This window comes from Salinarimonas sp., assembly GCF_046292825.1.
Lineage (GTDB): Bacteria > Pseudomonadota > Alphaproteobacteria > Rhizobiales > Beijerinckiaceae > Salinarimonas.
The window spans coordinates 1-54,884 of the sequence record NZ_JBKBQG010000028.1 but is presented as its reverse complement, the minus strand read 5'-3'; the positions used below and the strand labels follow the sequence as shown (position 1 = coordinate 54,884).

The window sequence follows — 54,884 nt, the reverse complement described above, 5'->3', positions numbered from 1 at the left end:
GTCGCCGACCGCCGCGCCGACGGCGGCGCCGGTCGCGCCGCCGATCAGGGCACCGCCCGCGGCGCGCTCGGCCGGCGTCACGCAGGCGCCCATGGTGACGGCGAGGCCGCCGACCGCGATCAGGCTCATCAGCTTCTTCATGTGGGGTGCTCCTCCCGAGGGGCGCCGCGGCGCCGGGTGAATTCGCACGGGCAACTCGAAAGCAGCCGGACGGTTCCGGAAGAGGCGCGCTTGACGGCGCTCCCGCGAGCGGCCACATCGGTGAGGCGTCAGCCGGCCGGGCGGCCGCTTCCCATCCGGGGAGAGGAAAGTCCGGGCTCCACGAGAACACGGTGCCGGATAACGTCCGGCGGGGGCGACCCCAGGGAAAGTGCCACAGAAACGAGACTGCCGCGGCAAGGCTCGTCGAGGATCGCTCCTCGATACGCCCCCGCGGTGAGGGTGAAACGGTGCGGTAAGAGCGCACCGCGGAGGCGGCAACGCGCTCCGGCACGGCAAACCCCACCGGGAGCAAGACCGAATAGGGACGACACGGCCTTCGCGGCCAGGGCGGTTCTCGGCCCCGTCGTCCGGGTTGGTTGCTAGAGGCGGCCGGCAACGGCCGTCCCAGACGAATGGCCGCCACGTTCGCGCGCGAGCGCGGGCCATACAGAACCCGGCTTACAGGCCGGCTGACGCACCTTCCTTCGCTGCCCCGCTCATCTGCCTTCCGCAACGTCGCCTGCGACGGTGCGGCGCGGCGATTCGGCGCCGCCGCAAGCCTTCGTTAACCAAGCCGGGGTCTCATCGGAGCCTGGACGAGGGTCCCGCGCGCCCGGCCGATTCCGTTGACGACCACGAAAGCCCATGCTATCCCAAACCATCCCGTCCACGGCACCCGACGAGCCGAGCGGTCGCAGCCTTCGCGGCGGCGAACGCCACGTCTCGCGCGCGTCGAAGCGGGGTTGCGGCGGCGTAGCGGCCGCATCGTCGACGAGTGGGAGCGTGCGGACGGCCGATGCATCGCTTCGTGTCCAATTTCACGAACAGGTTGGATGCGAAGGGCCGCGTCTCGATTCCGGCGCCGTTCCGTCAGGCGCTGTCGCGCGACGGGTTCGAGGGGCTCTACGTCCATCCGACCCTGGACGCGCCGGCGCTGGATGCGGGCGGCAACGCGCTCCTGAACGAGATCGACGCGTTTCTGTCGAGTCTCTCGCCCTATTCGGACGAGCGCGACCGGCTTTCGGTGGCTCTGTTCGGGACGAGCGAGATCCTCAAGGTGGACACGGAGGGACGGGTCGTCCTCACCGAGAGCGTGAAGGCCCATGCCGGGATCGCGGACGCGGTGACGTTCGTGGGCCTCGGTCACAAGTTCCAGATTTGGGAGCCCGAGCGCTTCCGTGCGCATTTGGAGGATGCGCGCGCGGCGGTCCGGGAGCTCAAGCGGAGCATCGGCGCGATGCCGGGCGCACGCAGAGGGGAGGCGACGATGAACACGGATCCTTCCACCGACCCGCCTCCGGGAGCGCGGGCACGATGACGGGCCGCGGCGACGGCACGTCCGGCGCCGCTGGCGGACCGGCCCGTCACGCGCCCGTGCTCCTGGCGGAGGTGGTCGAGGCGCTGGCCCCCGTGCGCGGGGGCGTCGTGCTCGACGGCACCTTCGGCGCCGGAGGCTACACGCGCGCGCTGCTCGAGGCGGATCCGCAGCGGCACGTCATCGCGGTCGACCGCGATCCGGACGCGATCGCGAGCGGCGAGGCGCTGGTGCGCGCCATGGCCCCGCGCCTGACCCTCGTTCCCGGCCGATTCGGCGATCTCGAGACGATCGTCGACGAATTCGCGCGAGAGCACGCCCCGGAGGGGCTCTCCGGCGTCGTCCTCGACATCGGCGTGTCCTCGATGCAGCTCGACGAGGCCGAGCGCGGCTTCTCCTTCCGCCTCGACGGCCCCCTCGACATGCGCATGGAGCAGGCCGGCCCCTCCGCCGCCGACCTCGTCAACGAGGCGGAGGAGGCGACGCTCGCGGACGTCTTCTACCATTACGGCGAGGAGCGGCGGGCGCGGGCGATCGCCCGCGGCATCGTCGAGGCGCGCCGGCGCAAGCCCTTCGAGACCACCCGCGAGCTCGCCGATCTCGTCGCCCGCTTCGTGCGCGCCGATCCGCACGGGCCGCACCCGGCGACGCGCGCCTTCCAGGCTCTGCGCATCGCGGTCAACGACGAATTGGGCGAACTCGTGCGCGCGCTCCATGCGGCCGAGCGCGTGCTCGCGCCGGGCGGGCGGCTCGTCGTCGTCACCTTCCATTCGCTCGAGGACCGCATCGTCAAGCAGTTCCTCGCCGGCCGCGCGGGTCGCAACCCCGGCGGCTCGCGGCACCTGCCCGCCGCCGCTCCGATCCAGCCGACCTTCCGCCTCGCGACGAAGGGGCCGGTCGTGCCGAGCGAGGCGGAGATCCTCGCCAATCCGCGCGCCCGCTCGGCCAAGCTGCGCGCGGGCGAGCGGCTCGCCGCGCCGGCCCAGGCGCCGCTCGGCGCCGTCGAGGCGCTCGCCTCGCTCCCCGAAGACACCCGCGCTGCGAGAGGCCGGCGATGATCAAGCTCCTGCACGTCGCCGCCATCGGGAGCCTGATCGGCTCGGCGATGTGGGCCTATTCGATCAAGTACGAGACCATCCTGCACGGCGAGGAGCTCGCTCGGCTCGAGGCGGCGATCTCGCGCGAGCAGGACATGATCGCGGTGCTGCGAGCCGAATGGGCCCATCTCAACCGCCCCGACCGCGTCCAGGCGCTCGCCGACGCCTATCTGCCCGACATCGTGCCGATCGGGCCCGAGCGCCTCGCGCGCTTCTCCGATCTGCGCGAGCGCCCGCCCGCCGAGGACGCCATCGGCGCCAAGCTCCAGGCGCTCGGCCTCGCCGCGCCCACCGCGACGCCGGGCACCACCGGCTCGACGAGCGGCGCCCGCACGCCCACGACCGCCACCCCGACGAGGTGAACGCCGGTGCCCTCCCCGCACGTCGACCCCACTCTGCACCCCACCGACGAGACGAAGCCCGCGCGCCCGCGCCGCGGCGGCGTCGTCGGCGCGATCCTCGGCCTCTTCCGCCTGCGCACCGACAAGAGCCGGGCGCGGGTGAGCCTCGTCGCCATCGCCTTCACCCTCGTCTTCGGCGTGATCGCCGGACGGCTCGTGATGATCGCCGTCGCGCCCGAGAACGAGCGCGGACCCCGCCGCGCCGCCTCCCACGAGATCGGCGCGATCCGCCCCGACATCGTCGACCGCAACGGCGAGATCCTGGCGACCGACATCACCCTCGTCTCGGTCTTCGCCGAGCCGCGCAACATCATCGATCCCGACGAGGCGACCGAGCTCCTCACCGCCGTCTTCCCCGACCTCGACGCCCGCTCCTTGCGCGAGCGCCTGTCGAGCCGGCGCGGCTTCACCTGGGTCAAGCGCGAGATCACGCCGCGCGAGCAGGCGGAGGTCCACCGCCTCGGCATCCCGGGCGTCGGCTTCCTGCCGGAGAACAAGCGCATCTACCCCAACGGCGTCGCCGCCGCCCACGTCCTCGGCTTCGCCAATATCGACAATGTCGGCATCGCCGGCATCGAGAAATGGATCGACCAGCAGGGCCTCGTGATGCGCGAGAGCGAGCTCGTCGGCCCCAAGCGTCCGCGGCTCGATCCGGTGCGTCTGTCGATCGACCTGCGCGCCCAGCACGCGATGCGCGAGGAGCTCCTCTGGGCGATGGGCCATTTCCGCGCGATCGCGGCCGCGGGGCTGATCCTCGACGTGCGCACCGGCGAGGTGATCGCCCTCGTCTCGCTGCCCGATTTCGACCCGAACGTGCCCACCGACGCCCTCCAGCCCGACCGGATCAACCGGATCAATGTCGGCGTCTACGAGATGGGCTCGGTGATGAAGGCGCTGACGACGGCGATGGCGCTCGAATCGGGGCGCTTCACCATCAATTCGCGCATCGACGCCCGCGGCCAGTTGCGCTTCGGCCGCCAGACGATCAGCGATTTCCGCGGCCAGAACCGCGTCCTGACCATGCCGGAGGTGTTCGTCCATTCCTCGAACATCGCCACCGCGCGCATGGCGCTCGAGCTCGGCACCATCCACACCCGCGAGTTCATGCGCAAGCTCGGCCAGCTCGACCGCCTGCGCACCGAATTGCCCGAGAACGCGGCGCCGCTCGTGCCGCGGCGCTGGGGCGAGATCAACACGGCGACGATCTCCTTCGGCCACGGCATGGCGGTGCAGCCGCTCCAGGCCTCGATGGCGACGGCCGCCCTCCTCAACGGCGGCTACCTGATCCCGCCGACCTTCCTCATGCGCACCGAGGAGGAGGCCCAGGAGCGGGCGCAGACCGTGATCTCCCGCGAGACGAGCGAAGCGATGCGCTTCGTGATGCGGCTCAACGCCGAGCGCGGCTCGGCGGCGCGCGCCTCGGTGGCGGGCTTCTTCGTCGGCGGCAAGACCGGCACCGCCGAGAAGGTGGTCGACGGCCGCTATGCCCGCGACAAGCGCCTCAACACGTTCTTCGCGGTCGCGCCGGCGGACGATCCGCGCTATCTGTTCCTCACGGTTCTCGACGAGCCGCAGCCTCTGCCGGAGACGCAAGGGTTCGCGACCTCCGGCTGGAACGCCGCCCCGACCACGGGCCGCATCATCGAGCGGGTCGCCCCCATGCTGGACATCCAACCGCGCTTCGAGCCGCCGGTCCGACCCTTCCCCGCGATGGCCCGGGCGGGCGCCTGGGGGATCGAGCCGTGAGCCTCACGCTCGGCGCCCTCTTCCCGACGGCGCCGGCGGAGATCGCCGAGCGCCCCCTCGCCGGCCTCACCGCCGACAGCCGCGAGGCGAAGCCCGGCTTCGCCTTCGTCGCTATCTCCGGCTCCCGTCTGGCGGGGGCCGATTTCGTCGGCGCCGCCGTCGCGGCCGGCGCGGTCGCGGTGATCGGCGAGGGCGAGCGGCCGGCGGATCTGCCCTCCGACATCGCCTATCTGCGCGTCCCCGATGCCCGCGCCGCCCTGGCGCAGGCCGCAGCCCGGCTCCATCCCGGCCAGCCCGAAACGATCGTTGCGGTGACCGGGACGGCGGGAAAATCGTCGGTCGCCGATTTCGTGCGCCAGATCGCTCTCCATTGCGGCCGCGAGGCGGCGAGCCTCGGCACGCTCGGGGTCGTCACCAAGGAGGGCGTGCGCTACGGCTCCTTGACGACGCCCGACCCGATCGGTCTCCACCGCACCCTCGACGCGCTCGCGCGCGACGGGATCACCCATCTCGCGATGGAGGCCTCCTCGCACGGGCTCGACCAGAAGCGGCTCGACGGGGTGCGGCTCTCGGCCGCCGCCTTCACCAATCTCGGCCGCGACCATCTCGACTACCACCCGACGATGGAGGCCTATCTCGCGGCCAAGATGCGGCTGTTCGAGGCGCTCCTGCCGAAGGGCCGCCCGGCGGTGATCAATCGCGACGGGGCCTATGCTCGCGAGGCCGAGGGCGTGGCGCGCGCCTGCGGACACGCGGTCCTCGGCGTCGGGCGCGACGGCGATTTCCTGCGGCTCGAGGACGTGCGGCTCGACGGCTTCACCCAGGTCGTCGACATCGTGCACGCGGGGCGCCGCACGACGATCCGCTTCCCCCTCGTCGGCGCCTTCCAGGTCGAGAACGCGCTCGTCGCCGCCGCCCTGTGCATCGCCACCGGCGAGGACCCCGTCCGCGCGTTCGGCGCGCTCGAACATCTGCGCGGCGTGCCGGGCCGCCTCGATCCCGTCGGCGAGGTCGGCGGCGCGCTGTGCCTCGTCGACTACGCCCACAAGCCCGACGCGCTCGAGAAGGTGCTCGCGACCCTGCGCCCCCTCGCCCGCAATCGGCTCGTCTGCGTCGTCGGCTGCGGCGGGGATCGCGACCGGGGCAAGCGGCCGCTGATGGGGCGCATCGCGGCGGAAGGCGCCGACCTCGCGATCGTCACAGACGACAACCCCCGCAGCGAAGACCCCGCTTCCATTCGCGCCGAGGTCATGGCCGGCATTCCCGCCGGCACGCCGGGCGTCGTCGAGATCGGCGATCGCGCCGAGGCGATCCGCCGGGCGGTCGCGGAGCTGAAGGCGGGGGATGTTCTCGTCGTGGCCGGAAAGGGCCATGAAACGGGCCAAATCGTGGGCGAGCGAACGCTTCCGTTCTCCGATCACGAGGCCGTCAGGGCGGCGATCGCAATGGTCGAAGGCAAGGCTCTCTGAAGGCGGGGATATCGATGAGCGATCGGCTATGGAGCGCGCAGGACGCCCGCGAGGCGATGGGCGCGCAGAGCGTCGGCGGCGAGCCGGGGCCGATCGGCAGCGTCTCGATCGACACCCGCACGCTCGATCCGGGCGATCTGTTCGTCGCCATCGCCGACCAGCGCGACGGCCACGATTTCGTCGCCGACGCCTTCGCGCGCGGGGCTGCGGCCTGCGTGGTCGCGGCCGATCGCGCTCCCGCGCTCCAGGCCCTCGGCCCGCTCCTCGTCGTGCCGGACACGCTGCGGGCGTTGGAGGCGCTCGGCGCCGCAGCGCGCGCGCGCAGCCACGCCAAGCGCATCGCGATCACGGGCTCGGTCGGCAAGACCGGCACCAAGGAGGCGATGCGCCTCCTGCTCTCGCGCTCGGGCCGCACCCACGCCTCCGCCGCCTCCTACAACAACCAATGGGGCGTCCCGCTCACGCTCTCACGGATGCCGCAGGACAGCGATTTCGGCGTCTTCGAGATCGGCATGAACCATGCCGGGGAGATCGCGCCGCTCGCGCGCATGGTGCGCCCCCACGTCGCCGTGATCACCACGGTCGAGGCGGTGCACATCGAGAACTTCAAGGACGTGCGCGGCATCGCGGACGCCAAGGGCGAGATCTTCGCCGGCCTCGAGCCCGGGGGCGTCGCCGTGATCAACCGCGACAACCCGCATTTCGAGCGCCTCTGCGCGCACGCGGCCGCCTCGGCCGCGGGCCGCATCGTCACCTTCGGCGAGGATCCGCGTGCGGACGTGCGCGCCGAGCGCATCATCACGAAGCCCGATCTCTCGATCGTCGACGCGCGCGTCTTCGGCACGCCGCTCACCTACCGCGTCGGCATGGCGGGCCGTCACATCGCGCAGAACTCGCTCGCGCTCGTCGCGGCCGCGCAGGCGCTCGGCGTCGATCTCGCGCTTGCGGCGATGGCGCTCGGCGACCTCACGCCGCCCGTCGGCCGCGGCGCGCGCTCGGAACTGCCGATCGGCGGCGGCCGGCTCACGATCGTCGACGAGAGCTACAACGCCAATCCCGCCTCGATGCGCGCCGCGCTCGAGACGCTCGGGCAGATGGAGCTGCCCTGGCGCGGGCGCCGGATCGCGGTGCTCGGCGACATGCTGGAGCTCGGCCCGGACGCCGCGCGCCTGCACCGGGAGCTCGCCCCCGTCGCGCTCGGCGCGGGCGTCGATCTCGTCTTCACGGTCGGCCCCCTGTCGAAGGAGCTGCACGCGGCCCTGCCGCCGGAGCGGCGCGGCGCGTGGGCGCCCTCCGCCACCGAGCTCGCCCCCGCCCTCCTCGCGGCGCTGCGGCCCGGCGACATCGTGATGGTCAAGGGATCGCGCGGAATTCGCACGGAGCATGTCGTCAAGGCGATCAAAGACCGCTATAGCCCCCCGACCGCCGCGGCCGCCGCCGCCGCGACGCCCGAGGGATGATACCGCCATGATGACCTGGCTCGTCGAGCTCAGCGCCACGCTGCCCGTCCTGAACGTCCTGCGCTACATCACCTTCCGGACGGGGATGGCGACGGCGACGGCGTTCTTCTTCGTGTTCTGGTTCGGGCCGGCGATCATCTCGGCCCTGCGCATGCGCCAGGGCAAGGGCCAGCCGATCCGCGAGGACGGCCCCTCCTCCCACCTCCTGACGAAGCGCGGCACGCCGACCATGGGCGGGCTGATGATCCTCGCCGGGCTGATCGTCTCGACGCTGCTCTGGGCGGATCTGTCGAACGCCTATGTCTGGGTGGTGCTGCTCGTGACGGTGGGCTTCGGCGGCATCGGCTTCTGGGACGACTATCTCAAGGTCACCAAGCAATCCCACAAGGGCTTCTCCGGCCGCTCGCGCCTCGCCATCGAGGCCGTGATCGCCGGCGTCGCGGTGTTCGCGATCGCCTCGATCTCGACGCCGGACCTCTCGAACCGCCTCGCCTTCCCCTTCCTGAAGGACCTTCTCCTCGATCTCGGCATCTTCTACGTCGCCTTCGGGGCGCTCGTGATCGTGGCGGCGGGCAATGCCGTGAACCTGACGGACGGGCTCGACGGGCTCGCGATCGTGCCCGTGATGATCGCGGCGGCGAGCTTCGGCTTCATCGCCTATCTCGTCGGCAACGCGGTGTTCGCGGGCTATCTGCAGATCCATTTCGTGATCGGCACCGGCGAGCTCGCGGTGATCTGCGGCGCCTTGATCGGAGCGGGGCTCGGCTTCCTGTGGTTCAACGCGCCGCCCGCCCAGGTCTTCATGGGCGACACCGGCTCGCTCGCGCTCGGCGGTCTGCTGGGCGCGGTCGCGGTCGCGACGAAGCACGAGATCGTGCTCGCGATCATCGGCGGCCTGTTCGTGCTGGAGGCGGCCTCGGTGATCATCCAGGTCGTGTCCTACAAGCTCACCGGCCGGCGCGTGTTCAAGATGGCGCCGATCCACCATCATTTCGAGCAGATGGGCTGGACCGAGCCGCAGATCGTCATCCGCTTCTGGATCATCGCCGTCGTGCTCGCCATGGTCGGCCTCGCGACGCTCAAGCTGCGCTGAGGCGCGGGGGGACGGCGCTCATGACCCCTGTCACCACCTTCAAAGGCCGCACCGTCGCCCTGTTCGGGCTCGGCGGCTCGGGGCTCGCGACCGCGCTCGCGCTCGCGGCGGGCGGCGCGCGGGTTTGCGCCTTCGACGACGCGCCCGCCCGGCGCGCCGCGGCGGAGGCGGCGGGCATCGCGATCGTCGATCTCGCCGAGGCCGATTGGTCGGATTTCGCGGCGCTCGTCCTGTCGCCCGGCGTGCCCCTCACCCATCCCGCGCCGCACTGGAGCGTCGAGCTGGCGAAGGCCGCGGGGATCGAGGTCATCGGCGACGTCGAGCTCTTCTGCCGCGAGCGCCGCGCGATCGCACCGGACGCGCCCTTTCTCGCGATCACCGGCACGAACGGCAAGTCGACCACCACCGCGCTCCTCGCCCACATCCTGCGCGAGGCGGGCTTCGAGGTGTGCATGGGCGGCAATATCGGGACCGCGATCCTCTCGCTGCCGCCGCCCTCCGAGGAGCGCGTCCACGTGGTGGAGGTCTCCTCCTTCCAGATCGACCTCACGCCCTCCCTCGATCCGACGATCGGCTGCCTGATCAACATCACGCCCGACCATCTCGACCGCCACGGCACGCTCGACGCCTATGCCGCGATCAAGGAGCGGCTCGTCGCGGGCGCGGGCACGGCGCTCGTCGGCGTCGACGACGCGCTCACGAATGCCATCGGCAAGCGGCTCTCCGAGCGCGAGGGCGCCGACGTCTACCCCGTCTCCGCCGCGGGCGAGCGGCCGTGGGGCTTCTACGCGGACGGCCCCCTGATTCGCGCCCGCAATGCCGGCGAGCGCGCGGAGGAGGCGCTCGTCCTCGCCGATCTGACCGGGATCGAAACCCTGCGCGGGCGCCACAACGCCCAGAACGCCGCCTTCGCCTGCGCCGCCGCCTGGCTCGCCGGCGCGCCGCCGGAGGCGATCGCGGCAGCCGCGAAGACCTTCCCCGGCCTGCCGCACCGCATGGAGATCGCGGGGCGACGCGGGCGGGTGTCGTTCGTCAACGATTCGAAGGCGACGAACGCGCAATCGACCGAGGTCGCGCTGTCGTCCTACGAGCGCGTGCACATCATCCTCGGCGGCAAGCCGAAGGAGGGCGGGATCGCCTCGCTCGCGCCGCTCTTCCCGCGCATCGCCAAGGCCTATCTCATCGGCACCGCCGCGCAGGATTTCGCCGCGACCCTCGGCGATCGCGTGCCCCACGAGATCTGCGGCACGCTCGACGTCGCGGTGTCGCGCGCGGCCGCGGACGCGGCGGCGAGCGGACGCGACGAGGTGGTCCTGTTCTCGCCCGCTTGCGCGTCCTACGACCAGTTCGCGAATTTCGAGGAGCGCGGCGAGCGCTTCAAGGCGCTGGTGACCGCGCTCTGAGGGTGCGAATTAAGGCGCGATACACGCTCTATGGGTGTCATCCCGGGCCGCGAAGCGGACCCGGGACCCATAACCGCGACCCTCGGTCGAGCGCGCATGTCGCGCTCGCGGCCTCGACCGCGCCGCGCGAGCATCGAAGACACGCAGCCTATAGGCTGCGATCCGATCGTCGCGGTTATGGGTCCCGGATCGCCTTCGGCGTCCGGGATGACACCCTCGAGGTGCCCTCCCCGGTTCGATCGTCCGCCGCGATCCGCACGCGGTAGACGCGAAACCCCTCCGCGTCGAGCCCCAGATCCTCGAGCCGCACGCCCTCGGGCACCAGCGGCGCGGCGTCGGGGGCGGTGGCGAAGCGGACGTCGCAGGTCTCCGGCCAGGGCAGGAGCCGCCAGGAGAGGCGCTCGGTGGGCGCGATCGGGCTCGCCGCGCTCACGTAATCGGCGAGCACGTCGCGCACGAGGGCGGTCGAGGCGAAGACCGTCTCGAGCCGCCCGCCGCAAAAGCGCCCTCCCCCGCCGGCCCGGTAGGTGTTCGTCGCGACGAGGAACGCGTCGTCGTCGCGCACCGGGCGCCCCTCGTGTGCGAGATCGCGGATGCGCCGGGCCTGGCGGTCGACGAGATCGCCGTCGCGGTCGTAGCGGGCGGGCACCGTCGCGTCGATCGCGTAGGTCACGCCCGCCACCATGTCGAAATGGTAGGAGGGGAAGCCCGGCGCGAGAAGCGGCTGCGGCGCGCGCGAGGTCGGGTCGACATGCGCGAAGAACCCCGCCGCCCGCTCGAGCCATTCGCGCAATTCCGCGCCCGTGAGCCGCACCGCGCAGACCGCGTTCGGATAGGGATAGAGCGCCGCGACGTCGCGCATCGCGAGCGGCCCGGCAGGGATGTCGACATAGGCGCGGGGCCCGCCGCGCCCGCCCGCGGCGAAGGGGGCGGCGGCGGAGAGGAGCGGGAGCGCGACCTCCGGGCGGCCGGCGAGCTCGCGCGCGACGAAATCCGCCTGCGCGGCGGCGACGAGGGCGAGCGCCTGGTCCTGCCCCAGAGCCGCGAAGGCGGTCGTCAGGGGCGCCGTCGAGGCGCCGACCGGGCGGCGGACGTAGGCGAGGCTCGCCGCATGCGCGGTTTCCGTCGCGGCGAGCACGAGCCGGGCGGGTGCGGGCGGATCGGCGAGGTCGAGCGGCGGGACAGGCCGTGCCTCCACGCGCGCGCCGACGACGCGGACCGCGCCGTCCACGAGGGCGAGGTCGAGATCGATGAGGCCGAGATGGGAGCCGTGGAAGCCCGCCATCACCGCCGGCACGCCCGCGAGCCGCCCGGCCGCGTTGTCGACGCCCTCCATCCCCTCGAACTCCACCCCGCCGGGAAAGATGCGGTGGAGATGGCCGGCGACGATCGCGTCGATGCCGGGGATCTGCGCCACGTGGAGCGCGACGTTCTCCTCGCCCCCGTGCCGCGGCCCCGCCTCGATGCCTGAATGACAGAGCACGACGACGATGTCCGCGCCCGCCGCGCGCAGCCGCGGCACCTCGCGGGCGAGCGAATCGACCGCGTCCTCCGCCACGAGGCGCTCGGCGAGGTGGGCGCGGTCCCAATTCTCGATCTGCGGCGGCACGATGCCGGTCACGCCGATCCGGATCGTGCGCGCCGCGCCGTCGATCGCGAGGCTGCGCTCGAGGATCACCCCCGTCTCGCGATAGGGCCGCCCGTCGCAACGGAACACGTTCGCGCACACGACGGGATAGGCGGCGCCGGCGAGCGCGTCGCCGAGCGGGTCGAGACCGTAATTGAACTCGTGATTGCCGAGCGTCGCGGCGTCGAAGGCGAGCGCGTTCAAGGCCGCGATCACCGGATGGACGCCGCCCTCGCGCAATCCTTGCGCAGCGACGCAATCGCCGAGCGGCGCGCCTTGCAGGAGGTCCCCGTTGTCGAGGAGGAGCGCGAGATCGGCCCCCGCCCGTGCCGCCTCGATCGCGACCGCGGCGGCGGCGAGGTTGGGGCCGCGGCTCGGCGCGTCGGCGAAATAATCGAACGGCCGCACGCTCGCGTGGAGATCCGACGTCGCGATGAGGCGCAGGGTCGCCATCGCGTCAGGAGAGCCGCAAAGCGGGCGTCGCGGGGAACAGCCGCCGGTGCTCCTCGAGGGCGTAGCGATCGGTCATGCCGGCGATGTAATCGGCGACGCGCCGGGCGATCTTGCCCGCGCCCGCCCCCGCGAGCCCCTCCCGCCATTCGGCGGGCATCAGGTCCGGCTCCGCCGAAAGCCGCGCGAAGAGATCGCGCACCACCCGGTCCGCATCCGCGCGCACGGCGGCGATGCGCTTGTGGCGATACATGTTGGGGTAGAGGAAGCCCTTGATCTGAGCCTCGGCCGCCGCCATGCCCTCGGAGAAGCCGACGAGCGCGCGTCCGGCGCGGCGCACGTCGTCGGCCGAGCGCGGCGCCGCGTCCGCGATCCGCCGCTCGCTCTCGCGGATCACGTCCTCGACGAGGCGGGTGATGACGCGGCGCGTCACCTCGTGGATGCGCCGGGAGGTCTCGAGGCCAGGGTGGCGGGCATCGACCTCGGCGAGGATGTCGGCGAGCATCGGCACGGCGCGCAGGTCCTCGAGCGCGAAGAAGCCCGCACGCAGGCCGTCGTCGATGTCGTGGGCGTCGTAGGCGATGTCGTCGGCCACCGCCGCCGCCTGCGCCTCCCCGGAGGCGTAGCTCGCGAGATCGAGCCCGTAGGCCGCGTCGAATTCGAGGATCGCGCGGGGCACGCCGTGGGCGGCGTAGCGCGGCAGCGGCGCGCCGGCGGCATCGACCAGCGGGCCGTTGTGCTTGACGATGCCCTCGAGCGTCTCCCAGGTGAGGTTGAGCCCGTCGTGCTCGGCATAGCGGCGCTCGAGCGCGGTGACGACGCGCAGCGCCTGCGCATTGTGGTCGAAACCGCCGTGCCCGGCCATGCAGGCGTCGAGCGCGTCCTCGCCGGTATGGCCGAAGGGCGTGTGGCCGAGATCGTGCGAGAGCGCGAGCGCCTCCGCGAGATCCTCGTCGAGCCCCAGCGCGCGGGCGATGGCGCGGGCGATCTGGCTCACCTCGATCGTGTGCGTGAGCCGCGTGCGGAAATGGTCGCCCTCGTGGAAGACGAAGACCTGCGTCTTGTGCTTGAGGCGGCGGAAGGCGGAGGAATGAATGATGCGGTCGCGGTCGCGCTGGAACTCGGAGCGCGTCGGCGAGGCGCTCGCGGGGAATTGGCGCCCGCGGCTCGCGGCCGGGTCGCAGGCATAAGCGGCGCGCCACCTGTCCCCGTGCACGATGCGCCTTCCTCTCCCATTGCGACGACGGCCCGGACGACTTACCTTCGCCTCGTGCCTGTTGGCAAGGATCGATTGCGGCGAGGATGTCCCGGACGATGACCGCCATCACCATCACCGAGCGCGCGGCCAAGCGCATCGCGGAGATCATGACGGGCGAGCCGCCCGGCTCGATGCTGCGCATCAGCGTCGAGGGCGGCGGCTGCTCGGGCTTCCAGTACAATTTCAACGTCGATTCGAGCCGCGCCGAGGACGACCGCGTCTTCGAGAAGGACGGCGCCGGCGTGCTCGTCGACGAGATGTCGCTGCAATACATGGACGGATCGGTGATCGATTTCGTCGACGACCTGATCGGCCAGTCCTTCAAGATCGAGAATCCGCACGCCACCGCCTCCTGCGGCTGCGGGGTGAGCTTCACGATCTGACGAGGCCGTTCCCGCACGGGTGACAGGCGCCCGCGGCTGCGCTACCCCTCCTGCCGCGGGACGAGGCGGGGCGATGGCACTCTTCGACAAGCTCGGCGGATTGGGCGGCAAGGTCGGCGGAGCCGGGATCGGCTTTCTCGTCGGCGGGCCGCTCGGCGCGCTCATCGGCGCGGTCGCCGGCCATTGGCTCGTCGACGCCGAGGGCGCCCTGATGCGCCCGGCCCCGCGCGAGGTCGTCTTCACCACCGGCCTCGTCGCGCTCGCCGCCAAGATGGCGAAGGCCGACGGCGTCGTGCTCGCGGTCGAGATCGAGGCCTTTCGGCGCATCGTCACGGTCGAGGAGAGCGAGCGCGCCAAGATCGACGCGCTCTTCGATCTCGCCTCCCGCACGAGCGAGGGCTACGAGGCCTATGCCCGCCAGCTCGGCCAGCTCTTCCGCGACGAGCCCGCGATGCTCGAGAACGTGCTCGACGGCCTCTTCCTGATCGCCGCCGCGGACGGCGCCGTCCACGAGAAGGAATATCGCTTCCTCCAGGGCGTCGGCACGGCCTTCGGCTTCGACGAGGCACGCTTCGAGACGATCGCCGCCCGTCACGTGCGCCTCGCCGACGACCCATACGCGGTGCTCGGCGTCGCGCGAGACGTCGACGACGCCGCCCTCAAGCAGGCCTGGCGCCGCCTCGTGGCCGAGCACCATCCCGACCGCGCCATCGCCCACGGCCTGCCGCCGGAAGCGATCGCCATCGCGACCCGTCGCCTCGCCGCCGTCAACGCCGCCTACGAGCGCATCCGCGCCGAGCGCGGCCGCTCGCCGAAAGCCGCCTCATGAATCACCCCACGCCGGAAAGCCCCGTCGCCGCGAAGGTCTTCCCCTCGCCCAATCACGGCGAGCGCAAGGAGGGCAAGCGGGCGGACATGGTGCTCCTGCATTACACCGGCATGCCGGACACGGGCCAGGCGCTGCAATGGCTGTGCAATCCGGTCTCGGAAGTGTCCTGCCACTACTTCGTCTTCGAGGACGGCCGCGTGCTCCAGCTCGTGCCCGAGGGCCGCCGCGCCTGGCATGCGGGGGTCTCCTCCTGGGCCGGCGAGCGCGACGTCAATTCCGTCTCCCTCGGCATCGAGATCGCTCATCCCGGCCACGACGCGGCCGGCGCCATCGCGCCCTATCCGGAGGCGCAGATCGAGGCCGTCATCGCCCTCGTGCGCGACCTCGGCGCGCGCCATTCCATCGCGCCCCATCGCGTGCTCGCCCATTCCGACGTCGCCCCGCGGCGCAAGCGCGATCCCGGCGAGATCTTCCCCTGGGAGCGGCTCTTCGCGGCGGGGATCGGCCATCTCGTGCCCGAGGCGCCGATCCGCGACGGCCGCTTCTTCCAGCGCGGCGACGAGGGGCCGCCCGTCGAGGCGCTGCAGGCGATGCTCGCGCTCTACGGCTACGGCCTGTCGATCGACGGGATCTTCGGCGAGGAGACGCACGGGGTGGTGGAGGCCTTCCAGCGCCATTTCCGCCGCACCCGCGTTGACGGCGTCGCCGACGCCTCCACGATCACCACCCTGCGCGACCTGATCGCGAGCCGGCCGTCGGCGTAACGATCCCTCCCCGAAACCTCCCTCCCCGTAGGGGAGGGTGGACTGTCGAGCGCAGCGAGACAGGGCCCGGGGTCGAGACCATTCTTCAGGCGTCGGGCCCCACCCGACCCCTGTCGCTCCGCTCCAGGGGCCACCCTCCCCTTCGGGAAGGGATTCCCCCCTCCCCTCAGCGCTCCACCAGCCAATACAGCCCCACCCGGGCGCCGGCGAAGATCGCGGCGATGGCGGCGAAGGAGGCGATGGAGAGGGTCGCGACGCCGCTCACGCCCTGGCCGATCGTGCAGCCCATCGCGGCGACGCCCCCCGTTCCCATGAGGAAGCCGCCGAGCACGTGGCGCTTGAGCTCGCGCGCGTCGTCCGGCGCCTCCCAATAGAACTCGCGGCCCACTCGTGCGGCGAGGAAGGCGCCCGCGATCACGCCGAGCGTCGCGCCGACGGGGAAGTCCACCGCATAGGCCGAGGCGAGCGCGGCGTAGAGGATCGTCTCGCCGAGCGGCGCGACGAAGGTGAAGCTCTCGACGCGACGGGTGTCGAATTCGTCGAAGCCGATCACCCCCGTCACCGCGAAGCCCGCGGCCACCAGCGCGCCGATTCCGAAGCCCGTCCAGAGCAGCTTCGGGCTTCCTCGCAAGGTCGCGCTCGCGAGCGCAAGAGCCGCGAAGCCTCCCGCGACCGCGAGCGTCAGCGCGATCGCCGCGCTGCCGTCGAGGCCGAGCAGGGCCGGCAGCGTCTGCGCGGGCGCGGGCGCAAGGTCGAGGACGAGCGGCTCGAAGAGGGCGACGCGCACGATCCCCGTGAGGCCGCGCAAAGCCATCAGGGCCGAGATGCCGAGCACGAGGAAGCCGAGCAGCGCCTTCAGGTCCCCGCCGCCGAGCCGCAGCAGCATCCCGAAGCCGCAGGTCCCGACGAGCGCCATGCCGAGCCCGAACAGGAGCCCGCCGACGACCGCCCCGGCGAGATCGACCCGCGGGGTCACGTAGATGGTGCGCGCGAGATCGAGATCGGCGAGGTGGACGAGGGCGAGGAGGCCGGCCATCGCGACGCCGATCGCGAGCGCCCACGCCTGCAGGCGGCGCGTGTCCTTCGCGTAGACCGCGTCCTCGATCGCGCCGAGCGTGCAGAAGCGCCCGCGCCGGGCGACGTAGCCGAGCGCCATCCCGGCGAGGAATCCGAGCCCGGCCCGGACGAGATTGGCGGCGAGAAACTCGACCATGACGCACCCGCGACGCCCAGAAGCCGGCGCATCTTCGCAGCCCAGTCGCGGCGGATCAATCCGCCAGACGCCCAAGGAGCATGCGCTTTCGGGAACCCGATCGCCCGCGCGCGCTTTCCCGGCGAGCCGAACGAGAGGAGGACGCGATGCTCGCAGGCCCCATGATCCGCAGCCATCCCGATGTCGCCGGTCGCGCGAGCGAGGCGCTGATCCATTGCATCGAGGCGGCCTATGCCTGCGCCCAGGCCTGCACGGCTTGCGCCGACGCCTGCCTCGCCGAGGACATGGTCGCACAGTTGCGGCAATGCATCCGGCTCGATCTCGATTGCGCCGATCTGTGCCTCGCGACGGGCCGCCTCGCGAGCCGCCGGACGGGATCGAACGTCGAGGTGCTGGCCGCCGCGCTCGACGCCTGCGCCACGGCGTGCCGGATCTGCGCCGAGGAATGCGCCCGCCACGCGGACCATCACGAGCACTGCAAGCTCTGCGCCGACGCCTGCCGCCGCTGCGAAGCCGCCTGCCGCGAGGCGCGCAAGGAGATGTGAGACCTCGGTCGAGATAGCTCGCCAGTTCTTTGTTGTCATTTCGGCGCCGTCATTCCGGGGCGCGAAGCGAGCCCGGAACCCAGAATCACGACCTATGATGAGCAGCCTATAGGCTGCGTCCCTCGACGCATCCGAGGCGTGAAGTCGTGCAACGAGCGCGCATGCGCGCTCGATCCGGCGTCGGGAGTCTGGGTTCCGGGCTCGCTTCGCGCCCCGGAATGACGGCGGTGGGTAGGTTTGGGACCTTCCAGCAAGGAAGTCGACCGTTTCCGCCGAACGCATGCGGGAACGGCGATGTGTGCACTCCGTAGCCCATCAGGGGGAGTGTGGCCTCCGAGGCGAAGCCGACGGAGGTCGGGTGGGGCACGACGCGCGTCGCATGGTCCCCCCCTGGGCCCCGCCCGGCTCGTGTCGCTGCCGCTCCACGATCCACCCTCCCCTACGGGCTACGAGGTTCACACATCTCTTCCGATCGATTCCTTGGAGATCTCGGCGTTCGCGAAGGGCTCGACGGTCTCCCCCCCCCTGGGGGGGGGGGGGGGGGGTGGGGGTGGTGCAGAACCTGGCGTATCGGTGCCGCCTCGACGACCCCCATCCGTCTCCGAGCTTCGCTCGGAGCCACCTTCCCCCAAGGGGGAAGGACAAGAGCGGCCTTCGTCGACGTCGATCGCGCTGCAAAGACAGCGACGTGTGCACTCCCTAGCCCTACGGGGAGGGATGGCTCACCCCTGCTCGCGGACGTCCGGCGCCTTCTTCCAGAAGGCGTAGACGAGATAGATCCCGATCGCGGAGAAGAGCCCCATCAGCACGTAGCCGACCGTCTCCCCGAGCTGGAAGATGCCGGCGATCGCCCAGCCGGCGGCGAAGGCCACGCCGAAGACCTGCACGGCGATGAGGATCATCAGGCTGATCTTGGTCGTCCCGACGCCGCTCCGGCCGGCGCCGTCCTTGCCGACCCCGCCCTTGCCGGTGCTGCTCGTGCGCGTCTCGCCCACCTCGCGTCCCCTCGTTCCGTGTCGATGCCAGATCCGGGAGGTAGAGCCTCGCGCCCGCGAATGCAAGCGAAGTCGAGCCGCGCGCGGCGCGAGATCAACGGCGCGCGCGGAAGAAGTCGCGCAAGAGCTCCGCCGACGCGCTCTCGCCGATGCCGGAATAGACCTCCGGAACATGGTGGCAGGTCGGCTGCGAATAGAAGCGACCGCCATGCTCCACCCCGCCCCCTTTCGGGTCGGAGGCCGCGTAATAGAGCCGGCGGATGCGCGCGAACGAGATCGCCGCCGCGCACATCGCGCAGGGCTCGAGCGTCACGTAGAGGTCGCAGCCCGTCAGCCGCTCGTCGCCGAGCGCGCGCGAGGCCTGGCGGATCGCGAGGATCTCGGCGTGGGCGGTGGGGTCGGCCCGTTCGCGCGTGCGGTTGCCGTCGGCGGCGAGGACGACGCCCTCGCGCACCACGACCGCGCCGATCGGCACCTCCCCGCGTGCGCCGGCCGCCCGCGCCTCGTCGAGCGCGCGCTCCATGAAGCCGCCGCGCGCCGGCCCGCCCCCGCTTTTCTGCACGCCCGCCATCGCGCGAACCTCTCGCATCCCGTCCGGCGAAGTGCTATCAGGCCCGCATGCGCAAGACCACAGACGACAAGACCCGCTCCCGCCCCTCGCGCGGATCGGACGCGGCACGCGGCCCCAGAGGCGGCGGAGCCTCCCGCGACGGTGCCGGCCCCCGCAAGGGCCTGCCCCGCTCGGCCGATCGCGGCGAGGACCGCCCCCGCGACCGCGATTCCCGCGAGGACGGGGGCCGCTCTTTCGGCAAGGGGCAGGGGAAGGGCGGATCCGGAAAAAGCTTCGGCAAGGGACCCGGCCGAGGCACTCGCGAGGGTTTCGGCCGCGATGCCGGGGACCGGGCGCCGTGGAGCGCGCGCGAGGGCGGCGAGCGTCCGCGCGGCCGCTTCGGCGACAAGCCCGCCTTCGCCAAAGCCGCCGGCAAGCCCTTCCGCAAGGCGAGCGAGCGCCCCGCCCCGCGCATCGGCGCCAAACCGCGATCCGAGCGGTTCGGCGAGGGCGGGCCGCGCGGCGAGCGGCGCGAGTGGCAGGAGCGGCGGGGAGGCGAGCGGCAGGGAGGCGAGCGGCAGGAGCGGCGCGCTCCCCTCCCCCGCGCCCCGCGGCCGAAGCGCGACGGCGCCCCGCGCGAGCATTCCGAGGCCGAGCGCATCGCCAAGACGATGGCGCGCGCGGGCGTCGCCTCCCGGCGCGACGCGGAGGCGATGATCGAAGCGGGCCGCGTGAGCGTCAACGGCAGCGTGATCACCTCGCCCGCCCTCAACGTGACCCCCGCCGATCGCATCCTCGTCGACGGCGAGCCCCTGCCCGAGCGCGAGCGCACCCGGCTGTGGCTCTACCACAAGCCGCGCGGGCGGGTGACGACGGCGCGCGATCCGGAGGGACGCCCCACCGTCTTCGACGATCTGCCCGAGGAGATGCCGCGCGTCGTCGCCATCGGCCGGCTCGACATCAACACGGAGGGCCTGCTCCTCCTGACGAACGACGGGGGCCTCGCGCGCGTCGTCGCCCATCCCGAGACCGGCTGGCTGCGCCGCTATCGCGTGCGCGCCTACGGCGACATCACCCAGGACCGGCTCGACAAGCTGCGCGAGGGCGTCGTCGTCGAGGGCATGGAATACGGTCCGATGGAAGCGCGCATCGACCGGGTGCAGGGCGACAATACCTGGATCACGCTCGGCCTGCGCGAGGGCAAGAACCGCGAGGTGAAGCGGGTGCTCGAACATCTCGGGCTCACCGTCAACCGGCTGATCCGCACGTCCTTCGGCCCCTTCCAGCTCGGCGAGCTCAAGGAGGGGCAGGTCGAGGAGGTGCGCACGCGCGTTCTCGCCGACCAGCTCGGCAAGGCGCTCGCGGAGGAGGCGAACGTCGATTTCGAAGGCCCCGTGCGCGAGCCGGTCGCGGCCGAGCGCAAGGCGCGGATCGTCGCGCGCATGCGGCTTCGCGAGGCGGGCCAGGCGAGCGCTCCGGCGCCCTCCGCGAAGGCCGAGGAAAAGAAGCGTCCGTTCTGGGACAAGCCGAAGGGCCGCGTCTGGCGCGCGGACGACGAGGCCGGTGCCGACGAGGCGGCGCCGAAGAGCCGCGCCCGCCGCGCCGCCGATCCGCGCGCCGAGCGCGCCGCGGCCGGCGAGAAGAAGCGCGAGCGCGTCGGCGCGATCGAGGCCAGGAAGGGCCGCGTCCTCGTCGAGCGCGTCAAGGCGGCCCCGAAGGAGGAGGCTCCCGCGCGCCGCCGCCGCGACGAGGACGAGGCGCCAGCCCCCCGCGGACGCTTCTCGCGCGACGAGCGCGGCGGACGGAATGGTCGGGATTTCGGTGGTCGCGATTTCGGCGATCGGGATCGCGGCGAGCGGGGTCGCTTCGAGCGCGCCGACCGGCCGGCTCGCAGCGGGGCGCGGGAGGACGGGCCGCGCGCCGGTCGCTCCGGGCCGGGCCGCGGCGCGCCCGGTACGGGCGGCTTCAAGAGCGGTCCGGGAGGCGGCCCCAAAGGTCGACCCGGCCCGGGCGGCTCCAAGGGTGGGCCCAAAGGCGGTCCCAAGGGCGGCCCGCGCGGCCGCCCGCCGCGGGGCTGAGGCGCCATGCGGATCGTCGGGGGCAAGTTCCGCGGCCGCGCGCTCGCCGCGCCGCGATCCGATGCGATCCGGCCGACGTCGGACCGGCTGCGCGAGAGCCTGTTCAACGTCCTCGCCCATGCCTACGACGACCCGATCGCCGATGCGCGGGTGATCGATCTCTTCGCCGGCACCGGCGCGATGGGGCTCGAGGCGCTCTCGCGCGGGGCGGCCTTCGCGCTCTTCGTCGACGACGGGGCGGAGGCGCGCGGGCTCCTGCGCGAGAACATCGAGACGCTCGGCCTCGGCGGGGTGACGCGCGTGTTCCGCCGCGACGCGACGCGGCTCGGCGCCGCCGAGCGCACGGCGCCGTTCGATCTCGTCTTCTGCGACCCGCCCTATTCCCGCGACCTCGCCCCCCGCGCCCTCGCCTCGGCCGCGGCCGGCGGCTGGCTCGCGCCCGGCGCGCTGTGCGTGGTGGAGGAAGCCGCCACCGCCGACCTCCCCTGCCCCGCGGGCTTCGAGGAGATCGAGCGCCGCACCTACGGCGACACGCAGGTGCTGTTCGCGCGCTACGGGTGAGGACCCGATCCCTCCCCGGAGGGCTAAGCGACCCACACCTTGTGATCTGCGCTTAGCAACCCTAAGGAGAGTTTGTGAATCTTTCTCCTAGAACCTCCACGTCGTCATTCCGGGGCGCGAAGCGAGCCCGGAACCCAGACTCCCGACCTCTGATGAGCAGCCTGTAGGCTGCGTCCTTCAAGGTATCAGTTGTTTCGGGTTGCGGAGCGAGCGCGCATGCGCGCTCGAGCCAACGTCGGGGTTCTGGGTTCCGGGCTCGCTTCGCGCCCCGGAATGACGGGCGGGGAACGATTTTCGAAATCTCAGGGGAAGGAGAGGGAGCGTCCCGTTCGCGTCGAAGCCCTGCAGGCATCACGATGCGTGAACTCCGCATCCCTGGAGGTCGGGTGGGGCCCGGGTGGAGGACAATCTGCGAGCGCCGGGCCCCACCCGGCCTTTCTCGCTTGCGCTCGAAAGTCCACCCTCCCCTACGGGGAGGGATGACGCTGCGCGGAGGCGTTCACGCCGCGCAGGCCGAAAACCCCGCGCGGATCTTCGCCTCGTCGAGGTCGCGGCCGATGAACACGACGCGCGAGCGGCGGGGCTCGCCGGGCTTCCAGTCGCCCTGGACGTCCCCGTCGAGCATCATGTGGACGCCCTGGAAGACGAAGCGCTTGGGCTCGCCGGGGAAGGCGACGATGCCCTTGCAGCGCAGGATGTTGGGCCCCTCGACCTGGGTGAGGTCGGACAGCCAGGGCATGAACTTCTCCGGGTTCAGCTCGCCCTCGTGCGTGATCGCGATCGAGCGGACGTCGTCGGCATGGTGGTGATGGTGGCCCGGCTCGAGGAAATCGGGCTCGATCTCGATGATGCGCTCGAGGTCGAAGGCGTTGCGCTCGAGCACCTGCGCGATGTCGACGGCGCAGCGCGTGGTGCGGTGGAGCTTGGCGTAGGGGTTGATCGCGCGGATGCGCCCCTCGACCTCGGCGAGTTCGTCGGCGCTCACGAGATCGATCTTGTTCAGGAGGATCACGTCGGCGAAGGCGATCTGGTTCTTGGCCTCGGGCGCGTCCTTCAGGCGCTCCGAGAGCCATTTGGCGTCCGCGACCGTGACGACCGCGTCGAGGCGGGCATTGTCGGAGACGTCCTGGTCGACGAAGAAGGTCTGCGCCACGGGCGCGGGGTCGGCGAGGCCCGTCGTCTCGACGATGATCGCATCGAAGCGGCCCTTGCGCTTCATCAGCCCGTCCATGATACGGATCAGGTCGCCGCGCACCGTGCAGCAGATGCAGCCGTTGTTCATCTCGAAGACTTCCTCGTCGGCGCCCACGACGAGGTCGTTGTCGATGCCCACCTCCCCGAACTCGTTGACGATCACCGCGTAGCGGCGGCCGTGCTGCTCGGTCAGGATGCGGTTGAGGAGCGTGGTCTTGCCCGCGCCGAGATAGCCGGTGAGGACGGTGACGGGAATCTTCTGTTCGGACATCTCTTCGCAGGCTCCGCGAATGGCCGGGCGCGAGGCCGCGCCCGGAGGGATATTGGCCGGGACGGCGGCGCTCAGGAGGCGAGCGCCGCGCTCAGCGTCCTTATATTGTGACGCATCATCTCGATGTAAGTGGGGGCCGGGCCGTCGGCAGGCGAGAGCGCGTCCGAGAACAGGGTGCCGCCGACGGGCACGCCCGCCTCGTCCGCGATGCGGCGCACCAGGCGCTCGTCGGTGATGTTCTCGACGAAGACGGCCGAAGCGCCCGTCTCGCGGATCTGGGTGATCAGGCTGGCCACGTCGCGGGCGGTGGCCTCGGCATCGGTGGAGACGCCCTGCGGGGCCACGAACTCGAGCCCGTAGGCGCGGGAGAAATAGGCGAAGGCGTCGTGGCTCGTCACGACGAGGCGGCGGTCCTCGGGGATCGCGGCGATCGTCGCGCGGATCTCCGCGTCGAGCGCGGCGAGCTCCTCGATGAAGGCGGCGGCGTTCGCCTCGTAGACCTCGCGCCCGTCTGGATCGACCGCGATCAGCCCGTCGCGGATATTGGCGACGTAGACCTTCACCGCTTGCACGTCCTGCCAGGCATGCGGATCGATCGGGCCGTGATCGTGGTGATCGTGCGCATGGGCGTGGGCGTGGGCGTGGGCGTGCGCATGACCATGCGCGTGCCCGTGATCGTGCGAGTGACCATGCGCATGGCCGTGCCCGTGCGCGTGAGAATGCCCGTGCCCGTGCGCGTGATCGTGATGATCCTCGTGCTCCTCGTTCTCGAGCTCGTCGATGCCGTCGGCCGCGACGACGATCGTCGCCTGCGTGCCGGAGGACTCGATCAGCCGGTCGATCCAGCCCTCGAAATCGAGCCCGTTCTTGACGACGAGGCGGGCCTGCGCGACGCGACGCGCGTCGGCGGGGGTCGGCGAATAGACGTGGCCGTCGCCGTCCGGGCCGACGAGGGTGGTCAGCGCGATCCGGTCGCCGCCGACGTTGCGGACGAGATCGCCCAGGATCGAGAAGGTCGCGACGACCGGGACCGGCTCGGCGGCGCGCGCCGGCAGAGCCATGGACAGGGCGATCGCCGCCGAGGAAAAGAATGTTACAACATTGCGTCTCGTGAGCATGGTTCTCCCCTTTCGGTGTCTTTCGCAGAAACGTCAGGCTTCGAGATGGCGGCCCGGGAAGGCGAGCCGCAGGAGCCCGCCTTGGGGCCCGAGCAGGAGGGAGCCGAGATAGGCCCCTCCGGCGACGAGGATGATCGCAGGTCCGGCGGGCAGTTCGAGATGGTAGGACAGGAGGAGGCCCGCGGCCCCCGAGACCATGCCGGTCCCCGTCGCGACGGCGATCATGCCGGTCACGTCGCTCGTCCAGAAGCGCGCGGTCGCGGCGGGCAGCATCATCAGGCCGACCGCGAGCAGCGTGCCGAGCGCCTGGAAGCCGCCGACGAGGTTCGACACGACGAGCACGAGAAAGACGAGATGCACCACCGGCCCCGCCCGGCTCACCGAGGCGAGATAGACGGGATCGACGCATTCGAGCACGAGCGGCCGGAACAGGAGCGCGAGCGCCACGAGCGTCACCGTCGCGATGCCGCCGATGAGGAACAGCGCGGCGTCGTCGAGCGCCAGCACCGTGCCGAAGAGGACGTGCATCAGATCGACGTTCGAGCCGCGCATCGAGACGATGGTGACGCCGAGCGCGAGGGAGAGAAGGTAGAAGGCCGCGAGCGAGGCGTCCTCCTTGAGGAGCGTCGCGCGCGCGACGAGCCCCGAGGCGAGCGCCACCGCGACGCCCGCGACGAAGCCGCCGAAGGTCATCGCCGGCAGCGAGAAGCCCGCGACGAGAAAGCCGATCGCCGCGCCCGGCAGGATCGCATGGGCCATCGCGTCGCCGGTCAGCGACATGCGCCGCAGCATCAGGAACACGCCGATCGGCCCGGCCCCGAGCGCCAGCGCGGCGGCGCCGACGAGGGCGCGGCGCATGAACTCGAATTCCACGAAGGGCGCGAGCAGGATCTCGTAGGGCGAGAACGCCATCGCCGTCAGGCCCGCGCGCAGACGGGCGCGCGATCGTCCGCCGCCTCGACCATGCGGCGCGCGCGCAGGAGGTTGTCGGGCGCGAGCACCGCGTCGGTCTCGCCGTGGGCGATCATCTCGCGGGCGATGAGGAGCGTCTTCGGGAAGGCGCGGCGCACCATGTCCATGTCGTGCAGGACGGTGACGACGGTGCGCGCCTCGTCGTGCCAGCGACGCACGAGATCGAGGAGATCCGCCGTCGTCTTGGCGTCGATTGCGGTGAAGGGCTCGTCGAGGAGGATGAGAGACGCGTCCTGCAGGAGGAGGCGCGCGAAGAGCGCGCGCTGCATCTGCCCGCCCGAGAGCGTGCCGATCGCGCGGCGCTCGAAGCCCGTGAGCCCGACCGCCGCGATCGCCGCCTCGATGCGCCCGCGATCGCCGCGGCCGATGCCGCCGAACAGGCCGGCGCGACCCCACAGGCCCATCGCCACGAGGTCGTAGACGGCGATCGGGAAGGAGCGGTCGAGTTCGGAGGCCTGGGGAAGATAGGCGATGCGCGCCTTCGGCGGGCAGGAGATGCGCCCCGCGAGCGGCTTGAGCGACCCGACGATCCCCTTGAGCAGCGTCGATTTGCCCGCCCCGTTCGGCCCCACGATGGCCGTGAGGCTGCCCGGCTCGATGACGCCCTCGAGATGATGCACGGCGGGGCTGCGGCCATAGCCGAGCGTCACGTCCTCGAAGCGGATCGCAGGCGCGCTCATCGCTCAGATCACCCGCACCGTCGCGAGGATCGCGAGCCAGACGAGGAGCACGATCGCGCTCGCGCCCGCGAGCCGCATGCCCGCCGACATCCGCAGCAGCGACAGGGTCGGCGCCGCCGCGCGGGGGCGCGGCGCGTGCTCGTGACCGTGATGGTGGGGCGCGGGCGACATCGGACGTTCTGATATTACATTTCGAGCCATGGCGGAAGTAGGCACCTGCGCCCCGTCGCGCAAGGGCCGATCCGCGTCGAACCCCTCCCCTCCCCCGTCACCCGCCCGCCATCGCCTCGAGCGTGCGCGTGAAGATCTCCCGCACGGCGGCGCGGGTCTCGGCGAGTTCGGCCGCGAGGCGTTTGGCGTCCGGCAGGCCGGCTTCGGCGGCGAGACGGCGCAGGATGGCGGCCGGCGCGCGTTTGGGGTCGAAGCGCCCCTCGACCGTCAGCCGCTGCCAGTGGAAGACCTTGTTGAACAGGCTCTGCGCGGTAACGAGGCGCTCCGCCTCCTCGGGGGCGAGGCGCCCGGCGGCGCCCGCACGCGCGAGCGCGTCCCCCGGCGAGAGCCCGACATAGCCCGGATCGTCGGCGGCGCCGGAGAGGACGAAGGCCTGGGCGAGGAAGTCGAGATCGGTCAACCCGCCCGCGGCGAGCTTGATGTCCCAGGGATCGTCCTCGCCCTTCTCCTGCGCGATCAGGCGTCGCATGGACAGGACCTCGCGGGCGACGCGGGCGGGGTCGCGGGGAAGGCGAACCACCTGCGCGATCGCCGCCTCGACGGCGGGCGCGAAATCGGCGTCGCCCGCCACCACCCGCGCGCGGGTGAGCGCCATGTGCTCCCACAGCTCCGCCTCGGTCGTCTGGTAGGGCAGGAAGCCGCGGAACTGGGTCGCGACCGGGCCCTTGCCGCCGGACGGGCGCAGCCTGAGATCGACCTCGTAGAGCGCGCCCCGCCGCGTCGGCGCCGTCAGGGCGGAGACGAGGCGCTGGGCGAGGCGGTTGTGGTAGACGGTCGCGTCCACTTTGCGCGCGCCGTCGCTCTCGCGGTTCTCCGGGTCGTAATCGTAGAGGACGACGAGGTCGAGATCCGACGTCGCCGTCATCTCGCGCGTGCCGAGCCGGCCGAGGCCGAGCACCGCGATCCGCGCCCCCGGCACGCAGCCGTAATCGGCCTCGAACTGCCCCCGCACCTCGTCGAGCGAGACCTGCACGATCGCCTGCGCGATCGCGGCATAGGCGCGCCCCGCGCGCTCGGGCGAGAACACGCCCGACAACATGCGCGCGCCCGTCACGAAGGTCGTCTGGCGGGCGGCGTCGCGGGCGCGGTCGAGGAAATCCTCGTAGCTCGCCGGGCGCCCGATCGCGCTGCGCACCTGCGCGAGCACGGCCGCCTCGTCGACGACCGCATCCCCGAAGGCGGGATCGATCACCGCATCGAGCACGTGCGGACGCCGCGCGACCGTGTCGGCGAGGCGCGGGGCGGTGCCCAGGAGATCGGCGAAGAGGAGGAGGAGCCGCTCGTTGTTCAGGAGGATCGTCATCAGCTCGACCGCGGCCTTGATCCGGCCGAAGGCCTCGTCGAGCCGCGCGAGCGCTCCGTCCGGGTCCGCTGTGCCGCCGAGCGCGGCGAGCAGCGCGGGGGTGAGCTCGGTGAGCACCTCCCGGGCGCGCGCGCTCGTCACCGCGGGGCGGCGCCCGAAATGCCAGCCGCGCACGGTCTCGGCGGTCTTCTCGGGCTCGCGAAAGCCAAGCTTGCGCAGCGTGCGGAGCGTCTCGGGGTCGTCCTCGGCGCCGGTGAAGACGAGGCTGCCCGCCTCCACCGCGAGGTCCGGCCCCTCCTCGAACAGGAGCGCGTAATGGGCCTGCACCCGCGTCGCCTGACGCACGAGGGCGGTCGAGAAGGCCTTCACGTTCTTGTAGCCGCAGAAGCGGGCGAAGCCCTTGAGCTGGTCGGGATCGGCGGGCAGGCGCTGCGTCTGCTCGTCGGCGACCATCTGGATGCGGTGCTCGATGCCGCGCAGGAAGCGATAGGCCTCGGCGAGTTCGTCGCGGGCGCGCGCGTCGATCCAGCCCTCGGCCTCGAGTTCGGCGAGCATGTCGAGCGTGCGGCGCCCGCGCAGAGAGGGCCTGCGGCCGCCGAAGACGAGCTGCTGGGTCTGCACGAAGAACTCGATTTCGCGGATGCCGCCGCGCCCGAGCTTGATGTCGTGGCCCGCGACCGCGATCTCCGCATGGCCGCGCACGGCGTGGATCTGGCGCTTCATCGCATGCACGTCGGCGATCGCGGCGAAGTCGAAATATTTGCGCCAGATGAAGGGCGCGAGCTCGGCGAGGAAGCGCTCGCCGAGGGCGATGTCGCCCGCCACCGGCCGCGCCTTGATGAGCGCCGCGCGCTCCCAGTTCTGGCCGACCGTCTCGTAATAGGAATAGGCCGAGGGCAGCGCCACCGCGACCGGCGTCGAGCCGGGATCGGGGCGCAGGCGGTAATCGACGCGGTGGACGTAACCGTCCGCCGTGCGCTCCTGCAGGAGCTTGGCGAGGCCTTGCGCGAAGCGGCTGTAGAAGGGCGGCGCCTCGGTCTTCTCGGAGAGCGCCGCGCAACGGGGGTCGAAGAACACCACGAGGTCGATGTCCGAGGAATAGTTGAGCTCGCGCCCGCCGTGCTTGCCCAGCGCCAGGATCACCGCGCCGGTGCCGCGGCCGGGATCGTCCGGATCGGGCAGCGTCAGCTTGCCCGCCTGCGCGGCCTCGACGAGGAGCACGTCCGTGCAGCCCGCGACCGAGGCGTCCGCGAAATCGGAGAGCGCGGCGACGACCTCGTCGACGCTCCACGCGCCCCCGATATCGGCGAGCGCGACGAGGAGCGCGTGCTCGGCCCGCGCCTGGCGCACGAGCCGCGCCACCTCCTCGCGCCGGATCTCGCCGCGCGCGAGCGCCAGCCCGCGGTCGCGCTGGGCGGCGACGATGCGGGCATGCCCCGCCTCCGGGCTCTCGAGGAGGAGCCGCGCGAGCCGCTCGGGGCGCGCCGCGAGGCGCGTGAGGAAGGGGGAATGCTCGAACAGCAGGCCGACGAGGTTGCGCACCGGCCCCGCCTCGAGATGCGGCACGAGCGCCGCCGCCGCCTCGCTCTCCCGCGCGGCGGCGACGAGATCGTCGAGCCGCGCTCGCGCGATCTTGGCCGAGCAGGTCGGACAGGCGGCGGCGAGGCGCTCGATGAGGGGGGCGCGCGAGGCGGAAGCGTCGAGGGCGTCGGTCATGGCGCGACGATAGCGCCGCACGGCTGCGCGATAAATGGGCGGATCGCGCTCACATCGCCGTGCGCCGCTTCAGCGCCGCCGAAAGCGTCCCCTCGTCGAGATAATCGAGCTCCCCGCCCACCGGCACGCCGTGGGCGAGGCGGGTGACGGTGACGGGGAGGTGGGCCAGAGCCTCGGTGACGTAATGGGCGGTCGTCTGGCCGTCCACCGTGGCGTTGAGCGCGACGATCACCTCCCGCACGCCGGGCTCGGCCGCGCGGGCGACGAGCCTGTCGATCGCGAGGTTCTCCGGCCGCACTCCGTCGAGCGCGGAGAGCACGCCGCCGAGGACGTGATAGCGCGCGTGCAGCGCGCCCGCGCGCTCGAGCGCCCAGAGGTCCGAGACGTCCTCCACCACGACGATGATCGAGCCGTCGCGGCTCGCATCGGTGCAGACCGCGCAGGGGTCGGACGTGTCGACGTTCCCGCAGCTCGCGCACACGACGACGCGTTCGGAGGCGATGCGCATCGCCTCCGCCAGCGGCCCGAGCAGGGCCTCGCGCTTCTTCAACAGAGTGAGCGCCGCCCGACGCGCCGAGCGGGGCCCGAGGCCCGGCAGGCGCGCGAGGAGCTGGATCAGACGCTCGATCTCGGGTCCGGCGACGCCGCGCGCCAAGGGGGGAACTCCCGAATCAGAACAGCTTCATGCCCGGAGGCAGAGGCAGGCCCTTGGTGATCTCGGCCATGCGCTCCTGGAGCACGCGCTCGGCCTTGACCCGCCCGTCGTTCGCGGCGGCGACGATCAGATCCTCGAGGATCTCGGTCTCGTCGGGCACCATCAGCGAGCGATCGATGCGCACGCTCTTGAGGGTGCCCTTGCCGGACATCGTCACGGTGACGACGCCGCCACCGGCGGTGCCCTCGACCTCGAGCGCGTCGAGTTCGGCCTGGGCGTTGGCCATCTTCTCCTGCATGGCCTGGGCCTGCTTCATGAGCCCCATCAGATCCTTCATGGCGCCTCTCGCCTCCTCGTCTTCAGGTCGCGTCCCCACCCCCGTGCCGGCGCCTCACCCAGCGGACCAGGAGAAGCACGCCGACGAGCACGATCGGCACGGCGAGCGCGGTCCCGATCGTCGGGTTCACCGGCACGCCCGCGCCGGCGAGCCCACCGAGGACATAATAGATCAGGCCTGAGATGTAATAGGTGATCGCCGCGGCGGACAGCCCCTCCACGGTCTGCTGGAGGCGCAATTGCACCTGCGCGCGCTCGTTCATGGCGGTCAGGAGGTCGCGGTTCTGGCTCTCGAGCTCGATGTCGATGCGGGTGCGCAGGAGCTGGGCGGCGCGGGTGAGCTTGCGCGAGAGGTTCGCCTGGCGCTCCTCCATCGAGAGGCAGGTGCGCATCGCGGGCTGCAGGCGCCGGTCGAGGAAGTCCGACCAGGAATCGAGCCCCGGCAGCGCCCGCTCGCCGATCGTGCCGAGCCGCAGGCGCACGAGCTCGTGATAGGCGCGCGTCGCGCCGAAGCGGAAGAGCGCGCCCGACGCCCCCGCCTCGAGCTCGGCGGCGAGCGCGGTGATTCGCTCGAGGAGCTTGCGGTTCGATTCGATGCCCGCCGCGTTCTCCATCGCCTGCATGATCTGCGGCAATTCGGTCTCGATGCGCCGCACGGACGGGCCGACGCGCTGCGCCTCGGGCAGGCCGAGGAGGGCGAGCGTGCGATAGGTCTCGATCTCGAGCACGCGCTGGACGAGGGCGCCCGCCTGGCCGCGCTCGAGCCCGCGATCGATCACGAGGAGGCGCACGAAGCCGTGGGCGTCGGTGCGGAAATCGGTCGCGATCGTCGCCGCCCCGTCCTCGACTTCGGCCGCGGCGAGATGGACCTCGCCGAACACGGCCTGCGCCCCGCCGGGCAGGCTGTCGGCCGGCACGAGGTGGAGATCGACCGCGACCATCAGCGGCCCCGGCTGCGGCACGAGGCCCATCACGCCCATCAACCCGTCGATGCCGGGGCGAAACGCCTGGGGCGGGGGCGCGTCGGCGATGCTCGGGTCGCCGAATTCCCAGGAATAGGTGGTGAACTCGCTGTGCGCCTCCCAGCGCAGGAGCGTGCCCGAGAACGACACCCGGTGGTGCTTCACCCCGTGGCGGGGCCCCTCGAGCCCCAAGGACGCGCAGAAGGCGGCGAGCGCGTCGCGGTCCTTCGCGGCCGCGGCCTCGTCCGTCATGAAGGCGAAATGCAGGACGCGCTTTGGCGTGTCGAGCGGCACGAAGGGCCGCGCATGCACCTCCGCGAGCACCCGCGCGCGCAGCGGATGCGGCTCGAGATCGATCGTCGTGCTCCCGGGCGCCATGCGCGCCCCCTCGCGTCTCTCGTGCATCGCTCTTCGCTTCCGGATCGGGGGATCACAATGGGCGCATGGACGGGTGAGCGCAACGGCTAAGTCGGGCACGGGCCCGATGCGCTTTTTCGCCTCGGGAGGCTGTCATCCCGGGCCGCGAAGCGGACCCGGGACCCATAACCTCGACGACAGGCCCGAGCGCGCATGCCGCGCTCGCGTCGCGACGGATGGACGGCGAGCGGGGGTGACACGCAGCCTACAGGCTGCGACCCCGACGTCGTGGTTATGGGTCCCGGATCGCCTTCGGCGTCCGGGATGACAACCTCAAGATGAAACGGCCTTACCGCAGCACGCCGTCGAGCACCGGCAGCGACAGCAACGCGGCGAGCGCGATCAGCGCGTAGGAGATCGACCGGAACACCCGCTCGGAGGCGGCGCCGAACAGGCGCGTGCCGAGAAACAGCCCCGTCGCGTAGGCCGGCCCCACGACGAGCGCGAGCGCGAGCACGGCCCCCGTGAAGAGCCCCGCCAAGGCGTAGCCGATCGCGGCGCCGGCGGTCGTCGCGAGAAAGAACAGGATCAGGTTCGCGCGCACGGCCTTCGGCGCGAGCGGGGAGGACAGCCAGTAGACGACGACCGGCGGCCCACCGACCTGGACGCTCGCCGTCATCGCCCCCGCGATCGCCCCCACCGCGACCGTCGCGGGCGGGCGGGGCGTGCGGGGAAGCCGGAAGCCGGACATCAGGAGCGCCAGCATCGCGACCGTCAGCACCGCGATCGCCCAGCGCAACGCGATCGGATCGAGGCTCGCGAGAAGGAACACGCCGAGCGGGATGCCGAGATAGGCGCCCCCCACCATCAGAAGGAGCGAGCGCCGCTCGCAGGTCGCGATCGCCGTGCGGACATAAGGGAGGATGAGAACCGCGTCGACGATCAGCAGGACGGGCGCCGCGACGCGGGGACCGAGCGCGGCGGCGGCGAGCGGCATGAAGATCAGCCCCGCCCCGAAGCCGGAGAAGCCGCGCGCGAGGCCGCCGAGGAAGGCCGCGATCAGCGCGGTGGCGAGCGCATGGTCGAGTTCGAGATTGACAAGAGCGTCCCCCACGCCGTTCCCTCGCGTTCGCGCGACGTTCCCGCCCTCGAACCGATTCGGCCCGTGACCAACACTCGCATCCGCATTCTCGGCATCGACCCGGGCCTTCGCAAGACGGGCTGGGGCATGATCGTGTCGGAGGGCACCAAGCTCTCCTACGTCGCCTCGGGGGTGGTCGTCTCGGACGGCGATCTCGACCTCGCCTCGCGGCTCGAGCAGCTCTATCGCGGGCTCGACGCGGTCTTGCGCGCGCACGCGCCCGACGAGGTCTCGGTCGAGGAGACCTTCGTCAACAAGGACGCGCAGGCGACGCTCAAGCTCGGGCACGCCCGCGCGGTGGCGCTGCTCGTGCCGGCCCTCGCGGGGCTCCCCGTGGCCGAATACGGCGCGAACCAGGTGAAGAAGACGGTGGTGGGCGTCGGCCACGCGGAGAAGGCGCAGGTCCTCGCGATGGTGCGCATCCTCCTGCCGAAGGCCGAGCCGAAGAGCGCCGACGCCGCCGACGCGCTCGCCATCGCGATCGCCCACGCGCATCACCGCAAGGCGCGATCGCTGACGGCGTCGCTCGCGAGCTGACCGGGGAGGGGGCATGCGCACGGCGTCGATCCGGCCTGCGAAGCCGTCCAGGAGAGCTCCCTCTCCTTCCCCTCAGGGGAAGGTGGCTCCGGACCCGAACAGGGTCCGGAGACGGATGGGGTCTTTCGCTCCGAAGGAGCGAAGGGGCGTCGGGCGCCTCCTTACCTTGGGAGCTCCAAGACGACGCCCCTTCGCGCCTGCGGCGCGAAAAACCCCATCCGACCCGTCGGCTTCGCCGCCGGGCCACCTTCCCCTGAGGGGAAGGAGAAGGGCGGCGGCACAGATCGCTGCTCGCAGCCTGGGACGGAGACGTCCGTATCCAATGGCGGGGCCGAGGAGGAGGGGGCGATGATCGGACGGCTGAAGGGGACGGTCGACGGCATCGGCGAGGACCACGTGATCCTCGACGTGCACGGCGTCGGCTATCTGGTGCATTGCTCGGCGCGGACACTCCAGCGCCTGCCCAAGGAAGGCGAGGCCGCGCGGCTGTCGATCGAGACGGTCGTGCGCGAGGACATGATCCGCCTCTACGGCTTCCGCACCGATGCCGAGCGGGAATGGTTCCGCGCGATGCAGCTCGTGCAGGGCGTCGGCGCGCGCGTGGCGCTCGGCATCCTCTCGGTGCTCGATCCGGACGACCTCGCCCGCGCCGTGTCGGCGGGCGACAAGGCGGCCCTGGCGCGCGCGCCGGGGGTCGGGCCGAAGCTCGCCCAGCGCATCGTCTCCGAGATGAAGGACAAGGCGCCGGGTTTCGGCACGGGCGATTCGAGCCTCGCCGCGCTCTCGGGCGGCGCGGAGGCGGGCCCGTCGGCGGCGGCGTCCGACGCGATCTCGGCCCTCGTCAATCTCGGCTACGCGCAGGTGCAGGCCACGAACGCCATCGCCCGCGCCGTCGAGCAGGCCGGCGCGGACGCGCAGACCCCGACCCTGATCCGCCTGGGGCTCAAGGAACTCGCGCGCTGATTGCGCGGGCCGGCGCGGCTCACAGGAAGCCGAACAGCCACAACAGGATGATGATCGGTAGCGGAATGCCGATCACCCACAGAAGGCAGCCTCTCGCCATGGTCTTTCTCTCCGGATCGTGACGGCGCGCGCGACGTCTCTCGCGTTGCGCGGCGGCGATGGATGGGGTCTCCTCAGGAACCCCCGAGCCTAATGCCGAGTTCCGCGTCGGCGCCGCCCGCTCGAATTGCGAGCGCTCCCGTCCGCCGCTAGAACAGACGCCGCGAGACGAAATCCGCGACACCAGAAGGACATCCCCCGATGCGCACCGACACCCCCCAGACGGTCCGGCTGGAGGAATATCGTCCGAGCGACTTCCTGATCCCGCGCATCGCGCTCGACATCGTGCTCGCGCCGCGGGAGACGCGGGTGCGGGCGACCCTGTCGCTCGAGCCGAACCCGGCGGGGCGCGCGGGCGTGCCGCTCGTGCTCGACGGGGACGAGCTCGCTCTCGTCTCGATCGCGCTCGACGGCGCGCCCTTGCCGGAGAGCGCCTACGAGGCAGGCCCCGACCGCCTGATCCTGCGCGAGCCGCCCGCGCGGCCCTTCACGCTCGCCATCGAGACCCAGGTCGACCCGACCGGCAACACCAAGCTGATGGGTCTCTACCGCTCGCAGGGCGTCTATTGCACGCAATGCGAGGCGGAAGGCTTCCGCCGCATCACGTATTTCCTCGACCGGCCGGACGTGCTGTCCGTCTACGAGACGCGCATCGAAGCGGCGCGGGCGGACGCGCCGGTGCTCCTCGGCAACGGCAATCTGGTCGAGACGGGCGAGCTCGCGGGGGGCGAGCGGCACTACGTGGTGTGGCACGATCCGCACCCGAAGCCCTCCTATCTCTTCGCGCTCGTCGGCGGCGCGCTCGCGCGGATCGGCTCGACCTTCACCACGGCGAGCGGCCGCGCGGTCGCGCTCGGCGTCTATGTGGAGCCCGGCAAGGAGGAGCGCGCCACCTACGCGCTGGACGCGCTGGAGCGCTCGATGCGCTGGGACGAGCGCGTCTTCGGCCGCGAGTACGATCTCGACGTGTTCAACATCGTCGCCGTGTCGGACTTCAACATGGGCGCGATGGAGAACAAGGGCCTCAACATCTTCAACGACAAGTACGTGCTCGCCTCTCCTGAGACCGCGACCGACGCCGATTACGGGCATATCGAGGCGATCATCGCCCACGAATATTTCCACAATTGGACCGGCAACCGGATCACCTGTCGCGACTGGTTCCAGCTCTGCCTCAAGGAGGGGCTCACCGTCTTCCGCGACCAGGAATTCTCGAGCGACGAGCGCTCGCGCCCGGTCCAGCGCATCGGTCAGGTGCGGGCGCTGCGCGCGCGGCAATTCACCGAGGATGCCGGGCCGCTCGCCCATCCGGTGCGCCCGAGCGCCTATCGCGAGATCAACAACTTCTACACGGCGACGGTCTACGAGAAGGGCGCGGAGGTGATCCGCATGCTCAAGACCCTGATCGGGCCCGACGCCTTCGCGCGCGGCATGGATCTGTTCTTCGAGCGCTGCGACAACACCGCCGCCACGGTGGAGGATTTCCTCGCCTGCTTCGCGGAGGCGAGCGGGCGCGATCTCTCCGCCTTCGCGCTGTGGTATTCCCAGGCCGGCACGCCGCGCCTCGCGGTGACCGGGCTCTACGATTCTCAGGCGCAGACCTATCGGCTCGACTTCGCCCAGTCGACGCCCGCGACCCCCGGTCAGCCGACGAAGGCGCCCGTCGTCGTGCCCATCCGGCTCGGCCTCGTCGACGCGGACGGCGCGCCGGTCGCCGCGCGGTGCGAGCGGCTCGACGCGCACGGCGTGTTCGTGCTCGCCGAGGCGAGCGATAGCCTCGTCTTCGAGAACGTGCCGGCGCCGCCGGTGCCGAGCGTGCTGCGCGGCTTCTCGGCCCCCGTGCGCCTGTCGCTCGATCTCTCGGATTCCGACCTCCTCGTCCTCCTGCGCCACGACGAGGACCCGTTCAACCGCTGGCAGGCGGGGCAGACCATCGCAACGCGCCTTCTCGTGCGCGCGAGCGTCTCCGGCACCTTCTGCGAAGAGGCGGCCGAAGCGCTCGCCGGCGCGCTCGATGCCTTCCTCGCGGCGGAAGGGGAAGCCGATCCCGCTTTCGCGGCGCAGGTGCTCGCGGTGCCCGGCGAGACCGAGATCGCCCAGGAGATCGGCGAGAACGTCGATCCCGACGTGATCCACCGCGTCCGCGACCGCCTGCGCGCGCGCATCGGCGCCCGGCTCGCCCCGCGTCTCGCCGCCCTGCGCGAGGCGCTCGAGACGCCCGGCCCCTACAGCCCGGATGCGCGCAGCGCCGGGCGCCGGGCGCTCCGCAACGCCGCGCTCGACTATCTCGCCGTCGCGGACCCGGAGGCGGCCCGCCCGCTCGTCGTCGCCCAGTACGAGGCCGCCGACAACATGACCGACCGCTTCGCGGCGCTCTCGGTCGCCGCGCTCGTGACCGGCGGGGACGAGCGCGAGCGGCTTCTCGCGTCCTTCCGGCAGCGTTACGCGGGCGAGCCGCTCGTGCTCGACAAATGGTTCGCCCTCCAGGCCTCGATCCCCGAGGACGGCACCCTCGCGCGCATCGAGGCGCTGCGCGGCGACGAGGCCTTCTCGATGGCGAACCCCAACCGGGTGCGCTCCCTGATCGGGACCTTCGCGCTCGCCAATCCGACACGGTTCCACGCCGCCGACGGCGCCGGCTACCGCTTCGTCGCGGATGCGGTGACGACGCTCGATCGCACCAATCCGCAGGTGGCGGCGCGGCTCCTGACCGCCTTCAACACGTGGCGCAGCATGGAGCCCGGCCGCCGCAACGCCGCGCGCGAGGCGCTCGTCGGCATCGCCGAGCGGCCGAGCCTCTCGCCGGACGTCGGCGACATCGTCGGGCGCACGCTGGAATGAGCCGCGCCTCACATTTCTAAAAGTTAAGTCTTCCTCAACAACGAGGCTGGACAAATCCCACGAGTGCGATTCTATTGTTACCGATTCGGGTAGATGCGGCACGTCTCCCGATCGAGACGCAAATGGAATCCGAAGGGAGTCTGCGCATGGCGGGTGCGGACACCACGTGCGCGCCTGCGCGTACGGGGACGATCTTGGGCGTCGCACGCCAACTCGGCCACCCCGCCCTGGGGCGGCTCGATCGCGTCGATCCCTGGCTGAGACTGGCGGTCCCGATCCTGCTCGGGCTCTTCCTCGTGGCGCTCGTCATGAGCGCCTGGATGCAGACGAAGGACAGCCGGCTCGAATCCCTCGCGCAGGCCGCGCACGAGATCGACCTCGTCTCGCGGCTGCTGCAAGCGGACCTCGCCGCCGACATGGCCGCGCTCGAACCGGGTCTTGCGAGCCGCGCGCTGGCGAGGGTCGTCTCGCGCCTGCCGGAGGGCGTCTTCGTCCGCGGGCGCATCGTTCTCCTCGCGACCGAATCCGGCACGCTCCACGCCGCCTTTCCCGCCGTCGCCACCCTGCCCGACAATCTCCTCGACGTGTTGGGCGACGAACAGCCGCTGACCGTTCTCGGCGAGCGCGCCGGCGTCATGACGATCCGCATGCCCGACGGCGGCGACGCGATCGCCGCGGTTCGCCGCCTGCCCGGCCAGGATTGGAAGATCGCGGTGCTGCAGCCGACCGACGCGGTGCTCGCCGGCTGGCGCGCCAACGCGCACGGCCAGACGACGCTGCTTGCCGCGACGATCGTGGTGCTGGTCGGCCTCGGCGCGGCCTATTTCCTCCAGGCGAACCGCGCCCGCGCCGCCGATTACGTCTGCGAGAAGGTGAGCCGGCGCATCGACAGCGCGCTCTCGCGCGGCCGCTGCGGGCTGTGGGACTGGGACATCGCGCGGGGACGCATCTACTGGTCGGATTCGATGTACGAACTCCTCGGCTATCGACGAACCGACGAGTTCATGTCCTTCGGCGAGATCAACGCCCTCATCCACCCCGACGACACCGACTTCTACGCCCTCGCCGACGAGCTCGCCGCCTCCCGCGCCACCGTCGTCGACCACGAATTCCGCATCCGCGACGCCGAAGGCGGCTGGGTGTGCCTGCGCGCCCGCGCCGAGCTCGTGCAGGACCGCGACGACGCCGGCTGCCACCTCGTCGGCATCGCCGTCGACATCACCGAGCAGCGCCGCATGGCCGAGGAGACGGCCGCCGCCGACAGCCGCCTGCGCGACGCCGTCGACGCGATCTCCGAGGCCTTCGTGCTCTGGGACGCCGAGAACCGGCTCGTCCTGTGCAATTCGAAATTCCGCCGCCTGCACGACCTCCCCGCCGAGGTCGCGAGCCCCGGGCGCACCTACGCCCAGGTCATGCGCTCGGGTCGCCAGCCCATCGTCAGCCAGGAATTCCTGCGCGAGGAGCGGCCCGACAGCGGTGCGCGCACCTTCGAGGCCGAGCTCGCCGACGGGCGCTGGCTGCAGATCTCCGAGCGGCGCACCAACGACGGCGGCTACGTCTCCGTCGGTACCGACATCACGGCGCTCAAGCGCCACGAGGAGAAGCTGCTCGAGAGCGAGCGGCGCCTCAAGCAGACCGTCGCCGATCTGCGCGTGTCGCGCCAGAAGCTCGAGGCCCAGGCCCAGCAGCTCGCGGATCTCGCCGAGCGCTATCTCGAGCAGAAGGCCGAGGCCGAGGGCGCGAGCCGCGCCAAGTCCGAATTCCTCGCCAATATGAGCCACGAGCTGCGCACGCCGCTCAACGCCATCATCGGCTTCGCGGAGGTGATGGAGGCAGGGGTCTTCGGCGATCTCGGCTGCCCGAAATATTCCGAATATTGCAAGGACATCCGCTCCTCGGGCGAGTACCTGCTCTCGGTCATCAACGACATCCTCGACATGTCCCGCATCGAGGCGGGCCGCATCAAGCTCGAGAAGCACGATTTCCCGCTCTCCGACGCCGTCACCCGCGCGACCCGGATGGTCGGCGAGCTCGCCCGCTCGAAGGGGCTCTCGATCTCGGTCGAGGACGAGGCGGGCACGACGATCAACGCCGACGAGCGCGCGATCCAGCAGATCCTCGTCAACCTCCTCCAGAACGCGGTGAAGTTCACCCCCGAAGGCGGCGCCATCGCGCTGCGCACGCGGCTTGCGGGGGATGCGGTCAACATCTACGTCGAGGACAACGGCATCGGCATCCCGCGCGAGGCGATGCAGCGCATCGGGCGGCCCTTCGAGCAGGTCGAGACCGAGTTCTCGAAGACCTACAAGGGCTCGGGGCTCGGCCTCGCGATCGCCAAGTCGCTCGCCGAGCTGCACGGCGGCTCGCTGCGCATCCGCAGCCAGGTCGACGTCGGCACCGTGGTCATGGTCCACCTGCCGCTGCGCGCGGGCCAGGTCCTGCCGAACGCGGCGTGACGGACGCCGCCGGAACGCGGTCGGGGACTGTCGTCCCGGGCCGCGGAGCGGACACGAGACCCGACCAGGCCCGTTCGAGCGCGCAAACCGCGCGCGCTCCGCTGCGGCATTCTCACGCCGTCTTCAACGAGCGGCGGCGGCGGGCGTAGTCGAGAAGCGCGTCGTCGGCCTTCTCGGGCAGCCTGATCTCGACGACCGCGAGGAGATCGCCGTGGCCCGTCTTGGTCGGCAGGCCCTTGCCGCGCAGGCGGAAGGTGCGGCCGGAGGAGACCATCGGCGGCACCTTCATCTCCACCGCGCCCGTGAGCGTCGGCACCCGAACGGTCGCGCCGAGCACCGCGTCCTCGAGGTCGACCGGCACCCGCACGCGCAGGTCCGAGCCCTCGATGGCGAAGCGCTCGTGGGGCAGGATCTCGATCGTGAGCAGCGCGTCGCCCGGTTCGCCGTAGGGGCTCTCCTCGCCGAGCCCGCGCAGGCGGATCACCTGGCCGTTGGCGACGCCCTTGGGCACCACCACCTCGACCTCGCGACCCGTCGGCAGCGTCAGCCGCTTGCCGGCGCCTTCCGCGATCTCCTCCAGGCTGACCCGCAGGGTCGCGGAGACGTCCGCTCCCTTCTCCGGCGCACGCGTGCGCGAGGAGCCCCCGCCGCGGAATCCCGAGAAGCCGCCCGCGCGCCCGGCGCCGCGCTCGGCCTGCCGGAAGGCCTCGCCGAAGATCTGCGAGAACAGGTCCTCCGCGCCGCCTCCGGCACGGGCACCGCCGCCGCGGCCGAAATTCGCGTCGAAGCCCTCGAAGCCGGAGAAGCCCTCCGCGCCGCGGGCGCCGCCGCCCGCGCCGAACCCTTCGAAGCCGCGGAAGCGCGGCTTGCCCTCGCCGTCGATCTCGCCGCGATCGAACTTGGCGCGCTTGTCGGCATCGCCGAGGATCTCGTAGGCCGTGTTGACCTCGGAGAACTTCGAGGCGGCCTTGGGGTCCTTGTTCTGGTCGGGATGGTATTTCTTCGCGAGCGTGCGAAACGCCTTCTTGATCTCGGCCTCGCTCGCCGAACGGGACAGCCCGAGAACGTCGTAGGGATCGCGCATCGCTCGCTTACTCGCGTGTGATCGGGCGGCGGAGCCATCCCCGCCGGTCGCGCTTCGTTATGTGGGACGGCGCATGCGCGAGCGCAACTCTCCTGCGGAAGCCGCCTCTCGCGCCCGCCGGAGCCTCGTTCACGATCCGACGGTCCGCTCCGACGAGCGGATGCGCCAGTCTCCCGGGCCGTTGCGGCAAGCATGGCCGGCGAAGCTTTCCTCGGACTGACCGGCGCGCGTCGTCGCCGCGAAGCGCCGGCAGACGAGGTCGCCTTCGAGATAGGGCGCGTCCGCCGCCACGATGCTGCCGGCCGCACCGCTCTCCGGGTTGTCCCAGGACACGCGCGCGCCGTTGCCCTGCGGGTCGAGGGCGGTGGCGAGCGCGGCGCTGGCGCGGCGCCAATCCTCGCTCTGCGGCATGAGGCCGAGCGAGCGATCGCGCGGGAGCGAGCCCGTCGTGAGCACCTCGCCGGGCTCGGGGATCAGGCTCGCGAGCGGCAGCGACACCCCGCAGCCCGCTGCGGGGACCGCAAGGCCGAGGGCGACGAGCGCGCTCGCGACGCGTCCCGCGGCCCCTTCGCGACGGGCGTCTCGCGCCCTATAAAACCCGCTCGGGGGCGGCGTCGGCATTCGTCCTCCACGATTCGACGAAAATCGTCCGTAACCGGGAGATCAAAGCGTGGGCGAGTTAAAGGACGGTGACTTCACGCAGGCCGCGGACCCGTGGGCGTTATTCGCCGCGTGGCTCGCCGAGGCGACCGCCTCCGAGCCCGAGGACCCGAACGCGATGGCGCTCGCCACCGCCGACGCCTCGGGGCTGCCCAACGTGCGCATGGTGCTGCTCAAGGGCTTCGACGAGGCGGGCTTCGTGTTCTACACGAACACGCAATCTCAGAAGGGCACCGAGCTCGAGGCGAACATGCAGGCGGCGATCTGCCTGCATTGGAAGAGCCTGCGCCGCCAGGTGCGCGCGCGCGGCCCCGTCGTGCGCGTCTCCGACGCGGAGGCCGACGCCTATTACGCGAGCCGCCCGCGCCAGAGCCGCATCGGCGCCTGGGCGAGCAGCCAATCGCGCCCGCTCGAGAGCCGCTTCGCCCTCGAGAAGGCGGTCGCCGTCAACGCCGCCAAGTTCGCGGTGGGCGAGATTCCGCGGCCGCCGCACTGGACGGGCTTCCGGATCGTGCCGGTCTCGATCGAATTCTGGGCCGACCGCCCGTTCCGCCTGCACGATCGCGTGGTGTACAGCCGCGCCGGAGACGGTTGGGAGCGCACGCGGCTCTATCCGTGACGGGAGCGAAGGCCGACCGATGCTACCTGTGAACGAATGTTTTCGACGCCACTATCCATGAGGCCGATGATCGGGTAGTCTATCTCTGGAGGACGGGCATCGACGGGCGCGAGCGGAATGGGAGCCAGAGACGTGGAAACGAACGTGCAGGCTCGCCCCGTGGCCGTGCGGCTACGGGACCCTACGACGATCGGCCGAATCGAGAGGCGGCGCGACGTTCTCGGAAGCGCGCCGGTGATCGCCGGCACCCGCATCACGGTCTCGGCCGTACGCAACTTTCACGAAGCCGGATACTCTGTCGATGCCATCATCGAGGAATACCCGACGCTGACGCCGGCCGACGTCGAAGCCGCGCTGAGTTACGACGACACCGCGGCTGCTTGAGGGTGTGAGGGGCGCCTGAAGTTCTATCTCGACGAGAACGTTCCGAAGTCCGTCGGCATCATGCTTACCGATGCCGGCTACGACATCTTGTTCGCGAAAGACGTCACGGGCTCCGGTGCGGCGGACCCTCTGGTCTGCGCAGCCGCCGAGATCACCCAGTCGATCCTGATCTCGTTCGACAACGACATGAGGCGAGCGGCGCAACGTCAGGGCGTCGGCGGCCGTCGGTTTCCCATGCTCAGCTTGATAAAGTTCTTCTGCGCCGAGCCGAAGGCGGCGGCTCGTCTGGCTGGTGCGCTCTCGCTCGTGGAACACGAGTGGTCGCGCCGCATGGCGAATTCCGGGCGGCGGATCTACATCGAGATCGGAACGTCGGTCATCCGGGTGAACAGGTGATCGCGCGCCGCTCCGCGCAGCGGATCGGAGACGTGCGAAAAACCCCGGAGGCGTGCCTCCGGGGTTCGTTCCGTCGAGCGTCCGCCGTCACTGCACCGGCTGAGCGGGCTGGACGGGGGTCGCCGGGTCGGTCGGCGGCGGCGGGGCCGCCGGCGTGCCGGCCGGATCGCCGGGAACGGGCTGACCGGGCGCGGGCTGCGTCGCCCCGGGCGCGGGCTCCTGGACGGTGCCGGTCACGGGCACGTCGGTCGGGGTGGTGTCGCCCGTGAAGAAGAAGGCGAAGATCGCCGCCACGACCACGATCGCGGCGAGCACCCACACCCAGGTCGAGGACGACGACGAGCTGCGCGTCGCGCGCACGTCGCGGTCCTCGCGCAGCGCATCCGCGCGCTGCTCCTCGGGGGTGCGGGCGTAGGGGTCGACGACCGGATCGCGGATGGGCTCCACGGTCGGGTCGTTGGTCGGACGGTTCAGGGGATCGTTGGGATCGCGTATCGCCATGATGGAACTCCTCTTGGCGGGATCGGGACTTCCGATCGGACTTGTCGGCTAAACGCCGCGCCGCACGCGAGGTTTCATCGCGACTTGATGAGGAGGCGCGGAGGCGCTAACCGTGTGCGGCGAGCCCGGCGGCGGATCGCTCGCGATCGCGACAGGACACAAGGCCCGATGAACGCTCCCGTGGATCAGAAGAAGCTCGTCAAAGGCGCGACCGGCGATTGGGAAATCATCGTGGGCATGGAGATCCACGCCCAGGTCACCTCGCAGGCGAAGCTGTTCTCGGGCGCCGCGACGCGCTTCGGCGCGGAGCCGAACGCCAACGTCTCCCTCGTCGACGCCGCGATGCCGGGCATGCTGCCGGTGATCAACCGCGAATGCGTCGCGCAGGCGGTGCGCACGGGGCTCGGCCTGAAGGCGCAGATCAACCTGCGCTCGGTCTTCGACCGCAAGAACTATTTCTACCCGGACCTGCCGCAGGGTTATCAGATCTCGCAATACAAGCACCCGATCGTCGGCGAGGGCGAGGTCGTGGTCGACATGCTCGACGGCACGTCGTTCACGGTCGGCATCGAGCGGCTGCATCTCGAGCAGGATGCCGGCAAGTCGATCCACGACCTGCACCCGACGATGTCCTTCGTCGATCTCAACCGCTCGGGCGTGGCGCTCATGGAGATCGTCTCGAAGCCCGACATGCGCTCGTCGGAGGAGGCCAAAGCCTACGTGACGAAGCTGCGCACCATCCTGCGCTATCTCGGCACCTGCGACGGCGACATGGAGAAGGGCAATCTGCGCGCGGACGTGAACGTCTCCGTGCGCCGGCCCGGCGAGCCGCTCGGCACGCGCTGCGAGATCAAGAACGTCAACTCCATCCGCTTCATCGGCCAGGCGATCGAGTACGAGGCGCGCCGCCAGATCGCGATCCTCGAGGACGGCGGCAAGATCGACCAGGAGACGCGCCTCTTCGACCCGAACAAGGGCGAGACGCGCTCGATGCGCTCGAAGGAAGAAGCGCACGATTACAGATACTTCCCCGATCCCGATCTCCTTCCGCTCGAATTCGACCAGGCCTTCGTCGACGCGCTCGCCGCCGACCTGCCGGAGCTGCCCGACGAGAAGAAGGCGCGCTTCATCGCCGATTTCGGGCTGTCGCCCTACGACGCCGGCGTGCTCGTCGCCGAGCGCGAAGCGGCCGATTATTACGAGCGCGTCGCGAGGGGCCGCGACGGCAAGGCGGCGGCGAATTGGGTGATCAACGAGCTGTTCGGGCGCCTCAACAAGGAGGGCCGCGACATCGCCGCCTCGCCGGTCTCGGCCGACGCGCTCGGCGAGATCGTCGATCTCATCGCCGACGGCACGATCTCGGGCAAGATCGCCAAGGACGTGTTCGAGATCGTCTGGACGGAGGGCGGCTCCCCGCGCGCGATCGTCGAGGAGCGCGGCATGCGCCAGGTCACCGACACGGGCGCCATCGAGGCGGCGGTCGACGACGTGATCGCGGCCAATCCCGACAAGGTCGAGCAGGTCAAGGCCAAGCCCTCGATGCTCGGCTGGTTCGTCGGCCAGGTGATGAAGACCACCGGCGGCAAGGCCAATCCGCAGGCGGTCAACGCGCTCCTCAAGGACAAGCTCGGCATCGAATGACGACCATCCGCCCCGTCGAGGCGCGCGATCTGCCGGCGGTGCGCGAGGCGCTCGTCGCGAGCTGGCATGCGACCTACGACGCGCTGCTCGGGCCGGACAAGGTGCGCGCGCTCACCGACGCCTGGCATTCGCCGCAGGCGCTCGCCGCCCAGATCGGCCTGCCGGACGCGGCCTTCCTCCTCGCCGAGGACGACGGGCGGGTCGTCGGCTCGGCCTTCGCCCATGTCGACCGGGCGGGCGCGTCCTGCCTGCGGCGGCTCTATCTCCTGCCGGAGGCGCAGGGCAACGGGCTCGGCGGGCGGCTTCTCGACGCCGTGCTCGCGCCTCTCGGCGAGCGCCCGGCCTGGCTCGAGGTCGAGGCGCGCAACCGCCCGGCGATCGGCTTCTATGCCGCCCGCGGCTTCGCCGCCCACGAGACGCGCGGGGAATGCGGCGGCTCGGACGCCGCCTCCGCGCTCGTGATGCGCCGCCCGCACGGCCTGCGCCTGCGCCGCGCGGAGGATCGCGACGCGCAGGACCTGTTCGGCCTCGTGACGCTCTGCTTTTCCGAATATCCCGGCTGCTACACCGATCCGCACGGCGACATGCCCGAACTCGTCCGGCCGGGCACCTCGGCGGCGGCGCGGGACATGATCTTCCTCGTCGTCGAGGACGAGACGGGGCGGGTGGCGGCCTGCGTCGCGGTCGATTTTCCCGCGCAGGCGACCGCCGAGCTGCATCGCCTCTACGTGCGCCCGGACAGCCGCCGGCGCGGCCTCGCCCGCCACCTCGTCGGCCTCGCCGAGGGCCATGCCCGCGCCCGCGCCGCGCGGCGCATGATCCTGTGGTCCGACACCCGCTTCAACGACGCCCACCGCCTCTACGAGCGGCTCGGCTATCTCCGCGGCCCAGAAACGCGGGACCTGGGGGACATCTCGGGCAGCCGGGAGTTCTTCTTCGAGCGGGCACTCTGAGGCGCCTGCGATCAAAAAGTTGCGGGTTCGGTGCGCAGACACCTTCCCAAGGCGCGCGGATCAGGCATTCTACGCATCCGGCACGACGGCGTGAGACCGATCGACAGGGGGGATGCGGTGATGGCGGGTTCGGAACGTCCATGGACGGCCTATTACGGACCTGACGTCCGACCCGAGCTTCCGGGCACGTCCTACCGCACGATCGGCGACCTGATTCGCTCGGTCGCGGGTACCTATGGTCGTGCGCCCGCCTTCACGGTCTGCCTGCCGAACGGGATGAACGGCACCTTGAGCTTCCGGCAGGTCGACGAGATGTCGGACGCCTTCGCCGTCTATCTGCGCGAGGTCGCGGGTCTCGAGACGGGCGACCGCGTCGCGCTGCAGATGCCCAATTGCCTCTCCTTCCCCGTCGCCGCCTTCGGCATCTTCAAGGCGGGCTGCGTCCTCGTGAACGTCAATCCGCTCTACACCGCCGAGGAAATGGCCAAGCAATTCGCCGATTGCGAGCCGCGCGCGCTCGTGATCGCCGACATGTTCGCCGACAAGGTCCCCGACGCGACGCGCGGCCACCCGATCCCCAACGTCGTCGTCACCCGCATCGCCGAGTTCATGCCGTCCCTGCCGCGCGGGATCGTCGGGCTCGTGCAGCGCTATTGGGACCGCACCGTGCGGCCGATCGAGATCCCGCACGTTCGCATCGGGGACGCGCTCGCGGCGGGGCGCAGCCACCGCAAGGGGGACCGCATCGAGGTCGACGCCTATTTCCAGGCGGTCGAGCCGGGGGACGTCGCCTGCCTGCAATATACCGGCGGGACGACGGGCGTCGCCAAGGGCGCGATGCTCACCCACGCCAACCTGATCACCAACATGGAGCAGACGATGGAGATGATCGTCGGGCTCGAGAAGGGCAAGGAGACCGCCCTGACCGCGCTGCCGATGTATCACATCCTCGCCTTCACGGTGAACCTGCTCGGCTTCTGGTGGCTCGGCGCGCACAACGTGCTCATCCCCAACCCGCGGCCGCTCTCGAACCTGAAGCGCGCCTTCGAGAACTACCGCATCACCTGGATGAGCGGCGTGAACACGCTCTTCAACGGGCTGACGAACGAGCTCTGGTTCAAGGATTCGCCGCCAAGGCACCTGAAATTCGCGACCGCCGGCGGCATGGCGCTCCAGAACGCCGTCGCCGAGCGCTGGGAGGCGATCACGGGCGCGCCCGTCCTGCAGGGCTACGGCCTCACCGAGACCTCGCCGGTGCTGACCTTCAACCCGCTCGGCAAGACGCGGCCCGGCTCGATCGGCATCCCGGTCCCCTCGACGGAGCTCGCCTGCGTCGACGACGAGGGCCGCCCCGTCGCCACGGGCACGCCCGGCGAGATCGCGGCCAAGGGGCCGCAGGTCATGGCGGGCTACTGGAACCGGCCGGACGAGAGCACCGCGGCCTTGCGCAATGGCTGGTTCCTCACCGGCGATATCGGGATCATGGACGCGGACGGCTATTTCCACATCGTCGACCGCAAGAAGGACATGGTGGTCGTCTCGGGGTTCAACGTGTACCCCAACGAGGTCGAGGATTGCCTCGCGCTTCATCCCGGCATCCTCGAATCGGCCGTCGTCGGCGTGCCCGATCCGTCCTCGGGCGAGGCGGTGAAGGCCTTCGTGGTGCGCAGGGACGCGAGCCTCACCGAGGCCGCCGTGCGCGCGCATTGCCGCGAGCACCTGACGAGCTACAAGATCCCCAAGATCGTCGAATTCCGCGACGACCTGCCGAAATCGAACGTCGGCAAGATCCTGCGGAAAGAATTGCGCCCCGCCCCGGCGGCGCGCGGCGCAGGGGAGTGAACGACGATGGTCGGAGCCTTCGAACAGACGCTGCTCGCCCTGATGATCTTCGTCATCATGCTCGGCATGGGCGCCTCGATGACGCCGCGCGATTTCTGGCTCGCGCTGCGTCGCCCCTACGGCATCGGCGTGGGCCTGTTCTCGCAATACGCCTTCATGCCGATGATCGGCTTCCTGTTCGTCACCTTCCTGACGGTGCCGGAGACGATCGCGATCGGCATCGTGATCATGGCCTGCATGCCGGGCGGCACGACGTCGAACATCTTCGCCTATTTCTCGAAGGGCAACCTCGCGCTCTCGGTGCTGATGACGGTCACCTCGACGGTCGCGGGCGTCCTCCTCATCCCGATCATCCTCCTCCTCTACGCGACCGCGCTCGATCTCAGGATCCCGCGCGAGAACATCATCGTCACCCTCGTCCTCCTGCTCGTGCCGGTGGGGATCGGGATGGCGCTGCGGCGGCTCAACGCCAATGCGGGGGCGGTGACGGAATTCTTCGGCTCGGCGCTCGCTTTGTTCTTCATCCTCTTCCTGATCGTGACCTGGGTGCCGCGCAATTGGCAATTCCTGATGGACACGACGCCGGCGACCTACGTCGCTTCCATCGGGCTGTGCGTGGTGGGGATCACCGTCGGCTACCTGTTCGCGCGCGCCCTGCGGCTCCATCCGCGCAACGCGCGCACGGTCGCGCTCGAGACGGGCATCCAGAACGGCCCGCTCGCGATCGCGATCATCGCGTTCACCTTCTCCGGCACCGAGGCGCAGGAGATCATGGCGGTGCCGGCTTTGTACTCGCTCTTCATCGTGATCGTCTCGACCATCGTCACCCTGATCTTCCGCCGCGCCAACGCCGCCGCCGAACAGAAGATGCCCGACAGCCTGCTGTGACGCGAGAAGCCCGCGCGCCGTGCCGAGCGGATTGTGCGCGGGCTCCGCGGGCTCGAGGGTTGCCGAAGCGGCATCGACGACCGATGATCAAGGGGACAGCCCTCTCGCCCAGGAGCCCCCGCCCCCGTCATGTCGAGCAAAGACGCCTTGCCGAAGCCCGTCCTCATCGTGCTCCATCAGGAGACGTCGACGCCGGGGCGCGTGGGCCACCTCATCGCGGCACGCGGCCATCCGCTCGACATCAGACGCCCGCGCTACGGCGATCCCCTGCCGGACACGCTCGCCCACCACGCCGGCGCCGTGATCTTCGGCGGGCCGATGAGCGCCAACGATCCGGACGATTTCGTCAAGGCGGAGACGGATTGGATCGGCGTGCCGCTCGCCGAGGGCAAGCCCTTTCTCGGCCTGTGCCTCGGCGCGCAGATGCTCGCCCGCCATCTCGGCGCGCGCGTCTACGAGCATCCGGAGGGGCGCGCCGAGATCGGCTATTACCCGCTCCAGCCGACGCAGGAGGGCGCGCGCGACGCGGCCCGTGTCGGCGTCGATTGGCCGGGACACGTCTATCACTGGCATCGCGAGGGCTTCGACTGCCCGACAGGCGCGGTGACGCTCGCCACCGGCGACGACTTTCCCGTCCAGGCGATCCGCGCGGGGCCCGCGGCCTACGGCTTCCAGTTCCACCCCGAGGTCACCTACGCGATGACCTGCCGGTGGACGGTGCGCGCGCAGCACCGCCTCGTCCTGCCCGGCGCCCAATCGCGCCGCGCGCAGCTCGAGGGGCGGCTGATGCACGACCCCTCCGTGAGGATCTGGATCGAGGCCTTCCTCGACCATTGGCTCGCCGGCGGCATGATCGAGAAGAGCGCCGCAGGCGGCCCGGCACCGGGCGCGGCAGGCCGCCTGTCCCATGCGGCGGCACCGTCGCGCTGAGGGGACACTTTTCTGCCGATCGATTTCCCTGGAGATCTCGAGGTCTCTCGAAGAGCGCGACGGTCTCCCCTCCTCCTTGTGGGGAGGGGCCGGGGGTGGGGGTGGTGCAAAATGAAGCGTATCGGTGCCGCCTCGACGACCCCCATCCGTCTCCGGGCTTCGCCCGGAGCCACCTTCCCCACAAGGGGGAAGGACAAGAGTGCCCGTCATCCACGTCGATCACGGGCGGCAGAGATAGGCGGTCGATCGTCCGCGTCGAGGGAACGCGAAAACGTGTCGCGGTGTTGTCGGTCGGGCTGCGGGCGTCGTCCGCGGCTCCAATCCACACACGCCGAGAGGTTCACGACCCATGCGCGCGACGCCCATCACCGGCATGTCCCGATCCCCCAGCATCACCGACACGGTGGAGCGCGGGCGGCGGATCCTCGCCCATCGTCCGGAGCCCCGCGGCCGCGATCGCGACGCCGAGCGCGCCGAGCGCCGCGCCGAGCGTGCGCGGAACCAGGCCGCCCGCTCCGATGCCCAACCCGAAGCCGCGGAGTGACGAGGCCATGGCCGAAAAGAAGGTCAATCCGGCTCTGATGAAGCCGCTCACCCCCTCCAAGGAGCTCGCCGCCGTGGTCGGCGCCGATCCGCTCCCGCGCCCGGAGGCCGTCAGCCGCGTCTGGGCCTATATCAAGCAGCACGACCTGCAGAACCCCGCCGACAAGCGCGAGATCCTCGCCGACGACAAGCTCGGTCCGGTCTTCGGCAAGGACAAGGTCTCGATGTTCGAGATGAACAAGCACCTCGCGCGGCATCTGAGCTGAGGCGCGCTTGCGGGCACGCCCGCGGATCGCCATGGTGGCGGCCCCGTCCCGGAGCCGCTCGCCATGCCGTATTTCGACGCCGCCGCCGCGATCCTCGACTGGTTCGGCCTCGTCGTCTTCGCCGTGACGGGGGCGCTCGTCGCCTCCCGCAAGGAGATGGACATCGTCGGCTTCGCGCTGCTCGGCACCGCGACCGGCATCGGAGGCGGCACGATCCGCGACCTCGTTCTCGGCGTGCCCGTCTTCTGGACGCAGACGCCCGCCTATCTCGCGACCTGCCTCGCCGTCTCGGCGCTCGTCTTCTTCACCGCCCACGTCCCCCAATCGCGCTACAAGCTCCTCCTGTGGTTCGACGCCGCCGGGCTCGCGCTGTTCGCGGTGGCGGGCGCGGAGAAGGCGCTGACGCTCGGGGCCGACCCGTTGATCGCGGTGGCGATGGGCGTGATCACCGCGACCTTCGGCGGCATCATCCGCGACGTGATCGGGGCCGAGCCCTCGATCGCGCTCAAGCGCGAGATCTACGTGACGGCCGCGCTCGTCGCCGCCCTCGGCTACGTGCTCGCCGCGCTCGCGGGCGCCGAGCGGGAGATCGCGATCCTCGCGGGCCTTCTCGCCGGCTTCGCGCTGCGCGGGGGCGCCCTGACCTTCGGCTGGGCGCTGCCGCGCTACCGCCCCCGCCCGGGGCGCGACCCGTCGCCGTGATCCGCCTCACGCCACCGCGATCAACAACGCCGCATAGGCCCCCGCCCCCGCCGCGAAGGGCAGGATCCGGCTCTCCCGCTCGGAGGGCAGTTCCTCCTTCAACACGTTGAGCACGATCGAGCCCGCGAGCAGCGCGAACAGGACGGCGAAGGCGGCCTCGTCGACGAGGATCGTCGCGCCGAGCCCCCAGCCGACGAGCGCCGCGCCCGCGAGCACGAAGCGCCCGCCCGAATCGTAGCGGGCGCGATGGTGGCGGCGCAGCCCCGCGTCGTTGGCGAGGAAATGGAGCCCCATCGCGACAGCGAAGAGGACGAGCTGCAGCGGGCTCTCCATCTCCCGGCTCGCGAGCAGATAGCCGATGAGGAGGTTGTAGAGCGCGAACCCGACGATGTGGACGCGGAAGACGTCGAGCCGCGGGCGGTTCTTGGGGCTCTCCTGCGCCGAGACGAGGGCGAGATGCTCGAGGGCGTAGAAGGCGCACAGGCCTGCGAGCGCCGCGAGATAGACGAGGAGCGGCCCGTGATCGCCGAGCCCGTCGCCCGCGAGCACGCCCCCGTGCAGCGCGAGCTCGGGCAGGATGTGCAGGAAGACGTAGGCCACCGCGACCCCGCCCGCGATCGAGGTCCAGACCGCCCGCGCCCGGCCTCCCAGAGCGTGGATGCGCCCGGCGGCGAGGTGGATGCAGGCGATGGCGATCGCGAGGAGGCCGGAGAGAGCGAGCATGGGGGGAGTTGAGCACGCATGGCGCGCGCATGCCACCCGGCTTGTGATCGCGGCCTTGGTGTCGCATAAGCTCACGCGTTCATGACGCAGCGTCGGTATTTCAGGAGAGCGTCCTCGTGCCCGTCATCGCCTCGCAGATCGATCTGTCCGCGCCCCAGGCGCAGGAGAACCGCGCCGCCTGGGCCGAGCTGTCCGCCGATCTCGCCGCGCGCCGCGCGCAGGTCGCGGAGGGCGGGCCGGCCAAGGCGCGCGAGCGGCATCTCGCGCGGGGCAAGCTGTTGCCGCGCGAGCGGGTGATGCGCCTCCTCGATCCGGGCGCACCCTTCCTCGAGGTCGGCGCGCTCGCCGCGCACGGCATGTACGAGGACGCGATCCATTCGGCGGGCATCATCACCGGCATCGGCCGGGTGTCGGGCCGCGAATGCATGATCGTGTGCAACGATTCGACCATCAAGGGCGGCACCTACTACCCGATGACGGTCAAGAAGCACCTGCGCGCCCAGGAGATCGCCCGCGAGAACCGGCTGCCCTGCATCTACCTCGTCGATTCGGGCGGCGCGAACCTGCCTCACCAGACCGAGGTGTTCCCCGACCGCGACCATTTCGGGCGCATCTTCTACAATCAGGCAACGCTCTCGAGCCTCGGCATTCCCCAGATCGCCTGCGTCATGGGCTCGTGCACCGCGGGCGGCGCCTACGTGCCGGCGATGTCGGACGAGACCGTCATCGTGCGCCGCCAGGGCACGATCTTCCTCGGCGGCCCCCCGCTCGTGAAGGCGGCGACCGGCGAGGTGGTCTCGGCCGAGGATCTCGGCGGCGCCGACGTCCATGCCCGCCGCTCCGGCGTCGCCGACCATTACGCGACGGACGACGTCCATGCGCTCGCGATCGTGCGCCGCATCGTGGCGAATCTCAACGGCGTCAAGCGGGTCGATTGCTCGCTCGCCGACACGGTCGAGCCGCTCTACGCGGCGGACGAGCTCGACGCGATCGTGCCCGCCGACCTCAAGAAGCAATACGACATCCGCGAGGTGATCGCCCGCCTCGTCGACGGCTCGGAATTCGACGAGTTCAAGCGCCTCTACGGCACGACGCTCGTCACCGGCTTCGCGCGCCTCCACGGCATGCCGGTGGGGATCATCGCCAATAACGGCATCCTGTTCTCGGAGAGCGCGCAGAAGGGTGCGCATTTCATCGAATTGTGCTGCCAGCGCGGCATCCCGCTCCTGTTCCTCCAGAACATCACCGGGTTCATGGTGGGGCGCGATTACGAGGCCGGCGGCATCGCCAAGGACGGGGCGAAGCTCGTGACCGCGGTCGCCTGCGCGCAGGTGCCGAAGCTCACCCTCATCGTCGGCGGCTCCTTCGGCGCGGGCAATTACGGCATGTGCGGGCGCGCCTATTCCCCGCGCTTCCTGTTCATGTGGCCGAACGCCCGCATCTCGGTGATGGGCGGCGAGCAGGCGGCGAGCGTGCTCGCGACCGTGCGGCGCGACAACATCGAAGCCGAGGGCGGCGCCTGGTCGGCCGAGGAGGAGGAGGCCTTCAAGGCGCCGATCCGCGAACGCTACGAGGCCGAGGGCTCGCCCTATCACGCGACCGCGCGGCTCTGGGACGACGGCGTGATCCTCCCCTCCGAGACCCGCCGCGTCCTCGCGCTGGCGCTGTCCGCGAGCCTCAACGCCCCGATCCCGAAGACCACCTTCGGCGTGTTCCGGATGTAGGATTGCGCTTTTCATCGACCACAAGGAAAGCTATCGTGCCCCCGACCGATGCACGGTTAGGGGTCTGCATGAGAACCAAAACCTTGATCTTGGCGAGGAAGGCATCGATCAGGACGGGCGAATGGAAGCGAGGCCCCATACCGCGAGCGCAATGGCCCTCTCGTAGAGCCAAGGACAAGGCCTACAAGTACGGCCCACGCTACCAATGGCGGATCATTTCGTTTCTCTGTCTCGGCTACGAATGTCGCGTCCGTATCCTGCTCAACATCGACGCGCGAATTCTGCGAGCGACATTTGCTGTGACGGAAGATGGAGACACCAAGGCTCTGTGTGACTATGAATGGCATGCATCCGAGCCTGGATGGCATTGCCACGCTCGGTGCGGGCACGTGGAAGACGTCGATGCAACGAAGAACCGCTTCGGCTCGATACGCATGCCCGCCTGGGGCAGCTATCATCGGAGACAGGAGTTCAAATTCGGCGATTCGGACCTGAACGAGATCGCTGCGTTCAATTACGTCGTGACGCTCTTTCGCATCAGGGAAGGCGGAGGTCTGATATGAAAGACGATCTTTGTCACGCCTTTTGTGACGACATCACGGTCACGGCGACGCCACTGGGTCTTGCCGTCGGCACGGCGTTCAGGCGCGACGACGGCGACCGCATAAGCTTCTACGTCGTCGACGACGCAGACGACACCGTCCATCTCGAAGACGACGGGGCGACCGTTCCGGCGCTCGAGGAAGCGGGTGTGGATTTCGACACCGACACGAGACGCAAGGCGCTCGACACGCTTCTCGACTCCGCCGGCGCGTTCTTCGACGATCGCACGGTCACCATCCGAACCGACGCGTTCGCGCGACGCGATCTGCCCCGCAGAGCGTTGTCGTTCGTCGGCGCGCTCGTGCGCATGAACGACTTTCTCCTGTTGACCCCGGAAATCGTGAGGAGCACGTTTCGCGAAGACGCCGCCGGGAAGATCCGCGCCGCGATCCGCGACCAGGCGACGATCAGGGAGGGCGAGCCCGTCAACGACAGGCTGGCCGAGGTGAGCCCAGACATGGTCATCGAAGCGCCGGCTCGCCCGCCGGTCGCGATCTTCTTCGGCAGCGGCGCGCAACGGGTGCAAGACGCGGTGTTCCTGCAAATGGCGGCCATTCACGAAGCGAAAGTCGACGTCTCGGTGATCGTGCTCCTCGAGACCGAGAAGTCGGTCCCGTCCGCGCTGCGTCGGCGCGCGAGCAACAGGGTGTCCGCGGTGACGGAGTTTCGCGACGACGAGGACGCCGCGATATCGAGGATCGTGCGGGAAGCTCTCGGAAAGGTCGCCTGAGACGAGCCATGGACGGCTCCGCTCGTTGGCGACTTCCCACGCCCCCATCCCGAAGACCACCTTCGGCGTGTTCCGGATGTAGGACGGCGTTCACAACACCGTGTCACGAATGTGGAACCTCGGCGCTAGGCGCGGTATTGTCTAGCCGCGCATCGCGTCCCCGCCGCCTCGGGGCGGCCCCGGCCGGGCTCGCTGCGCGCGACCTCGCTCGGGAGACGATCATGAAGAAGACCGCCATTCTCGCCACCGCCGCCCTCGCGCTCGCGATCGGCGCCTGCAGCCCCACCTCGCGCACGGATCGGGCGCTCGCCGGCGGCGCGATCGGTGCCGGCACCGGCGCCGTCGTCGGCGCGGCAGCGACCCGCTCGGCCGGCGGCGCCCTCGTCGGCGGCGCGCTCGGCGCGGCGGCCGGCGCGATCATCGGC

At 71.0% G+C, this 54,884-nt stretch carries 52 protein-coding genes and 1 other RNA gene; 34 read left to right on the top strand and 19 right to left on the bottom strand.

Features of this window, described 5'->3' with window-relative positions:
* The first annotated feature begins 269 nt into the window (after positions 1 to 269).
* From rnpB to murD, 9 genes are all read left to right on the top strand, one after another.
* Positions 270 to 679, top strand: an RNA gene (gene rnpB / locus ACK4UM_RS14165) — RNase P RNA component class A.
* 318 nt (positions 680 to 997) lie between these two features.
* Positions 998 to 1,519 (top strand): division/cell wall cluster transcriptional repressor MraZ, encoded by a 522-nt coding sequence (locus tag ACK4UM_RS14160; RefSeq protein ID WP_409800256.1) that lies wholly within the window; start codon positions 998 to 1,000, stop codon positions 1,517 to 1,519.
* Complete coding sequence (rsmH, locus tag ACK4UM_RS14155; RefSeq protein ID WP_409800253.1) at positions 1,516 to 2,574, top strand: 16S rRNA (cytosine(1402)-N(4))-methyltransferase RsmH; 1,059 nt, start codon at positions 1,516 to 1,518, stop codon at positions 2,572 to 2,574. Before ACK4UM_RS14160 ends, rsmH begins: the two co-directional genes overlap by 4 nt.
* On the top strand, positions 2,571 to 2,975 hold the full coding sequence (locus tag ACK4UM_RS14150; protein ID WP_409800250.1) for a hypothetical protein: 405 nt from the start codon (positions 2,571 to 2,573) through the stop codon (positions 2,973 to 2,975). The genes rsmH and ACK4UM_RS14150 overlap by 4 nt, the downstream gene beginning before the upstream one ends.
* A gap of 6 nt (positions 2,976 to 2,981) precedes the next feature.
* Entirely contained in the window at positions 2,982 to 4,760 is a 1,779-nt protein-coding gene (locus tag ACK4UM_RS14145) for a peptidoglycan D,D-transpeptidase FtsI family protein (RefSeq protein ID WP_409800247.1), read from the top strand.
* Positions 4,757 to 6,229 (top strand): UDP-N-acetylmuramoyl-L-alanyl-D-glutamate--2,6-diaminopimelate ligase, encoded by a 1,473-nt coding sequence (locus tag ACK4UM_RS14140; RefSeq protein WP_409800245.1) that lies wholly within the window; start codon positions 4,757 to 4,759, stop codon positions 6,227 to 6,229. The genes ACK4UM_RS14145 and ACK4UM_RS14140 overlap by 4 nt, the downstream gene beginning before the upstream one ends.
* Positions 6,230 to 6,243: 14 nt before the next feature.
* Complete coding sequence (locus tag ACK4UM_RS14135; RefSeq protein WP_409800242.1) at positions 6,244 to 7,689, top strand: UDP-N-acetylmuramoylalanyl-D-glutamyl-2,6-diaminopimelate--D-alanyl-D-alanine ligase; 1,446 nt, start codon at positions 6,244 to 6,246, stop codon at positions 7,687 to 7,689.
* A 7-nt stretch (positions 7,690 to 7,696) separates the two neighbouring features.
* Positions 7,697 to 8,782: a phospho-N-acetylmuramoyl-pentapeptide-transferase gene (gene mraY / locus ACK4UM_RS14130; protein ID WP_409800241.1), complete on the top strand. Its 1,086-nt coding sequence runs from the start codon at positions 7,697 to 7,699 to the stop codon at positions 8,780 to 8,782.
* A 20-nt stretch (positions 8,783 to 8,802) separates the two neighbouring features.
* Positions 8,803 to 10,185, top strand: a complete 1,383-nt coding sequence (gene murD, locus ACK4UM_RS14125; protein ID WP_409800238.1) for a UDP-N-acetylmuramoyl-L-alanine--D-glutamate ligase — start codon at positions 8,803 to 8,805, stop codon at positions 10,183 to 10,185.
* 175 nt (positions 10,186 to 10,360) lie between these two features.
* Here murD and ACK4UM_RS14120 read toward each other — a convergent pair whose 3' ends face one another.
* Both ACK4UM_RS14120 and ACK4UM_RS14115 read right to left on the bottom strand, forming a co-directional pair.
* Positions 10,361 to 12,265, bottom strand: a complete 1,905-nt coding sequence (locus ACK4UM_RS14120; protein ID WP_409800235.1) for a bifunctional 2',3'-cyclic-nucleotide 2'-phosphodiesterase/3'-nucleotidase — start codon at positions 12,263 to 12,265, stop codon at positions 10,361 to 10,363.
* A 4-nt stretch (positions 12,266 to 12,269) separates the two neighbouring features.
* Positions 12,270 to 13,478: a deoxyguanosinetriphosphate triphosphohydrolase gene (locus tag ACK4UM_RS14115; protein WP_409800233.1), complete on the bottom strand. Its 1,209-nt coding sequence runs from the start codon at positions 13,476 to 13,478 to the stop codon at positions 12,270 to 12,272.
* Between the two features lie 98 nt (positions 13,479 to 13,576).
* On the opposite strand from ACK4UM_RS14115, the gene erpA reads away from it, so the two are divergent.
* The 3 genes from erpA to ACK4UM_RS14100 all read left to right on the top strand — a co-directional run bounded on the left by erpA (position 13,577) and on the right by ACK4UM_RS14100 (position 15,496).
* Positions 13,577 to 13,903, top strand: coding sequence for an iron-sulfur cluster insertion protein ErpA (erpA, locus tag ACK4UM_RS14110; protein WP_409800230.1), 327 nt, complete (start codon positions 13,577 to 13,579; stop codon positions 13,901 to 13,903).
* Between the two features lie 73 nt (positions 13,904 to 13,976).
* Positions 13,977 to 14,732 carry a TerB family tellurite resistance protein gene (locus tag ACK4UM_RS14105; RefSeq protein ID WP_409800227.1) on the top strand — a complete coding sequence of 252 codons (756 nt, stop codon included), beginning with the start codon at positions 13,977 to 13,979 and terminating at the stop codon, positions 14,730 to 14,732.
* Positions 14,729 to 15,496, top strand: a complete 768-nt coding sequence (locus tag ACK4UM_RS14100) for an N-acetylmuramoyl-L-alanine amidase (RefSeq protein WP_409800224.1) — start codon at positions 14,729 to 14,731, stop codon at positions 15,494 to 15,496. Before ACK4UM_RS14105 ends, ACK4UM_RS14100 begins: the two co-directional genes overlap by 4 nt.
* A gap of 166 nt (positions 15,497 to 15,662) precedes the next feature.
* On the opposite strand, the gene ACK4UM_RS14095 is transcribed toward ACK4UM_RS14100, so the two are convergent.
* Positions 15,663 to 16,709, bottom strand: a complete 1,047-nt coding sequence (locus tag ACK4UM_RS14095) for a YeeE/YedE family protein (protein ID WP_409800221.1) — start codon at positions 16,707 to 16,709, stop codon at positions 15,663 to 15,665.
* A gap of 146 nt (positions 16,710 to 16,855) precedes the next feature.
* On the opposite strand from ACK4UM_RS14095, the gene ACK4UM_RS14090 reads away from it, so the two are divergent.
* Positions 16,856 to 17,254 carry a four-helix bundle copper-binding protein gene (locus tag ACK4UM_RS14090; RefSeq protein WP_409800218.1) on the top strand — a complete coding sequence of 133 codons (399 nt, stop codon included), beginning with the start codon at positions 16,856 to 16,858 and terminating at the stop codon, positions 17,252 to 17,254.
* A gap of 722 nt (positions 17,255 to 17,976) precedes the next feature.
* Here ACK4UM_RS14090 and ACK4UM_RS14085 read toward each other — a convergent pair.
* Both ACK4UM_RS14085 and ACK4UM_RS14080 read right to left on the bottom strand, forming a co-directional pair.
* Complete coding sequence (locus tag ACK4UM_RS14085; RefSeq protein WP_409800215.1) at positions 17,977 to 18,249, bottom strand: hypothetical protein; 273 nt, start codon at positions 18,247 to 18,249, stop codon at positions 17,977 to 17,979.
* Between the two features lie 94 nt (positions 18,250 to 18,343).
* Positions 18,344 to 18,820 carry a nucleoside deaminase gene (locus ACK4UM_RS14080; RefSeq protein WP_409800212.1) on the bottom strand — a complete coding sequence of 159 codons (477 nt, stop codon included), beginning with the start codon at positions 18,818 to 18,820 and terminating at the stop codon, positions 18,344 to 18,346.
* Between the two features lie 47 nt (positions 18,821 to 18,867).
* Here ACK4UM_RS14080 and ACK4UM_RS14075 point away from each other — a divergent pair, with 47 nt between their 5' ends.
* Both ACK4UM_RS14075 and rsmD read left to right on the top strand, forming a co-directional pair.
* On the top strand, positions 18,868 to 20,877 hold the full coding sequence (locus ACK4UM_RS14075) for a pseudouridine synthase (RefSeq protein ID WP_409800209.1): 2,010 nt from the start codon (positions 18,868 to 18,870) through the stop codon (positions 20,875 to 20,877).
* Between the two features lie 6 nt (positions 20,878 to 20,883).
* A complete protein-coding gene (gene rsmD / locus ACK4UM_RS14070) occupies positions 20,884 to 21,438 on the top strand; it encodes a 16S rRNA (guanine(966)-N(2))-methyltransferase RsmD (protein ID WP_409800206.1) in 555 nt (184 codons plus the stop codon).
* Positions 21,439 to 21,937: 499 nt separating this feature from the next.
* On the opposite strand, the gene ACK4UM_RS14065 is transcribed toward rsmD, so the two are convergent.
* From ACK4UM_RS14065 to ACK4UM_RS14020, 10 genes are all read right to left on the bottom strand, one after another.
* The gene (locus ACK4UM_RS14065; protein ID WP_409800203.1) at positions 21,938 to 22,903 is read right to left on the bottom strand and encodes a CobW family GTP-binding protein; all 966 of its coding nucleotides are present in this window, start codon (positions 22,901 to 22,903) and stop codon (positions 21,938 to 21,940) included.
* A 71-nt stretch (positions 22,904 to 22,974) separates the two neighbouring features.
* Positions 22,975 to 23,964, bottom strand: coding sequence for a metal ABC transporter solute-binding protein, Zn/Mn family (locus tag ACK4UM_RS14060; protein WP_409800201.1), 990 nt, complete (start codon positions 23,962 to 23,964; stop codon positions 22,975 to 22,977).
* A gap of 90 nt (positions 23,965 to 24,054) precedes the next feature.
* Positions 24,055 to 24,933 carry a metal ABC transporter permease gene (locus tag ACK4UM_RS14055; protein WP_409800198.1) on the bottom strand — a complete coding sequence of 293 codons (879 nt, stop codon included), beginning with the start codon at positions 24,931 to 24,933 and terminating at the stop codon, positions 24,055 to 24,057.
* A 5-nt stretch (positions 24,934 to 24,938) separates the two neighbouring features.
* The gene (gene aztA / locus ACK4UM_RS14050; protein ID WP_409800195.1) at positions 24,939 to 25,673 is read right to left on the bottom strand and encodes a zinc ABC transporter ATP-binding protein AztA; all 735 of its coding nucleotides are present in this window, start codon (positions 25,671 to 25,673) and stop codon (positions 24,939 to 24,941) included.
* Between the two features lie 3 nt (positions 25,674 to 25,676).
* Positions 25,677 to 25,844: a hypothetical protein gene (locus tag ACK4UM_RS14045; RefSeq protein WP_409800194.1), complete on the bottom strand. Its 168-nt coding sequence runs from the start codon at positions 25,842 to 25,844 to the stop codon at positions 25,677 to 25,679.
* Positions 25,845 to 25,941: 97 nt separating this feature from the next.
* The gene (locus tag ACK4UM_RS14040) at positions 25,942 to 28,923 is read right to left on the bottom strand and encodes a bifunctional [glutamine synthetase] adenylyltransferase/[glutamine synthetase]-adenylyl-L-tyrosine phosphorylase (RefSeq protein ID WP_409800191.1); all 2,982 of its coding nucleotides are present in this window, start codon (positions 28,921 to 28,923) and stop codon (positions 25,942 to 25,944) included.
* A 49-nt stretch (positions 28,924 to 28,972) separates the two neighbouring features.
* Positions 28,973 to 29,578, bottom strand: a complete 606-nt coding sequence (gene recR / locus ACK4UM_RS14035; RefSeq protein ID WP_409800188.1) for a recombination mediator RecR — start codon at positions 29,576 to 29,578, stop codon at positions 28,973 to 28,975.
* Positions 29,579 to 29,594: 16 nt separating this feature from the next.
* Complete coding sequence (locus tag ACK4UM_RS14030; protein ID WP_409800185.1) at positions 29,595 to 29,915, bottom strand: YbaB/EbfC family nucleoid-associated protein; 321 nt, start codon at positions 29,913 to 29,915, stop codon at positions 29,595 to 29,597.
* A gap of 22 nt (positions 29,916 to 29,937) precedes the next feature.
* The gene (locus ACK4UM_RS14025; protein WP_409800183.1) at positions 29,938 to 31,254 is read right to left on the bottom strand and encodes a DUF3422 family protein; all 1,317 of its coding nucleotides are present in this window, start codon (positions 31,252 to 31,254) and stop codon (positions 29,938 to 29,940) included.
* 328 nt (positions 31,255 to 31,582) lie between these two features.
* On the bottom strand, positions 31,583 to 32,347 hold the full coding sequence (locus ACK4UM_RS14020; RefSeq protein WP_409800180.1) for a sulfite exporter TauE/SafE family protein: 765 nt from the start codon (positions 32,345 to 32,347) through the stop codon (positions 31,583 to 31,585).
* Positions 32,348 to 32,461: 114 nt separating this feature from the next.
* On the opposite strand from ACK4UM_RS14020, the gene ruvC reads away from it, so the two are divergent.
* The 4 genes from ruvC to ACK4UM_RS14000 all read left to right on the top strand — a co-directional run bounded on the left by ruvC (position 32,462) and on the right by ACK4UM_RS14000 (position 39,270).
* Complete coding sequence (ruvC, locus tag ACK4UM_RS14015; RefSeq protein ID WP_409800262.1) at positions 32,462 to 32,911, top strand: crossover junction endodeoxyribonuclease RuvC; 450 nt, start codon at positions 32,462 to 32,464, stop codon at positions 32,909 to 32,911.
* A gap of 348 nt (positions 32,912 to 33,259) precedes the next feature.
* Positions 33,260 to 33,874 carry a Holliday junction branch migration protein RuvA gene (gene ruvA / locus ACK4UM_RS14010; protein WP_409800177.1) on the top strand — a complete coding sequence of 205 codons (615 nt, stop codon included), beginning with the start codon at positions 33,260 to 33,262 and terminating at the stop codon, positions 33,872 to 33,874.
* 300 nt (positions 33,875 to 34,174) lie between these two features.
* Complete coding sequence (pepN, locus tag ACK4UM_RS14005) at positions 34,175 to 36,814, top strand: aminopeptidase N (RefSeq protein ID WP_409800174.1); 2,640 nt, start codon at positions 34,175 to 34,177, stop codon at positions 36,812 to 36,814.
* A 194-nt stretch (positions 36,815 to 37,008) separates the two neighbouring features.
* Entirely contained in the window at positions 37,009 to 39,270 is a 2,262-nt protein-coding gene (locus ACK4UM_RS14000; RefSeq protein WP_409800171.1) for an ATP-binding protein, read from the top strand.
* A gap of 112 nt (positions 39,271 to 39,382) precedes the next feature.
* On the opposite strand, the gene ACK4UM_RS13995 is transcribed toward ACK4UM_RS14000, so the two are convergent.
* Both ACK4UM_RS13995 and ACK4UM_RS13990 read right to left on the bottom strand, forming a co-directional pair.
* Positions 39,383 to 40,354, bottom strand: coding sequence for a DnaJ C-terminal domain-containing protein (locus ACK4UM_RS13995; protein WP_409800169.1), 972 nt, complete (start codon positions 40,352 to 40,354; stop codon positions 39,383 to 39,385).
* A 129-nt stretch (positions 40,355 to 40,483) separates the two neighbouring features.
* Complete coding sequence (locus tag ACK4UM_RS13990; protein WP_409800166.1) at positions 40,484 to 40,852, bottom strand: RT0821/Lpp0805 family surface protein; 369 nt, start codon at positions 40,850 to 40,852, stop codon at positions 40,484 to 40,486.
* A gap of 172 nt (positions 40,853 to 41,024) precedes the next feature.
* Here ACK4UM_RS13990 and pdxH point away from each other — a divergent pair, with 172 nt between their 5' ends.
* The 3 genes from pdxH to ACK4UM_RS13975 all read left to right on the top strand — a co-directional run bounded on the left by pdxH (position 41,025) and on the right by ACK4UM_RS13975 (position 42,413).
* The gene (pdxH, locus tag ACK4UM_RS13985) at positions 41,025 to 41,633 is read left to right on the top strand and encodes a pyridoxamine 5'-phosphate oxidase (protein WP_409800163.1); all 609 of its coding nucleotides are present in this window, start codon (positions 41,025 to 41,027) and stop codon (positions 41,631 to 41,633) included.
* Positions 41,634 to 41,765: 132 nt separating this feature from the next.
* Entirely contained in the window at positions 41,766 to 42,017 is a 252-nt protein-coding gene (locus ACK4UM_RS13980) for a DUF433 domain-containing protein (RefSeq protein ID WP_409800160.1), read from the top strand.
* Positions 42,018 to 42,032: 15 nt separating this feature from the next.
* On the top strand, positions 42,033 to 42,413 hold the full coding sequence (locus ACK4UM_RS13975) for a DUF5615 family PIN-like protein (RefSeq protein WP_409800259.1): 381 nt from the start codon (positions 42,033 to 42,035) through the stop codon (positions 42,411 to 42,413).
* An 87-nt stretch (positions 42,414 to 42,500) separates the two neighbouring features.
* Here ACK4UM_RS13975 and ACK4UM_RS13970 read toward each other — a convergent pair whose 3' ends face one another.
* A complete protein-coding gene (locus tag ACK4UM_RS13970; RefSeq protein WP_409800159.1) occupies positions 42,501 to 42,914 on the bottom strand; it encodes a hypothetical protein in 414 nt (137 codons plus the stop codon).
* Positions 42,915 to 43,082: 168 nt separating this feature from the next.
* On the opposite strand from ACK4UM_RS13970, the gene gatB reads away from it, so the two are divergent.
* The 8 genes from gatB to ACK4UM_RS13930 all read left to right on the top strand — a co-directional run bounded on the left by gatB (position 43,083) and on the right by ACK4UM_RS13930 (position 50,679).
* Positions 43,083 to 44,555 carry an Asp-tRNA(Asn)/Glu-tRNA(Gln) amidotransferase subunit GatB gene (gene gatB / locus ACK4UM_RS13965; protein ID WP_409800156.1) on the top strand — a complete coding sequence of 491 codons (1,473 nt, stop codon included), beginning with the start codon at positions 43,083 to 43,085 and terminating at the stop codon, positions 44,553 to 44,555.
* On the top strand, positions 44,552 to 45,508 hold the full coding sequence (locus ACK4UM_RS13960; RefSeq protein WP_409800153.1) for a GNAT family N-acetyltransferase: 957 nt from the start codon (positions 44,552 to 44,554) through the stop codon (positions 45,506 to 45,508). Before gatB ends, ACK4UM_RS13960 begins: the two co-directional genes overlap by 4 nt.
* Before the next feature lie 120 nt (positions 45,509 to 45,628).
* Entirely contained in the window at positions 45,629 to 47,350 is a 1,722-nt protein-coding gene (locus tag ACK4UM_RS13955) for an AMP-binding protein (protein ID WP_409800150.1), read from the top strand.
* A gap of 6 nt (positions 47,351 to 47,356) precedes the next feature.
* A complete protein-coding gene (locus tag ACK4UM_RS13950) occupies positions 47,357 to 48,238 on the top strand; it encodes a bile acid:sodium symporter family protein (RefSeq protein WP_409800147.1) in 882 nt (293 codons plus the stop codon).
* A gap of 129 nt (positions 48,239 to 48,367) precedes the next feature.
* Positions 48,368 to 49,168 carry a glutamine amidotransferase gene (locus ACK4UM_RS13945; protein ID WP_409800144.1) on the top strand — a complete coding sequence of 267 codons (801 nt, stop codon included), beginning with the start codon at positions 48,368 to 48,370 and terminating at the stop codon, positions 49,166 to 49,168.
* A 349-nt stretch (positions 49,169 to 49,517) separates the two neighbouring features.
* Positions 49,518 to 49,712, top strand: coding sequence for a hypothetical protein (locus ACK4UM_RS13940; protein ID WP_409800141.1), 195 nt, complete (start codon positions 49,518 to 49,520; stop codon positions 49,710 to 49,712).
* Positions 49,687 to 49,977, top strand: a complete 291-nt coding sequence (locus ACK4UM_RS13935; RefSeq protein WP_409800139.1) for an SWIB/MDM2 domain-containing protein — start codon at positions 49,687 to 49,689, stop codon at positions 49,975 to 49,977. The genes ACK4UM_RS13940 and ACK4UM_RS13935 overlap by 26 nt, the downstream gene beginning before the upstream one ends.
* A gap of 63 nt (positions 49,978 to 50,040) precedes the next feature.
* Positions 50,041 to 50,679: a trimeric intracellular cation channel family protein gene (locus tag ACK4UM_RS13930; protein WP_409800136.1), complete on the top strand. Its 639-nt coding sequence runs from the start codon at positions 50,041 to 50,043 to the stop codon at positions 50,677 to 50,679.
* A 6-nt stretch (positions 50,680 to 50,685) separates the two neighbouring features.
* On the opposite strand, the gene ACK4UM_RS13925 is transcribed toward ACK4UM_RS13930, so the two are convergent.
* Positions 50,686 to 51,402 carry a hypothetical protein gene (locus ACK4UM_RS13925; protein ID WP_409800134.1) on the bottom strand — a complete coding sequence of 239 codons (717 nt, stop codon included), beginning with the start codon at positions 51,400 to 51,402 and terminating at the stop codon, positions 50,686 to 50,688.
* A gap of 116 nt (positions 51,403 to 51,518) precedes the next feature.
* Between ACK4UM_RS13925 and ACK4UM_RS13920 the strand changes: the two genes are divergently transcribed.
* The 4 genes from ACK4UM_RS13920 to ACK4UM_RS13905 form a co-directional block, all read left to right on the top strand.
* Complete coding sequence (locus ACK4UM_RS13920) at positions 51,519 to 53,126, top strand: carboxyl transferase domain-containing protein (protein ID WP_409800131.1); 1,608 nt, start codon at positions 51,519 to 51,521, stop codon at positions 53,124 to 53,126.
* 68 nt (positions 53,127 to 53,194) lie between these two features.
* The gene (locus ACK4UM_RS13915) at positions 53,195 to 53,689 is read left to right on the top strand and encodes a hypothetical protein (protein ID WP_409800129.1); all 495 of its coding nucleotides are present in this window, start codon (positions 53,195 to 53,197) and stop codon (positions 53,687 to 53,689) included.
* A complete protein-coding gene (locus ACK4UM_RS13910) occupies positions 53,686 to 54,459 on the top strand; it encodes a DUF1828 domain-containing protein (protein ID WP_409800126.1) in 774 nt (257 codons plus the stop codon). Before ACK4UM_RS13915 ends, ACK4UM_RS13910 begins: the two co-directional genes overlap by 4 nt.
* A gap of 221 nt (positions 54,460 to 54,680) precedes the next feature.
* A partial coding sequence (locus ACK4UM_RS13905; protein WP_409800124.1) for a bacteriocin occupies positions 54,681 to 54,884 on the top strand: 204 nt, incomplete at its 3' end.

Excerpts from the sequence above, each read along its gene's own strand:
- ACK4UM_RS13935 (WP_409800139.1), top strand. The coding sequence starts at position 49,687 with ATGCCCAACCCGAAGCCGCGGAGTGACGAGGCCATGGCCGAAAAGAAG.
- ACK4UM_RS13995 (WP_409800169.1), bottom strand. The coding sequence starts at position 40,354 with ATGCGCGATCCCTACGACGTTCTCGGGCTGTCCCGTTCGGCGAGCGAG.
- ruvA (WP_409800177.1), top strand. The coding sequence starts at position 33,260 with ATGATCGGACGGCTGAAGGGGACGGTCGACGGCATCGGCGAGGACCAC.
- ACK4UM_RS13915 (WP_409800129.1), top strand. The coding sequence starts at position 53,195 with ATGAGAACCAAAACCTTGATCTTGGCGAGGAAGGCATCGATCAGGACG.
- ACK4UM_RS13970 (WP_409800159.1), bottom strand. The coding sequence starts at position 42,914 with ATGGCGATACGCGATCCCAACGATCCCCTGAACCGTCCGACCAACGAC.
- ACK4UM_RS14080 (WP_409800212.1), bottom strand. The coding sequence starts at position 18,820 with ATGGCGGGCGTGCAGAAAAGCGGGGGCGGGCCGGCGCGCGGCGGCTTC.
- ACK4UM_RS14135 (WP_409800242.1), top strand. The coding sequence starts at position 6,244 with ATGAGCGATCGGCTATGGAGCGCGCAGGACGCCCGCGAGGCGATGGGC.
- ACK4UM_RS14045 (WP_409800194.1), bottom strand. The coding sequence starts at position 25,844 with ATGTCGCCCGCGCCCCACCATCACGGTCACGAGCACGCGCCGCGCCCC.
- ACK4UM_RS14060 (WP_409800201.1), bottom strand. The coding sequence starts at position 23,964 with ATGGCTCTGCCGGCGCGCGCCGCCGAGCCGGTCCCGGTCGTCGCGACC.
- erpA (WP_409800230.1), top strand. The coding sequence starts at position 13,577 with ATGACCGCCATCACCATCACCGAGCGCGCGGCCAAGCGCATCGCGGAG.
- ACK4UM_RS13950 (WP_409800147.1), top strand. The coding sequence starts at position 47,357 with ATGGTCGGAGCCTTCGAACAGACGCTGCTCGCCCTGATGATCTTCGTC.
- ACK4UM_RS14040 (WP_409800191.1), bottom strand. The coding sequence starts at position 28,923 with ATGACCGACGCCCTCGACGCTTCCGCCTCGCGCGCCCCCCTCATCGAG.
- ACK4UM_RS13945 (WP_409800144.1), top strand. The coding sequence starts at position 48,368 with ATGTCGAGCAAAGACGCCTTGCCGAAGCCCGTCCTCATCGTGCTCCAT.
- ACK4UM_RS13925 (WP_409800134.1), bottom strand. The coding sequence starts at position 51,402 with ATGCTCGCTCTCTCCGGCCTCCTCGCGATCGCCATCGCCTGCATCCAC.
- rsmD (WP_409800206.1), top strand. The coding sequence starts at position 20,884 with ATGCGGATCGTCGGGGGCAAGTTCCGCGGCCGCGCGCTCGCCGCGCCG.
- ACK4UM_RS14025 (WP_409800183.1), bottom strand. The coding sequence starts at position 31,254 with ATGGCGCCCGGGAGCACGACGATCGATCTCGAGCCGCATCCGCTGCGC.
- ACK4UM_RS13940 (WP_409800141.1), top strand. The coding sequence starts at position 49,518 with ATGCGCGCGACGCCCATCACCGGCATGTCCCGATCCCCCAGCATCACC.
- ACK4UM_RS14160 (WP_409800256.1), top strand. The coding sequence starts at position 998 with ATGCATCGCTTCGTGTCCAATTTCACGAACAGGTTGGATGCGAAGGGC.
- ACK4UM_RS14090 (WP_409800218.1), top strand. The coding sequence starts at position 16,856 with ATGCTCGCAGGCCCCATGATCCGCAGCCATCCCGATGTCGCCGGTCGC.
- mraY (WP_409800241.1), top strand. The coding sequence starts at position 7,697 with ATGATGACCTGGCTCGTCGAGCTCAGCGCCACGCTGCCCGTCCTGAAC.
- ACK4UM_RS14075 (WP_409800209.1), top strand. The coding sequence starts at position 18,868 with ATGCGCAAGACCACAGACGACAAGACCCGCTCCCGCCCCTCGCGCGGA.
- ACK4UM_RS13910 (WP_409800126.1), top strand. The coding sequence starts at position 53,686 with ATGAAAGACGATCTTTGTCACGCCTTTTGTGACGACATCACGGTCACG.
- ACK4UM_RS14120 (WP_409800235.1), bottom strand. The coding sequence starts at position 12,265 with ATGGCGACCCTGCGCCTCATCGCGACGTCGGATCTCCACGCGAGCGTG.
- ACK4UM_RS14150 (WP_409800250.1), top strand. The coding sequence starts at position 2,571 with ATGATCAAGCTCCTGCACGTCGCCGCCATCGGGAGCCTGATCGGCTCG.
- ACK4UM_RS14065 (WP_409800203.1), bottom strand. The coding sequence starts at position 22,903 with ATGTCCGAACAGAAGATTCCCGTCACCGTCCTCACCGGCTATCTCGGC.
- ACK4UM_RS14100 (WP_409800224.1), top strand. The coding sequence starts at position 14,729 with ATGAATCACCCCACGCCGGAAAGCCCCGTCGCCGCGAAGGTCTTCCCC.
- ACK4UM_RS14030 (WP_409800185.1), bottom strand. The coding sequence starts at position 29,915 with ATGAAGGATCTGATGGGGCTCATGAAGCAGGCCCAGGCCATGCAGGAG.
- murD (WP_409800238.1), top strand. The coding sequence starts at position 8,803 with ATGACCCCTGTCACCACCTTCAAAGGCCGCACCGTCGCCCTGTTCGGG.
- pepN (WP_409800174.1), top strand. The coding sequence starts at position 34,175 with ATGCGCACCGACACCCCCCAGACGGTCCGGCTGGAGGAATATCGTCCG.
- ACK4UM_RS14095 (WP_409800221.1), bottom strand. The coding sequence starts at position 16,709 with ATGGTCGAGTTTCTCGCCGCCAATCTCGTCCGGGCCGGGCTCGGATTC.
- aztA (WP_409800195.1), bottom strand. The coding sequence starts at position 25,673 with ATGAGCGCGCCTGCGATCCGCTTCGAGGACGTGACGCTCGGCTATGGC.
- gatB (WP_409800156.1), top strand. The coding sequence starts at position 43,083 with ATGAACGCTCCCGTGGATCAGAAGAAGCTCGTCAAAGGCGCGACCGGC.
- ACK4UM_RS13930 (WP_409800136.1), top strand. The coding sequence starts at position 50,041 with ATGCCGTATTTCGACGCCGCCGCCGCGATCCTCGACTGGTTCGGCCTC.
- ACK4UM_RS13960 (WP_409800153.1), top strand. The coding sequence starts at position 44,552 with ATGACGACCATCCGCCCCGTCGAGGCGCGCGATCTGCCGGCGGTGCGC.
- rsmH (WP_409800253.1), top strand. The coding sequence starts at position 1,516 with ATGACGGGCCGCGGCGACGGCACGTCCGGCGCCGCTGGCGGACCGGCC.
- ruvC (WP_409800262.1), top strand. The coding sequence starts at position 32,462 with ATGATCGTGTCGGAGGGCACCAAGCTCTCCTACGTCGCCTCGGGGGTG.
- ACK4UM_RS13955 (WP_409800150.1), top strand. The coding sequence starts at position 45,629 with ATGGCGGGTTCGGAACGTCCATGGACGGCCTATTACGGACCTGACGTC.
- ACK4UM_RS14055 (WP_409800198.1), bottom strand. The coding sequence starts at position 24,933 with ATGGCGTTCTCGCCCTACGAGATCCTGCTCGCGCCCTTCGTGGAATTC.
- ACK4UM_RS14105 (WP_409800227.1), top strand. The coding sequence starts at position 13,977 with ATGGCACTCTTCGACAAGCTCGGCGGATTGGGCGGCAAGGTCGGCGGA.